The sequence below is a fragment of the Streptomyces sp. NPDC020681 genome, from assembly GCF_044334895.1.
Lineage (GTDB): Bacteria > Actinomycetota > Actinomycetes > Streptomycetales > Streptomycetaceae > Streptomyces.
The window spans coordinates 1-57,499 of sequence record NZ_JBIRTX010000012.1; the positions used below are offsets into that span (position 1 = coordinate 1).

51 protein-coding genes (1 of these 51 cut by a window edge) are annotated in these 57,499 nt (G+C 69.3%); 25 read left to right on the forward strand and 26 right to left on the reverse strand.

Annotated elements, in window-relative coordinates:
• Positions 1-159: 159 nt before the first annotated feature.
• From ACH4YL_RS25760 to ychF, 8 genes are all read right to left on the reverse strand, one after another.
• Positions 160-1,503: a DUF6789 family protein gene (locus ACH4YL_RS25760; protein ID WP_398509796.1), complete on the reverse strand. Its 1,344-nt coding sequence runs from the start codon at positions 1,501-1,503 to the stop codon at positions 160-162.
• Positions 1,496-3,130, reverse strand: coding sequence for an NAD(P)/FAD-dependent oxidoreductase (locus ACH4YL_RS25765; RefSeq protein ID WP_398509797.1), 1,635 nt, complete (start codon positions 3,128-3,130; stop codon positions 1,496-1,498). Before ACH4YL_RS25765 ends, ACH4YL_RS25760 begins: the two co-directional genes overlap by 8 nt.
• Before the next feature lie 293 nt (positions 3,131-3,423).
• Entirely contained in the window at positions 3,424-3,654 is a 231-nt protein-coding gene (locus ACH4YL_RS25770; protein ID WP_398509798.1) for an anti-sigma factor family protein, read from the reverse strand.
• Positions 3,641-4,321 carry an RNA polymerase sigma factor gene (locus tag ACH4YL_RS25775; RefSeq protein WP_398509799.1) on the reverse strand — a complete coding sequence of 227 codons (681 nt, stop codon included), beginning with the start codon at positions 4,319-4,321 and terminating at the stop codon, positions 3,641-3,643. The genes ACH4YL_RS25770 and ACH4YL_RS25775 overlap by 14 nt, the downstream gene beginning before the upstream one ends.
• A 178-nt stretch (positions 4,322-4,499) precedes the next feature.
• Positions 4,500-5,609 (reverse strand): SPFH domain-containing protein, encoded by a 1,110-nt coding sequence (locus ACH4YL_RS25780; RefSeq protein ID WP_398509800.1) that lies wholly within the window; start codon positions 5,607-5,609, stop codon positions 4,500-4,502.
• 29 nt (positions 5,610-5,638) lie between these two features.
• Entirely contained in the window at positions 5,639-6,076 is a 438-nt protein-coding gene (locus ACH4YL_RS25785; RefSeq protein ID WP_398509801.1) for an NfeD family protein, read from the reverse strand.
• A 150-nt stretch (positions 6,077-6,226) separates the two neighbouring features.
• Positions 6,227-7,666 carry an ATP-binding protein gene (locus ACH4YL_RS25790; RefSeq protein ID WP_398509802.1) on the reverse strand — a complete coding sequence of 480 codons (1,440 nt, stop codon included), beginning with the start codon at positions 7,664-7,666 and terminating at the stop codon, positions 6,227-6,229.
• Positions 7,667-7,857: 191 nt separating this feature from the next.
• The gene (ychF, locus tag ACH4YL_RS25795) at positions 7,858-8,946 is read right to left on the reverse strand and encodes a redox-regulated ATPase YchF (RefSeq protein WP_398509803.1); all 1,089 of its coding nucleotides are present in this window, start codon (positions 8,944-8,946) and stop codon (positions 7,858-7,860) included.
• Between the two features lie 184 nt (positions 8,947-9,130).
• On the opposite strand from ychF, the gene ACH4YL_RS25800 reads away from it, so the two are divergent.
• On the forward strand, positions 9,131-9,706 hold the full coding sequence (locus tag ACH4YL_RS25800; protein WP_398509804.1) for a DUF6542 domain-containing protein: 576 nt from the start codon (positions 9,131-9,133) through the stop codon (positions 9,704-9,706).
• A gap of 26 nt (positions 9,707-9,732) precedes the next feature.
• Here the strand turns inward: ACH4YL_RS25800 and ppgK are convergent, their stop codons facing one another.
• Both ppgK and ACH4YL_RS25810 read right to left on the reverse strand, forming a co-directional pair.
• Positions 9,733-10,473 (reverse strand): polyphosphate--glucose phosphotransferase, encoded by a 741-nt coding sequence (ppgK, locus tag ACH4YL_RS25805; RefSeq protein WP_398509805.1) that lies wholly within the window; start codon positions 10,471-10,473, stop codon positions 9,733-9,735.
• A gap of 59 nt (positions 10,474-10,532) precedes the next feature.
• Complete coding sequence (locus ACH4YL_RS25810; protein WP_398509806.1) at positions 10,533-11,531, reverse strand: 4-hydroxy-3-methylbut-2-enyl diphosphate reductase; 999 nt, start codon at positions 11,529-11,531, stop codon at positions 10,533-10,535.
• An 87-nt stretch (positions 11,532-11,618) separates the two neighbouring features.
• Between ACH4YL_RS25810 and ACH4YL_RS25815 the strand changes: the two genes are divergently transcribed.
• The 4 genes from ACH4YL_RS25815 to ACH4YL_RS25830 all read left to right on the forward strand — a co-directional run bounded on the left by ACH4YL_RS25815 (position 11,619) and on the right by ACH4YL_RS25830 (position 15,328).
• Positions 11,619-12,971, forward strand: coding sequence for an APC family permease (locus tag ACH4YL_RS25815; RefSeq protein WP_398509807.1), 1,353 nt, complete (start codon positions 11,619-11,621; stop codon positions 12,969-12,971).
• A 93-nt stretch (positions 12,972-13,064) separates the two neighbouring features.
• Positions 13,065-14,273: an exodeoxyribonuclease VII large subunit gene (gene xseA / locus ACH4YL_RS25820; protein WP_398509808.1), complete on the forward strand. Its 1,209-nt coding sequence runs from the start codon at positions 13,065-13,067 to the stop codon at positions 14,271-14,273.
• Positions 14,274-14,362: 89 nt separating this feature from the next.
• Entirely contained in the window at positions 14,363-14,614 is a 252-nt protein-coding gene (locus ACH4YL_RS25825) for an exodeoxyribonuclease VII small subunit (protein WP_398509809.1), read from the forward strand.
• A gap of 123 nt (positions 14,615-14,737) precedes the next feature.
• Complete coding sequence (locus ACH4YL_RS25830; RefSeq protein WP_398509810.1) at positions 14,738-15,328, forward strand: malonic semialdehyde reductase; 591 nt, start codon at positions 14,738-14,740, stop codon at positions 15,326-15,328.
• A gap of 102 nt (positions 15,329-15,430) precedes the next feature.
• Here the strand turns inward: ACH4YL_RS25830 and ACH4YL_RS25835 are convergent, their stop codons facing one another.
• On the reverse strand, positions 15,431-15,946 hold the full coding sequence (locus tag ACH4YL_RS25835) for a DUF4245 domain-containing protein (RefSeq protein WP_398510006.1): 516 nt from the start codon (positions 15,944-15,946) through the stop codon (positions 15,431-15,433).
• A 132-nt stretch (positions 15,947-16,078) separates the two neighbouring features.
• Between ACH4YL_RS25835 and glpX the strand changes: the two genes are divergently transcribed.
• Complete coding sequence (glpX, locus tag ACH4YL_RS25840; RefSeq protein WP_398509811.1) at positions 16,079-17,113, forward strand: class II fructose-bisphosphatase; 1,035 nt, start codon at positions 16,079-16,081, stop codon at positions 17,111-17,113.
• Between the two features lie 228 nt (positions 17,114-17,341).
• Here glpX and ACH4YL_RS25845 read toward each other — a convergent pair whose 3' ends face one another.
• Both ACH4YL_RS25845 and ACH4YL_RS25850 read right to left on the reverse strand, forming a co-directional pair.
• Complete coding sequence (locus tag ACH4YL_RS25845; protein WP_398509812.1) at positions 17,342-17,692, reverse strand: WhiB family transcriptional regulator; 351 nt, start codon at positions 17,690-17,692, stop codon at positions 17,342-17,344.
• A gap of 151 nt (positions 17,693-17,843) precedes the next feature.
• Positions 17,844-18,527 (reverse strand): DUF1707 domain-containing protein, encoded by a 684-nt coding sequence (locus ACH4YL_RS25850; RefSeq protein ID WP_398509813.1) that lies wholly within the window; start codon positions 18,525-18,527, stop codon positions 17,844-17,846.
• Between the two features lie 179 nt (positions 18,528-18,706).
• On the opposite strand from ACH4YL_RS25850, the gene ACH4YL_RS25855 reads away from it, so the two are divergent.
• The 7 genes from ACH4YL_RS25855 (at position 18,707) to ACH4YL_RS25885 (ending at position 27,267) form a co-directional block, all read left to right on the forward strand.
• The gene (locus ACH4YL_RS25855) at positions 18,707-20,371 is read left to right on the forward strand and encodes a fumarate hydratase (protein WP_398509814.1); all 1,665 of its coding nucleotides are present in this window, start codon (positions 18,707-18,709) and stop codon (positions 20,369-20,371) included.
• A gap of 45 nt (positions 20,372-20,416) precedes the next feature.
• Positions 20,417-21,814: a class II fumarate hydratase gene (locus ACH4YL_RS25860; RefSeq protein ID WP_398509815.1), complete on the forward strand. Its 1,398-nt coding sequence runs from the start codon at positions 20,417-20,419 to the stop codon at positions 21,812-21,814.
• A gap of 67 nt (positions 21,815-21,881) precedes the next feature.
• Entirely contained in the window at positions 21,882-22,559 is a 678-nt protein-coding gene (locus ACH4YL_RS25865; RefSeq protein WP_398509816.1) for a DUF402 domain-containing protein, read from the forward strand.
• A gap of 99 nt (positions 22,560-22,658) precedes the next feature.
• The gene (locus tag ACH4YL_RS25870; protein ID WP_398509817.1) at positions 22,659-23,255 is read left to right on the forward strand and encodes a hypothetical protein; all 597 of its coding nucleotides are present in this window, start codon (positions 22,659-22,661) and stop codon (positions 23,253-23,255) included.
• 109 nt (positions 23,256-23,364) lie between these two features.
• Entirely contained in the window at positions 23,365-24,069 is a 705-nt protein-coding gene (locus ACH4YL_RS25875; RefSeq protein WP_398509818.1) for a hypothetical protein, read from the forward strand.
• Positions 24,070-24,408: 339 nt separating this feature from the next.
• Positions 24,409-25,095 (forward strand): hypothetical protein, encoded by a 687-nt coding sequence (locus ACH4YL_RS25880; protein WP_398509819.1) that lies wholly within the window; start codon positions 24,409-24,411, stop codon positions 25,093-25,095.
• A 321-nt stretch (positions 25,096-25,416) separates the two neighbouring features.
• Complete coding sequence (locus ACH4YL_RS25885) at positions 25,417-27,267, forward strand: SpoIIE family protein phosphatase (RefSeq protein WP_398509820.1); 1,851 nt, start codon at positions 25,417-25,419, stop codon at positions 27,265-27,267.
• Positions 27,268-27,375: 108 nt separating this feature from the next.
• On the opposite strand, the gene ACH4YL_RS25890 is transcribed toward ACH4YL_RS25885, so the two are convergent.
• On the reverse strand, positions 27,376-29,589 hold the full coding sequence (locus ACH4YL_RS25890) for a transglycosylase domain-containing protein (protein WP_398509821.1): 2,214 nt from the start codon (positions 29,587-29,589) through the stop codon (positions 27,376-27,378).
• 281 nt (positions 29,590-29,870) lie between these two features.
• Between ACH4YL_RS25890 and ACH4YL_RS25895 the strand changes: the two genes are divergently transcribed.
• The 5 genes from ACH4YL_RS25895 to ACH4YL_RS25915 all read left to right on the forward strand — a co-directional run bounded on the left by ACH4YL_RS25895 (position 29,871) and on the right by ACH4YL_RS25915 (position 34,797).
• Positions 29,871-30,806 carry an SPFH domain-containing protein gene (locus ACH4YL_RS25895; RefSeq protein ID WP_398509822.1) on the forward strand — a complete coding sequence of 312 codons (936 nt, stop codon included), beginning with the start codon at positions 29,871-29,873 and terminating at the stop codon, positions 30,804-30,806.
• Positions 30,803-31,027 carry a hypothetical protein gene (locus ACH4YL_RS25900; protein ID WP_398509823.1) on the forward strand — a complete coding sequence of 75 codons (225 nt, stop codon included), beginning with the start codon at positions 30,803-30,805 and terminating at the stop codon, positions 31,025-31,027. Before ACH4YL_RS25895 ends, ACH4YL_RS25900 begins: the two co-directional genes overlap by 4 nt.
• Before the next feature lie 205 nt (positions 31,028-31,232).
• Positions 31,233-31,757, forward strand: a complete 525-nt coding sequence (locus ACH4YL_RS25905; protein WP_398509824.1) for a PadR family transcriptional regulator — start codon at positions 31,233-31,235, stop codon at positions 31,755-31,757.
• The gene (locus ACH4YL_RS25910) at positions 31,754-32,440 is read left to right on the forward strand and encodes an ABC transporter ATP-binding protein (protein WP_398509825.1); all 687 of its coding nucleotides are present in this window, start codon (positions 31,754-31,756) and stop codon (positions 32,438-32,440) included. The genes ACH4YL_RS25905 and ACH4YL_RS25910 overlap by 4 nt, the downstream gene beginning before the upstream one ends.
• Entirely contained in the window at positions 32,437-34,797 is a 2,361-nt protein-coding gene (locus ACH4YL_RS25915; RefSeq protein ID WP_398509826.1) for an FtsX-like permease family protein, read from the forward strand. Before ACH4YL_RS25910 ends, ACH4YL_RS25915 begins: the two co-directional genes overlap by 4 nt.
• Before the next feature lie 55 nt (positions 34,798-34,852).
• On the opposite strand, the gene ACH4YL_RS25920 is transcribed toward ACH4YL_RS25915, so the two are convergent.
• Positions 34,853-35,794: a LysR substrate-binding domain-containing protein gene (locus tag ACH4YL_RS25920; RefSeq protein ID WP_398509827.1), complete on the reverse strand. Its 942-nt coding sequence runs from the start codon at positions 35,792-35,794 to the stop codon at positions 34,853-34,855.
• A gap of 253 nt (positions 35,795-36,047) precedes the next feature.
• Positions 36,048-37,397, reverse strand: a complete 1,350-nt coding sequence (locus ACH4YL_RS25925; RefSeq protein WP_398509828.1) for a hypothetical protein — start codon at positions 37,395-37,397, stop codon at positions 36,048-36,050.
• A gap of 126 nt (positions 37,398-37,523) precedes the next feature.
• Here ACH4YL_RS25925 and ACH4YL_RS25930 point away from each other — a divergent pair, with 126 nt between their 5' ends.
• From ACH4YL_RS25930 to ACH4YL_RS25950, 5 genes are all read left to right on the forward strand, one after another.
• A complete protein-coding gene (locus ACH4YL_RS25930; RefSeq protein WP_398509829.1) occupies positions 37,524-38,210 on the forward strand; it encodes a hypothetical protein in 687 nt (228 codons plus the stop codon).
• Positions 38,210-39,184, forward strand: a complete 975-nt coding sequence (gene tgmB, locus ACH4YL_RS25935) for an ATP-grasp ribosomal peptide maturase (protein WP_398509830.1) — start codon at positions 38,210-38,212, stop codon at positions 39,182-39,184. The genes ACH4YL_RS25930 and tgmB overlap by 1 nt, the downstream gene beginning before the upstream one ends.
• Complete coding sequence (locus tag ACH4YL_RS25940) at positions 39,181-40,266, forward strand: methyltransferase domain-containing protein (protein WP_398509831.1); 1,086 nt, start codon at positions 39,181-39,183, stop codon at positions 40,264-40,266. The genes tgmB and ACH4YL_RS25940 overlap by 4 nt, the downstream gene beginning before the upstream one ends.
• Positions 40,267-40,404: 138 nt before the next feature.
• Positions 40,405-40,974, forward strand: coding sequence for a peroxiredoxin (locus tag ACH4YL_RS25945; RefSeq protein WP_398509832.1), 570 nt, complete (start codon positions 40,405-40,407; stop codon positions 40,972-40,974).
• Positions 40,975-40,976: 2 nt separating this feature from the next.
• On the forward strand, positions 40,977-41,510 hold the full coding sequence (locus tag ACH4YL_RS25950) for an alkyl hydroperoxide reductase (RefSeq protein WP_398509833.1): 534 nt from the start codon (positions 40,977-40,979) through the stop codon (positions 41,508-41,510).
• Between the two features lie 79 nt (positions 41,511-41,589).
• Here ACH4YL_RS25950 and ACH4YL_RS25955 read toward each other — a convergent pair whose 3' ends face one another.
• The 7 genes from ACH4YL_RS25955 to ACH4YL_RS25985 form a co-directional block, all read right to left on the reverse strand.
• Positions 41,590-42,864, reverse strand: a complete 1,275-nt coding sequence (locus tag ACH4YL_RS25955; protein ID WP_398509834.1) for a nickel/cobalt transporter — start codon at positions 42,862-42,864, stop codon at positions 41,590-41,592.
• Positions 42,865-42,874: 10 nt separating this feature from the next.
• Positions 42,875-46,231, reverse strand: a complete 3,357-nt coding sequence (locus tag ACH4YL_RS25960; RefSeq protein ID WP_398509835.1) for a PQQ-binding-like beta-propeller repeat protein — start codon at positions 46,229-46,231, stop codon at positions 42,875-42,877.
• Between the two features lie 98 nt (positions 46,232-46,329).
• A complete protein-coding gene (locus tag ACH4YL_RS25965) occupies positions 46,330-47,100 on the reverse strand; it encodes a hypothetical protein (protein WP_398509836.1) in 771 nt (256 codons plus the stop codon).
• Positions 47,097-48,515, reverse strand: coding sequence for an AI-2E family transporter (locus ACH4YL_RS25970; protein WP_398509837.1), 1,419 nt, complete (start codon positions 48,513-48,515; stop codon positions 47,097-47,099). The genes ACH4YL_RS25965 and ACH4YL_RS25970 overlap by 4 nt, the downstream gene beginning before the upstream one ends.
• 175 nt (positions 48,516-48,690) lie before the next feature.
• Entirely contained in the window at positions 48,691-49,380 is a 690-nt protein-coding gene (locus tag ACH4YL_RS25975; RefSeq protein WP_398509838.1) for a transglycosylase SLT domain-containing protein, read from the reverse strand.
• Between the two features lie 384 nt (positions 49,381-49,764).
• A complete protein-coding gene (locus ACH4YL_RS25980) occupies positions 49,765-51,087 on the reverse strand; it encodes a PhoH family protein (protein ID WP_398509839.1) in 1,323 nt (440 codons plus the stop codon).
• A gap of 494 nt (positions 51,088-51,581) precedes the next feature.
• Positions 51,582-52,343 carry an isoprenyl transferase gene (locus ACH4YL_RS25985; RefSeq protein WP_398509840.1) on the reverse strand — a complete coding sequence of 254 codons (762 nt, stop codon included), beginning with the start codon at positions 52,341-52,343 and terminating at the stop codon, positions 51,582-51,584.
• 209 nt (positions 52,344-52,552) lie between these two features.
• On the opposite strand from ACH4YL_RS25985, the gene mgrA reads away from it, so the two are divergent.
• Positions 52,553-53,590, forward strand: a complete 1,038-nt coding sequence (gene mgrA / locus ACH4YL_RS25990) for an L-glyceraldehyde 3-phosphate reductase (RefSeq protein ID WP_398509841.1) — start codon at positions 52,553-52,555, stop codon at positions 53,588-53,590.
• A 440-nt stretch (positions 53,591-54,030) separates the two neighbouring features.
• Here mgrA and ACH4YL_RS25995 read toward each other — a convergent pair whose 3' ends face one another.
• The gene (locus tag ACH4YL_RS25995) at positions 54,031-54,384 is read right to left on the reverse strand and encodes a winged helix-turn-helix transcriptional regulator (protein ID WP_398509842.1); all 354 of its coding nucleotides are present in this window, start codon (positions 54,382-54,384) and stop codon (positions 54,031-54,033) included.
• A gap of 114 nt (positions 54,385-54,498) precedes the next feature.
• On the opposite strand from ACH4YL_RS25995, the gene ACH4YL_RS26000 reads away from it, so the two are divergent.
• Positions 54,499-55,656: a winged helix DNA-binding domain-containing protein gene (locus tag ACH4YL_RS26000; RefSeq protein WP_398509843.1), complete on the forward strand. Its 1,158-nt coding sequence runs from the start codon at positions 54,499-54,501 to the stop codon at positions 55,654-55,656.
• An 18-nt stretch (positions 55,657-55,674) separates the two neighbouring features.
• Here ACH4YL_RS26000 and ACH4YL_RS26005 read toward each other — a convergent pair whose 3' ends face one another.
• Positions 55,675-57,219 carry a DUF2079 domain-containing protein gene (locus ACH4YL_RS26005; protein WP_398509844.1) on the reverse strand — a complete coding sequence of 515 codons (1,545 nt, stop codon included), beginning with the start codon at positions 57,217-57,219 and terminating at the stop codon, positions 55,675-55,677.
• Between the two features lie 49 nt (positions 57,220-57,268).
• Positions 57,269-57,499: the 3' portion of a cupin domain-containing protein gene (locus ACH4YL_RS26010; protein ID WP_398509845.1), read on the reverse strand. The gene runs 165 nt beyond the window's last position; 231 of the gene's 396 nt are visible here — the last part of the coding sequence; its start codon lies beyond the right edge, outside the window; it ends in the stop codon at positions 57,269-57,271.

A 57,499-nucleotide genomic window follows, 5' to 3' on the forward strand; every position in this document is an offset into this window, starting at 1 on the left:
GTTGCGGGGGGGGGGGGGGGGCCGCGCCGCCGGCGCGCCCCCCCGCCCGCCCCCCCCCCGGGGCCGCCCCCCCCCCCCCCCGCGGGGGGGGGGGCGGCGGCCCCCCCCCCCCCCCCCCCACGGCTTTTCCGATCCTGTCCACCCGGCTGGGGTCAGGCCCTAGGCCACCAGGATGGGAAGGAGCAGGGCCACACAGGTGATCAGACTCCACAGAGCCGGGGCCGCGCTCAACGCCTGTTCGTGACGCGCCGCCGCCCGGACCGCGGTCGCCTCGCTACGGGTCAGGTGCCACGGGCCGATCCGCTCCTCCAGCCGCTGGTACACCAGGCCGAGCACAGCGCCATAGGCGAGGTGGCCGACGAGGGAGGGGAAGGACACGGCCAGCGCGGCCGCACTCCACTGCGGTGCCACGCCGAGCAGCGCGGGAAGCAGCGTCAAGTTGCCGAGGACCCACCAGAGGAAGCCGTAGGACACACCCCAGCCGATCCCCGAGGCCGGGTCGAAGCTGCGACGGCGGAAGAAGACCGCGTAGGTGACGCCCACGACCTGGGAGATCAGCAGGTGGAGGACGAGGCCCACGACCGCGGAGTCCGAGCCGACCAGGGACGCGACGTTCGGCAGGAATCCCACGGCGACCATGACAGCGGTGAAGATCACGCCTCCGGCCAGCCCGGCGATGACGCCGTGCCAGATCGAGATCACCCGTCCACCGGCGAGGCGTCCCTCCAGGGCGTGCCGTACATCATCGGAGAACACCGCCCGCGTCAGACCGTTCAGCCAGCAGATCAGCAGGGCCGCACCGGCACCGAGCAACACATAGCCGGGCAGCTCGGCCACGGCGGTACGCACCGCGGCCGGCGTCCACGCCAGGCCGCGGCCGTCAAGGAGCGGCGAGATCGTCACCGCCGCCAGCACCCACCACACGAAGCCGAAGGCCGTGCCGCGGATCAGGGCGGGGCCGGTGCCCTCGCGGGCGTCGCCGAAGATCACCGCGTGGGAGGCGCCGACCAGCGCACCGACGATGAGCCCGTTCCGGCCGAGGCCCAGTACCGGGGCGACAAGCAGCCCGGCGATCGACGCGCGCACCAGCAGACCGGGCTTGAACTGCCGCTCCCTGCGCGACAGCAGGGCGAGGACGGCGGCCGTGGCCGCTCCGTAGGCCAGGTGGCCGAGCAGACTGGGGATCAGTTCCCTCGCCGTCGCCACGTCCCACGCCACAGGGTCGCCGAGCAGGATCGGCAGCAGCGTCAACGGCCCGAGGAACCACCACAGCACGCCGTACGCGAGTCCCCAGAACAGCAGCTCGTGCTGGCGCGCCATGAGTGCCCCGAAGATGGCCCCGATGGTCGCCGCTATCAGCAGGTGGACGGCGAAGCCCACGACAGTCGACTCGGTTCTGCCGATCGCCGCGACGGTGGGCAGGAACCCGATCCCCACCATCACCGTGCCGAAGACCAGCCCTCCCGCGAGGCCGGCGAGGGCTCCGAATCCAGCGTTACGCATGACGGTCATCCTTGGTCGAGAGGGCGATGTCCCTGGGGAAGACCAGGTCGAGGGTCCAGTCGGCGAGCACGCGCAGCCGTTTCTCCGCACTCGGCAGCTTGCTCAGATAGATCGAGCGCCACAGGACCCAGGCGAGCAGACCGGAGACCCGTCGGCCGCCGATCTCGCCGGCCGCCGTGCGGTGCCCCAGCGAGACCAGCACGCCGAGTCCGCCGAAGCGGAACGGGACGGGACGGCGTCCGCCGAGGACCGCGGCGATGTTCTTGGCCACCGCCTTGCCTTCGCGGATCGCGTGCTGCGCGGTCGGCGGGTAGACCCCGCCCGACGGATCCGGGATCCTCGCGCAGTCGCCCAGCGCCCACAGGCCGGGGGCGCCGGGGACCTGCAGGGTGGGTTCCACAGTGAGCGGCGGCTGCATGACCTGCTGCACCAGCGGGTTCGGCCGGTTGCCCGCCGTCCAGGCCAGCGTGCGGGTGGGGATGGTCTCGCCGGAGTCCAGCGTGATGTCCTCGGCGGTGGCCTTGCCCACCCGCGCGCCGAGGCGGAACTCGATGCCGCGTCCGCCGAGTTTGCGCTGCGCATAGAGGCCGAGCATCGCGGACAGCTCCGGCAGCAGCCGCTCCCCGGCGTGCACGATCACAAATCGGGGCCGCAGCCCGTGCAGCCGCGGATAGAAGTGCAGGACGTCATGCACGAGGTCGAACAGCTCGGCCACCAGCTCCGTCCCGGCGAATCCGCCGCCTGCCACCACGAAGGTCAGCAGCCTGGCCTGCTCGACCGGGTCCGGTTCGAGGTCGGCCCGCTCCAGCGCGCCCAGCACGTGGTTGCGCAGCCTGGTGGCGTCCTCGACGGACTTCAGCGGGAAGGCGTGCTCGCCCACTCCCGGCAGGTCGAAGAAGTGCGGCACCGCGCCGACCGCCAGGACGAGCTGGTCGTACGGCACACGGAGCATCCGCTCCCGGCCCGCTGAGACGTACGCGTTGCGTGTCCGCGGGTCGATCGAGGCCACCCGCCCGTGCAGGAAGGAGGCATGGTTGAGCCCAGCACGCACCGGGGCGCTCACGTGTCTGGCCTCCACCGTGCTCGAGGCGACGCCGACCAACAGCGGGGTGAACAGCAGGAAGTTGGAGTCGCTGATCAGCGTCACGTGGGCGTCGAGCCCGCGGGCGACCCGCCGGTCCAGCTCACGCACGGCCCCCACCCCACCGAAACCACCACCGACGATCACCACATGGGGTTTGGCCCGCTGAGGCGCCGGCCGAGGCGGGCGCCAGACCGAAAGAGCGTGGAAGGTGAGCCCGGCTGTCGCGCCGAACAGAGCGGCGCCGACGAGCTCGGGGAAGCGCGACACGGCCACCGCGATCGTCCATGACGGCTTCTCTCCCTCCAGCGCGGGGGCGATGGTGAGTGTCCACGTCACCCAGTCGAGGAGGCCGATGAGCAGACCGACGGAGAAGGCCGAGCCGTTGCTCTGCCTGTGATCGCCGAAGAGGAGGCCCAGGACGGCTCCGAGCACCACCGTGTGCGCGGCCCATGGCATCCACGACGGATCCGTCACGACGGCGACGATCGCGCCTGCGGGCAGTCCGGCGATGATGCCGAACAAGAGTCTTCTGAGCAGAGTCATGGACGTCTCCGGTAGTCGCATGGCCTCCGCCCAGGGGGACGAGGGCGAAGGCCATGCGAGATCTGGGGGCTCCAGCGCCCGCTGTCACACGTTCAGTGCGGGCACCCCTGCCGAGCGTTACAAGTCCCGTGGAGGGAAAGGCGCCGGCGAGGGCCAGGAACGTCCGGAGACGGTGCGGAGCACACCGATCGGCCCGATGCCGGACCGGCCCGGGCCGGGGAGGCCGGATGGCGGCCCGGCAGGAACCCCATGTGCGTGGGGAGTTGGCCCCAGGTCCTACCGGGTACGGAGGATCACTGCCGCCGCCAGTCCCGGAAAGCGGTGAGCAACTGCTGCCTGGCGACAGGTGAGATGCTGCCCGGAGTCAGCTCACCCGTGGCGGCGATCGTCTGGCGGAATTGATCGAGGTAGCGCTCGCACCCGGAACATTCCGCCAGGTGCTCGATGAAGCGCTGCTCGTCGCCCTCGGGCAGTGCGCCCTCGAGGAAATCGGTCACCAGCTCTACGAAGTCAACGCAGTCCACGCTCGTCCCCTCCCGCCGCGACGTCTTGAGCACCGGACAAGTAGCCCTCCAGCTTACGGCGCACAAAGGCCCTGGCCCGATGGAGGAGGACGCGCTGGTTGCCGGGCGAGATCTCCAGCAAGGAGCACACTTCCTCCGAGCCGTACCCTGCGACATCGCGAAGTGTGATCACCGTGCGGAGGCGGGGCGGGAGTTCGTCGAGCGCCTCCACTATCCTCTCGCGGACTTCGCCGCGCAGCACATGGTCCTCGGGAATGTGCCAGTGCCGCGGTTCCTGCCCGACGGCCCAGTGCCCGGCGTACCACTCGCCGGGGGCGCGGAATCGTGAGGCGTCCACCGTCGGCCCTTCCTCCTCCGGCAGCAGGCTCGCGAAGGGAACGGTCCTGCTCTCCTTTACGCCGCGCGCCTTGGCCGTGTGGACCAGAATCCGGTACACCCAGGTCTTCAGGGATGAACGACCTTCGAAGTCGCTGATCCCCCTGATGACCGCCAGCCATGTGTCCTGGACGGCCTCCTCCGCGGATGCCGTGGTCGACACGAACGACATGGCCAGCCGGAGCATGCCACCCGACCAGGTGTCCAGCACCAGGGCGAACGTCTCCTCGTCACCCTCACGCAACCGCTGGACCAGGACCTCGTCCGGCGGCAGTTCGCGTGCGCCCGCCATTCGTCTCTCTCCTTGCCGACCGTCAACTGGGTGTCAGCCTAGGGCAGCTCAGTGGGCGAGATCTCACGGTGGCACCTTCGGTCACATCCCGGTAAGAACATGCCCAGTCGTGCGGATCGGGCCACGGCGGGCCCGTCGAACTTGTCGCAACGCCTCCCGGGGCCCTCGCCGTCGGCGCTCAATCGCCGGACGTCTGCCCCCGGCCCGGCACCTGCGGCGCCCTCGCGGCCTCGGCCTCGGCCTTCGCGTCGCTCACTACGGCGGCGGCCTGCTTTGCGACCTCATCAGCGGCCGCGGCAGCGTCGAGCGAAAGCGACGAGCCTGCCTCGAGCTCCGGAGCCCCGCCTTCGTCCGACGCACCGTCGGCATCGGTAGTGGTTGCTTCCTCCGGTTGCGCGGATCCGGGAAGACCCATCGCCGACCGATCGCCGAATGCGCTGGTGACGGCGCGGACTGCCTCGGTCAGCTCCCCCGGGATCACCCAGAACGTGTTGTTGTCGCTCTTCGCCAAGTGCGGGAGCGTCTCGAGGTACTTGTAGGCCAGGATCTTCGGGTCGGCATTGTTGCGATGGACGGCCTGGAAGACGCGCTCCACCGCCCTTGCCTCGCCGTCCGCCCGCAGGATCATGGCTTGTTGCGTGCCCTGTGCTTCCAGGATGTCCTTCTGCTTCGTGCCCTCCGCGGTAAGGATCTTGGCCTGCCGCTCACCTTCGGCGTGCAGGATGGCCGCGCGCTTGTCACGCTCGGCCCGCATCTGCTTCTCCATCGCCTCTTTGATGGTGTGCGGTGGATCGATGGCCTTGATCTCGACCCGGTTGACCCGGATTCCCCACTTGCCGGTGGCGTCGTCGAGGACGGTGCGGAGCCGGGTGTTGATCTCCTCACGTGAGGTGAGCGTCTGCTCCAGGTCCATGCTGCCGATGACGTTCCGCAGCGTGGTCACGGTGAGCTGATCGATCGCGTGCAGGTAATCAGCGACCTCGTAGGCCGCCGCCCGCGGGTCGGTGATCTGGTAGTAGAGCACCGTGTCGATGTTCACCACGAGGTTGTCCTCGGTGATCACCGGCTTGGGGTCGGACGAATACACCTGCTCGCGCACGTCGAGTTTGGTGTTGACGCGGTCCGCCACCGGCAGGACGAAGTTCAGGCCGGGTTGCAGCGTCCGCCGATATCGGCCGAACCGCTCGATGTTGTAGCGGCGCGCCTGCGGGACGATGCGCACCGTGGAGGCCACGAGGAAGACAACAACAATCGCCGCCACAAGAATCGGGATGACAACCGGATCCACAATTCCTCCGTTGGGATGTGTTCAGCCGTTCATGGAAGGAGTTCGCGGGGGTAGACGACAGCTGTCACGCCTTCGATCTCCATGACATCCACCAGCGTTCCCACCGGGATCACATGGCTTTCGTCGAAGGCACGGGCGGACCATTCTTCGCCGGATACTTTGATCAGGCCGTGGGTCGCGGTGACCTCCTGCAGGACCTCGGCCCGCTTGCCGATCAGCGCATCGCTGCCCTCACGTATGAGGGGTGCCTGTGCCATATGCCGGAGCGCGACAGGACGGACGATGACGAGGCCCGCTGCCGCTGCCACTGCGAACGCCACGAGCTGGCCGAGAAGGCCGATGCCCACACCAGCGACTACAGCGGCAACCAATGCGGCGCCCGCCAGCAACCCGAAAACCAGCGTCAGGGTGAAAAACTCCGCGACACCAAGCGCCGCGGCGGCGAGCAGCCATACGAACCACGGCATCGAATCAGCCTCCCTGAGGGGACTTAGCCTCCAACCTACCCCCGGCACCGAAACTCGGGCATAACGGACTGATCCGGCCCGGTCTGCGACCAGGACGCCCGGACGGCGGCTCTCGCAAGGTGCGAGTCGGAGCGACCGAAAGCTCCGCGGCTATCGGGGCTGCCACGCCCGTACGAGGTCCTCCGGTCCCCAGTGCGCGGTCAGCGGCAGATCATCGGCCACCCCGCAGCGGGAGACCGCGACCAGCGGAGTGTCCGGGGCGGTACCGGGGACAGCGAGCATGTCGCGTACCAAGGCGTCGTATTCATGACGGCCGAAGGGCTGGGTCTCCAGCCACTTGACCGACCCGACGAAGTGCACCTGCCGGGCCACCGGCTCGCGGTCTCCACCGATGAGGTCGATCTCGGGGTTGTTCTGACGGTTCCACCAACCGCCGATGGCCTCGGTCTCGGGCCACTCGCCATTGGGAATCAGACGCAGCAGGGACTCGCGGATCAGTGGCTCGACCGCTCGCCCGCGCCAAGTGGTCCATGACCGCTCGATGCGTTCCAGTGCCAAGTCGCCGCGGCCACGCTCGATGAGTGGGATCGCGCGTGCCAGGAAGGCCAGCCAGAACCGCAGATACGGGTCGGCGATCCGGTACCGCTTGTTCTTGCTGTCCGGCTTGACGGACAAGGGGAGATCAGCGGCCAGGACTCGCTTGGCCTGCAGCATGGCCAGCAGCGGGGAGAGCGTGCCGGACGGCAGCGCGCTGGCGCCGCCGGCCCGGGCTGCGATCGCGCTGAACGTGCGCTCACCGCTGCCTACCGCTTCCAGTACGGCCCGTGAGTGCGAAGCCTCGGGGAATTCGCCCAGCAGGGACAGCTCGCCGGCCACCAGCAGCGGCGAGAGAGGATTGGCGACCGAAGCCTGCAAGAAGGCCGTACGTCCCATTCCCGGCCGCCATGACTGCACGATCTCGGGGAATCCTCCAGTGATCAACTGGGCGTCGACGGCCCCTGCGGCGTCGAGCTCGGTCATGGCCTGCACGTCGGCCAGGTTCAGTGGGCGGACGGTCATTGTCGCCGCCCGGCCGAAGAACGGGCGCCCGTACGACTGCAGTGCCTCCATCACCGATGTGTCGCTGCCAACCAGCAGCAGGAGCACGGGCTTGGAAGACAGGTGACGGTCCCAGACAGTTTGGAGCGCGCCCTCGAATTCCTGATCCTGCTCGACCAGCCAGGGCACCTCGTCAAGCACCGCGATGCTGGGTGAGTCATCGGGTACTGCGAGCGCCAGCGAGCGCAGGGCCTGGTTCCAGTCCTGCGCCTGGAGGCCGGCGACCAGCTCCGCCCCCGGCAGTGGCGACTGCGCGAGACTCGCGGCAAAGTCGGCGCGCTCCGTCACAGGGTTGCGCCCGCGGGTGGCCTGGAACACCACGTACGGCGCTCCCGAGCGGTCGCAGAACTCCTGGACCAGTCGCGACTTCCCCACTCGGCGCCGGCCCGTCATGATCACAGCCCGCCCCCGAGTGGCTCCAGCCCCCTCTGCCACTGTCCGGTACTGCTCGGCCAGCAGTTCAAGATCTCCGACCCGACCTTGGAACTCCACGACGCACCCCCAGCGGCGATTAACGTAGATAGATTCTTACGTAGATTGAATCTTACTTCACCTCGAGCGCCCTGGTGCATCGAGTGCACCTGGGTCGCCTCCGGGCACAACCAAGGGCCCGACTCCGAAGAGTCGGGCCCCATCTGACCTGCACGTTTACCAGACCGCCGACGTGGTGTTAAGTCACCCGCTCACACGTTGAAGCGGAACTCCACCACGTCCCCGTCCTGCATCACGTACTCCTTGCCCTCCATGCGCGCCTTGCCCTTCGCGCGGGCCTCAGCCACCGAGCCCGTCTCGACCAGGTCCGCGAAGGAGATGACCTCCGCCTTGATGAAGCCCTTCTGGAAGTCGGTGTGGATCACACCTGCCGCCTCCGGAGCCGTCGCGCCCTTCTTGATCGTCCAGGCGCGGGACTCCTTCGGGCCCGCCGTCAGATAGGTCTGGAGGCCCAGGGTCCGGAAGCCGACATGGGCCAGAGTCGCCAGGCCCGGCTCCTCCTGGCCGAACGACTGGAGCAGTTCCAGCGCCTCGTCGTCGTCCAGCTCGGCGAGGTCCTGCTCCAGCTTGGCGTTGAGGAAGATCGCCTCGGCCGGTGCGACCAGCGCGCGCTGCTCGGCCTTGAAGGTGTCGTCCGTCAGCTCGTCCTCGTCGACGTTGAAGACGTACAGGAACGGCTTGGTGGTGAGGAGGTGCAGGTCGTGCAGCAGCTCCGCCTTCTCGCTGCCCTGGACGATGCCGTTCGCGAACAGCGTGTCGCCCGCCTCGAGGATCTGCTGCGCCGCCTCGACCGCCGCCACCTTCGGCGCGATGTCCTTCTTGATCCGCGACTCCTTCTGGAGCCGCGGCAGGACCTTCTCGATCGTCTGGAGGTCGGCGAGGATCAGCTCGGTGTTGATCGTCTCGATGTCGTCCTTCGGCGAGACCTTGCCGTCGACATGCACGACGTTCTCGTCCTTGAAGGCCCGGATGACCTGGCAGATCGCGTCCGACTCCCGGATGTTCGCGAGGAACTTGTTGCCCAGGCCCTCGCCCTCGCTCGCGCCGCGCACGATGCCGGCGATGTCGACGAAGTCCACCGTCGCCGGGAGGATGCGCTGCGAGCCGAAGACCTCCGCCAGCTTGGCCAGTCGGGGGTCGGGCACGCCGACCACACCCACGTTCGGCTCAATGGTGGCGAACGGGTAGTTGGCCGCCAGCACGTCGTTCTTGGTCAGGGCATTGAACAACGTCGACTTGCCGACATTCGGCAGGCCGACGATTCCGATCGTGAGCGACACGTTGGCGACTTCCTGAAGTGAGGACTGGCGTTGGGCGCCCGGCCCAGAGGCGGACCGATCCCCCAGTTTACGGGCGGGCCGGGCCGGGCAGCGACGGCGGCCGTCAGTCGAACTCTTGGCCAAGGTCACCCAAAGGGCGTGTCCCGCGCCTGACTCCTCCCCTCTTGCGACCTACGTTGGTCGAGTGGAGCAGCACAGGACAGGTCACTCACAGCGCCGTCAGCGGCCGCAGGCCCCTCTTTCCCCCCAACGTCCCCTGTCCCCGCAGGGCGCCCTCGCCGACGGCGCCGCCGTGTACCGGGTGGCCGCGCCGCCCGCCCGGGCCGTGCCGCCGGTGGTTCTCGCGCTGCGCAGACTGCCCAGCCCGCGGCTGACCGGCCTCGGCGGCGGACTGTTCTCCGCCGCCGCCATGCTGGCGCTCGGCTCCCTGTGCTGGCTGCTGTTCAACGAGTCCGTCGTGGTGTACGGGGTGCTGTTCCTGCCTGTCAGCGCGCTGACCGCGCTCTGGGTGCGGGAGGCGGACCTGGTCACCGCGCCGATCAGCGTGCCCATCGCGTTCGCCGTCGGGATCGTGCCGATCTCCGGCGGCACGGGCGGCATCGGCGGGCAGGTGATGGCGGTGGTGACCTCGCTCGCCGTGAACGCGGGCTGGCTGTACGGCGGCACACTCGTCGCGGGGCTCATCACCTGCGTACGGAAGGTGCAGATGATGAACCGCCGACGCCGTCCGCGCCCGGGCGGCGGGCCCGCCCGCCGCTAGCGACCGTCCCCGGCGTCGGCTCCGTACTACCGGCCGGCCGACGCCATCGCCGCGCCCACGATCCCCGCGTTGTTCTGCAGCTCCGCCGGGACGATCTCCGCCCTGATTCCCTTGATCAGCGGCACGAACTTGTCCGCCTTACGGCTGACGCCGCCGCCGATGATGAACAGCTCCGGCGAGAACAGCATCTCCACATGCGCCAGATACTTCTGCACCCGGTGCGCCCAGTGGTGCCAGCTCAGCTCCTCGTCGTCCTTGACCTTCGTCGACGCGTGCTTCTCGGCCTCGTGGCCGTGCAGCTCCAGGTGGCCCAGCTCGGTGTTCGGCACCAGGCGGCCGTCGATGAAGACCGCGCTGCCGATGCCCGTACCGAAGGTCAGCAGCATCACCGTGCCCTTGCGGCCGCGGCCCGCGCCGAAGGTGATCTCCGCGATGCCCGCGGCGTCCGCGTCGTTCAGCACGGTGACCGGCACGTTTCCGAGGCGCTCGGCCAGCAGCTTCGCCGCGTCCAGGTCGACCCAGCCCTTGTCGACATTGGCCGCAGTGCGGGTGACGCCGCTCGTCACCACGCCCGGGAAGGTGATGCCGACCGGGCCCGTCCACTCGAAGTGACGCACCACCTCCGCCACCCCGTCGGCCACCGCGTCCGGCGTCGCCGGATGCGGTGTCAGAACTTTGTGGCGCTCCTGCGCCAGGTCGCCGCGCTCAAGGTCCACAGGTGCGCCCTTGATGCCGGATCCGCCGATGTCCACTCCGAACACGTTCATGGACTCAACGTTACGGGCAGCGTCCGACAGTCACTCCCCGGCGGCCGAAGCGGTCGCTCTCAGGAGGCTTCGCCCGACAGCCGCGCCGCCTCCGCGCGCAGGTCCCTGCGGAGCTCCTTCGGCAGCGAGAAGGTGATCGACTCCTCGGCCGTCTTCACGGTCTCCACGTCCGCGTAGCCGCGCTCGGCCAGCCACTCCAGGACGCCGTCCACCAGGACGTCCGGGACGGAGGCCCCGGAGGTGAGGCCGACGGTGGTCACGCCCTCCAGCCAGGCCTCGTCGATCTCGTCGGCGAAGTCCACCAGGTGCGCGACGGGCGCACCCGCGTCCAGGGCGACCTCGACCATGCGGATCGAGTTCGAGGAGTTCTTGGAGCCGACGACGATGACCAGCTCGGCGTCCTCCGCCAGCTTCTTCACCGCGATCTGGCGGTTCTGCGTGGCGTAGCAGATGTCGTCGCTCGGCGGCGAGATCAGCTGCGGGAACTTCTCCTTCAGCTTGTCCACCGTCTCCATCGTCTCGTCGACGGAGAGCGTGGTCTGCGAGAGCCAGACGACCTTCGACTCGTCGCGCACCTCGACGTTGGCCACATCGTCCGGGCCGTCGACCAGCGTGATGTGGTCGGGTGCCTCGCCGGAGGTGCCGATGACCTCCTCGTGGCCCTCGTGGCCGATCAGCAGGATGTCGTAGTCCTCGTTGGCGAACCGGACGGCTTCCTTGTGGACCTTGGTGACCAGCGGGCAGGTCGCGTCGATGGTCGCGAGCCTGCGCTCCGCCGCCTCCTCGTGAACGGTCGGCGCGACGCCGTGCGCGGAGAACATGACGATGGAGCCCTCGGGCACCTCCGCCGTCTCGTCGACGAAGATCGCACCCTTCCTCTCCAGGGTCTGCACGACGTACTTGTTGTGGACGATCTCGTGGCGGACATAGATCGGAGACCCGTACTGCTCCAGGGCCTTCTCAACGGCGATCACGGCACGGTCCACGCCCGCGCAGTAGCCACGGGGAGCGGCGAGGAGGACGCGTCGGGCGGGAGGCGTAGCAGTCATGCCCCCCATCGTAAGGCTCGTAAGGCGGCCCAGAAGAGGCGGGAGATCACCGGCGCGGGCAAGACTGATGCCGGCAGGGGACGGACGGAGGGCGCGATGGCCGCGGCGGCAGCGTCGGAGCAGGACACCGGCAAGGGTGGGCTGCGACGCACGCTCGGCTTCCGCGATCTGGTCGTCTACGGGCTCCTGTTCATCGCGCCGATGGCACCGGTCGGGATCTTCGGCACGCTCGACGCCAAGTCGCACGGGGCCGTCGCACTCGTCTATGTCGTGGCCACCGTCGCCATGGCATTCACCGCATTCAGCTACGCGCAGATGGTGCGGGTCGCGCCGCAGGCCGGCTCGGTCTTCACGTACGCGCGCAAGGGGCTCGGCGACGGGCCCGGATTCATCGCCGGGTGGATGGCGATGCTCGACTATCTGCTGATCCCGGCCGTGGCCTATCTCTTCTCCGGGATCGCGATGGAAGCGCTGGTCCCCGAGGTCGACCGGTGGGTGTGGACCGGGATCGCGGTCGTGGTGACCACGTTGCTGAATCTGTGGGGCGTACGGGCGGCGGCCCGGGTCGGCTTCGCGGTGCTCGCGATGGAGATCGTGGTGCTGCTGATCTTCCTGGTGTCGGCGGTGGTCGTGCTCGTACGGGACGGGGCGGAGCGCGGCTGGCTGTCGCCGCTCACCGGCGACGGAAGCTTTTCGATGACGGCGGTGCTCAGTGCGGTTTCGGTGGCGGTGCTGTCGTATCTCGGCTTCGACGCGATCGCCTCGTTCGCGGAGGAGGCGACGGGGGGTTCGCGGAAGGTCGCGCGGGCGGTGCTGCTCTGTCTGGCGCTGGCGGGCGTGCTGTTCGTGGCGCAGACCTATCTTGTGGCGCTGCTGGAGCCGCTCTCGTCGGCGCAGCTCGCCGACGATCCCGCACGACAGGGCTCGGCCTTCTATGACGCGGTGGACGCCTCCGTCGGCACCTGGCTGCACGATCTGGTCGCGGTGAGCAAGGCGATCGGCGCGGCGTTCGCAGCGCTGGCCGGCCAGGCGGCGGCGGGCCGCCTGCTGTTCGCGATGGCCCGTGACCGGCGGCTGCCGCACGGCCTGTCCCGTACGGACTCGGGCGTCCCGCGGGTCGCGCTGCTGCTGGCGGCGGCGGTGACGATGGTGGCGGCGGTGTGGGCGGCGCGCCGGGACGACGGCCTGGACCACCTGGTGTCGGTGGTCGACATCGGCGCGCTGACGGCGTTCACGCTGCTGCACGCGAGCGTGATCGGCTGGTTCGTGGTCCGCAGGATGGAGGGCCCGCCGGACTGGCTGCGGCACCTGGTGGTGCCGTTGCTGGGCGGGGTGGTGACGATCGCCGTGATCGGGGCGGCTGCGGGCTCGGCACAGGTGGTGGGCGTGATGTGGCTGGGCGTGGGGTTGATCGTGCTGGCGGTGCAGTGGGGGCGGCCGGCGCCGTAGTAGCGGTCCCGGCCGCGGCGGAGCCCCGGCGTACCCCCGAGGCCGCGGCGTCGGCGCGGTGGATTGTCGGAGGCGGCCGATACTCTCGCCCGTATGGCTCTCAACACGTCCGCCGAAGCCCCCCTCCCCGTCGGCGAGGTGTCGCGGCTCATCGGGGGGTGGATCGACCGGCTCGGGGCCGTGTGGGTGGAGGGGCAGATCACCCAGCTGTCGCGGCGTCCGGGGGCCGGGGTGGTCTTCATGACCCTGCGCGATCCCTCGTACGACATCTCCGTGAGCGTCACCTGCTTCCGGCAGGTCTTCGACGCCGTCGCCGAGGTGGTGGCGGAGGGCGCGCGGGTCGTCGTGCACGCCAAGCCCGAGTGGTACGCGCCGCGTGGGCAGTTGTCGTTGCGGGCCGTGGAGATAAGGCCGGTCGGTATCGGTGAACTGCTGGCCCGGCTGGAGCAGTTGAAGCGGACGCTGGGCGCGGAGGGGCTGTTCGCGCTCGAGCGCAAGAAGCCGCTGCCGTTTCTGCCGCACCGGGTGGGGCTGGTGTGCGGCCGGGCGTCGGCGGCCGAGCGCGATGTGCTGGAGAACGCGCGCCGACGCTGGCCCGCGGTCCAGTTCGAGGTGCGCAATGTGGCCGTGCAGGGCGTGCACGCCGTCGCGCAGGTCGTCCAGGCCGTCAAGGATCTGGACGAGCACGCGCATGTGGACGTGATCATCGTGGCGCGCGGCGGCGGCAGCGTGGAGGATCTGCTGCCGTTCTCGGACGAGCAGCTGGTGCGCGCGGTCGCCGAGTGCCGTACGCCGGTGGTGTCCGCGATCGGGCACGAGCCGGACTCGCCGCTGCTGGACCTGGTCGCCGACCTGCGCGCGTCGACGCCGACGGACGCGGCGAAGAAGGTCGTGCCGGACGTCGGCGAGGAGCTGGACCGCGTACGTCAGCTCAGGGACCGCTCGCTGCGCTCGGTCCGGGCGATGCTCGACCGGGAGGAGCGCGGCCTGGCGCATGCGCTGGCGCGGCCGGCGATGGAGCAGCCGCACCGGATGGTGGACGAGCGCGAGGCGGAGGTCGAGGCGCTGATCGCGCGCAGCCGGCGGGTGCTGGGCCATCTGCTGGACCGCGCGGACTCGGAGCTCGCGCACACCCGCGCGCGGGTGGTCTCGCTGTCGCCGGCGGCCACGCTGGAGCGGGGTTACGCGGTGCTGCAGCGGGCGGACGGCGCGGTCGTCCGGTCTCCGGAGGACGTGTCGGCGGGCGAGGAGCTGCGGGCGCGCGTCTCGGAGGGCGAGTTCGAGGTGCGGGTCGCGGACTGAGCACGACGCCCGCCGCCGCGGCCTTGAGCGCTTCCGCCGCTCGCGAGCGGTGAGCCTCGTTGTCGTACCTCACGCATAGGGTGGATCGCATGGCTGCCAAGACGGAAGAGACGGCGCTCGGCTACGAGCAGGCCCGGGACGAGCTGATCGAGGTCGTACGCCGCCTGGAGGCCGGCGGCACCACGCTCGAGGAGTCGCTGGCCCTGTGGGAGCGCGGCGAGGAGCTGGCCAAGGTCTGCCGCCACTGGCTGGAGGGCGCCCGAGCTCGCCTGGACGCGGCTCTGGCGGGCCCGGACGACGAGACCGACCCGGCCACGGCCGCCGGGCCGGCCGAAGACTGAGCAGGTCAGAGACCCTTTGAATGTGAGTCAGGTCACGATCGGCATGTAGTTGAAATTTAACGTACCCGGGCGTGGTTACCCCGTGCGTAACCACCAGCCGCACCCCCCGGAAGGTACGCCCGCATGACTCTCGTCCTTGACTCCGCCGCCCAGGACCTCCTTTTCCGTGAGGCCCGCACCGCCAACACGTTCGCCGACGAGCCGGTGACCGAGGAGCAGGTCCAGGCGATTTACGACCTCGTCAAGTACGGCCCGACCGCCTTCAACCAGAGCCCGCTGCGGCTGGTCCTCGTCCGCTCCGAGGAGGCCCGCGAGCGCCTGGTGACGCACATGGCGGAGGGCAACCGGCCCAAGACCGCCACCGCGCCGCTGGTCGCGATCCTCGCCGCCGACAACGAGTTCCACGAGGAGCTCCCGGAGCTCTTCCCGGCCTTCCCGCAGGCCAAGGACGCGTTCTTCGCCGAGCGCCCGGTCCGCGAGCAGGCCGCCGGCTTCAACGCCGCACTGCAGGCCGCGTACTTCATCGTCGGCGTCCGCGCCGCGGGTCTGGCCGCCGGACCGATGACCGGCTTCGACTTCGCGGGCGTCCAGAAGGAGTTCCTCGACGGCGACCACACGCCGCTGATGATCGTCAACATCGGCAAGCCGGGCGACGACGCGTGGTTCCCCCGTTCGCCGCGCCTCGCGTACGACGACGTCGTGACCACCGTCTGACGTACGGGACGTAAGAAGGCCGCCGCACCCTGCCGAGGGTGCGGCGGCCTTTCTCGTACGTCAGGACTCGTATGTGAGGACTCGTACGCAGCGACTCGTATGTCAGGACTTCTTCGTCTGCAGCGCCGCCGCCATCTCAGCCAGCCGCTCCGGCGACGCCGTCCCGGTCACCACCGTCGTCGAGCCCTTGTCCACGCGCACCAGGGCGTCGTACTTCGCACCCTCCCAGCGCTGCCAGGTCTCGCCGTTCACCTGCTGCGTCTGCGCCGTCTTCGCCGCCTGCTGGCTGACCTTCGGGATGTACTTCGCCGCGGGCTCGGTCGACTGCTCGATCGCGACGTACTCGCCGTCCGGGTCGAGGAACCCGAGGTGCCAGGCGTTCTGCTCGCCGCGGTGGTACGAGACCGACGTCGGCTTCCACTCCTTCGCCAGGCCCTCGGGGGCTGCCACCGGATACGGCGCGGCCCGTCGTGCCGTCAGCAACTCGACCCGGTAGTCGACCGCCTTGACCGGGTCCGCCTTCTCGTTGTGCGGAATGAACATGTAGATCACTGCGACGACGGCGCCGATCACCGCCATCGACAGCACCATGTCCCGCACCGTCTGTCTGCCTCGCATACCTGCCACGCCCCCATGTTCGCATTACGGGTGCGTGCTCAAACGTGGCCCCCTCTGCTCAATTTGTCGACGTACCGATAGAGTCGCAGCACCCTCTTTTCCGGCCGTCGTCGTACAGAAAGGTGCGCTCCGATGACCGAGCACAACAACTTGCCGTCCCAGCTCGAGGTCTCTCCCGAAGCTCCCGACCGCAACCTCGCCCTGGAGCTCGTCAGGGTCACCGAGGCCGCCGCGATGGCGGCCGGCCGCTGGGTCGGCCGCGGCGACAAGAACGGCGCGGACGGCGCGGCCGTCAAGGCCATGCGCACCCTCGTCTCCACCGTCTCGATGAACGGCATCGTCGTCATCGGCGAGGGCGAGAAGGACGAAGCGCCCATGCTGTACAACGGCGAGCGCATCGGCGACGGCACCGGCGCCGAGTGCGACATCGCCGTCGACCCGATCGACGGCACCACGCTCACCGCCAAGGGCATGCCGAACGCCATCGCGGTGCTCGCCGCCGCCGACCGCGGCACGATGTTCGACCCGTCCGCCGTCTTCTACATGGACAAACTGGTCACCGGCCCCGAGGCGGCCGACTTCGTCGACATCAACGCCCCGGCCTCGGTCAACATCCGCCGGGTCGCCAAGGCGAAGAACTCCGCGCCCGAGGACGTCACCGTCGTCATCCTCGACCGGCCTCGCCACGAGGGCATGGTCAAGGAGATCCGCGAGACCGGCGCCCGGATCAAGTTCATCTCCGACGGCGACGTCGCCGGCGCGATCATGGCGGTGCGCGAAGGCACGGGCGTGGACATGCTGATGGGCGTCGGCGGTACGCCCGAGGGCATCATCACCGCCTGTGCGATCAAGTGCCTCGGCGGCACGATCCAGGGCAAGCTCTGGCCGAAGGACGAAGCGGAGCGGCAGCGGGCGATCGACGCGGGTCACGACCTGGACCGGGTGCTGTTCATGGACGACCTGGTCAGCGGCGACAACGTGTTCTTCGTCGCGACCGGCATCACGGACGGCGAGCTGCTGCGCGGTGTGCGGTACCGCGCGGAGACGGCGACGACGCAGTCCCTGGTGATGCGGTCGAAGTCCGGCACGATCCGCCAGATCGACTCGACGCACCGTCTGTCGAAGCTGCGCGCATACAGCGCGATCGACTTCGACCGCGCGAAGTAAGCGGATCGCACTTGGCGAGTGAGCCGAAGGGGCGCGCGGGTGTCGAAAGGGAGGCTGGCATCGATGTGCGGCTACCGCCGCGCGGGCGGAGGTCCCGAGGAACGAGGGATCGAGCACGATCGACCGTCGGCACCCGCTAAAAGCGCCCCGGAGGCGAACCGAGCCACAAAAACGACGGGGGCGCCCCATGTGCGGTGGGGCGCCCTCTCCCGTTGCTCCGCCTGTGTGTCAGGCCGCCGACTGCTTCTTGACCTCGACGTCGCGCCGCCTGCGCCGCGCCAGCACCACACGGCGCTCGGCGGCCGTCAGCCCGCCCCACACTCCGTACGGCTCCGGCTGGAGCAGCGCATGCTCCCGGCATTCGACCATCACCGGACAGCGCGCGCAGACCCGCTTCGCGGCCTCCTCACGTGACAGCCGCGCGGCCGTCGGCTCCTTCGACGGTGCGAAGAACAGCCCGGCCTCGTCCCTGCGGCACACCGCCTCCGCATGCCAGGGTCCGTCCTGATCTTCCCGGGCAGGAATTTGCTGCGGCACGGGGGCGGCCACCTGCAAGGACTGGTACGGCAGTTGCAGCACGGTCTACTCCTGACGACGGCTTCGCGAGCGAGAGACGATGCAGCACTCCCTACCCGCTGTGCGCACTCCTATTCACTGAGTGGCACTGAGTTCCGACGTACGGAAAGCCGGGCGGGCGCCCGCGGCCGGAAAGCGCTCCGGGGCGCAGTCGTCAGTGCAGGTATTTGCGCAGGCGGCCATGCAGGTCGGAGACCCGCCGGCCTCTTTTCGGCCTGGCTTCTACATTGCCGAAAACCGTGTACCCGTTGACGACGACGACCGGCGCCTCGGGATCGGCCCCCTCCAGCGTCAGCACCTCGAAGTTGCCGAAGATCCCGGTGCCGCTGCCGCGCAGCGAAATGTTCTCCGGGACCCGGACTTCGATATTGCCGAAGATGGCCGTCGCGTTGATGGTGGTCAGCCGCTGCTCGAAGAGCGCCTCGGTGAGGTCGATCTCGATATTGCCGAAGAGCGAGAAGGCGTTGGTGCGGCGGCCCACCCGCCAGCGGCCCTTGCGCGTACTGCTGGAGAAGACGGCGACCAGATTCTCGGCGGGACCGGCCGGCTCCTCGGGCCCGTAGGCGTACGAGCCGGTCTCGGTGCGCCTGCGGGTCGCGGGCAGGTCCTGGACGATCGGCTCGAGTTCGCCGACGGTCTTGGCGCGGTAGACGGCGTCGATCCGCTCCGAGTGCTCCTCGGCGTCCAGCCGGCCGTCCGCGAGTGCATCCCGCAGGATGTCGGCGATCCGGTCGCGGTCGGCGTCGGAGGCGCGGATGGCGGAGGGCTCGGCAGGGATGTCGGGCTTGGGGGTGTGCCCGTGCCCGGAGGGCGCTGGTTGGTTCTTGTCGAGGTCCACACAGCCAGGGTAGCGAAACGCGATAGATCGCGACTAGGGGTTCGGGCCTCGGGCGCGCCCCTGCCGCACTCCCCCGCCCCCTCCTAGTGAGCCTTACCTCACAAGCTCCCGCCGCAGCACGCGCCTTACGCTGGAGGTCGCGTCGATGTCGCCGTCTGCCGAGTAAGGAATGGCCCGTAATGCCAGAGTTTGTGTACTCCGATCTGCTCCCGCTGGGAGAGGACACCACGCCCTACCGGCTGGTGACCGCCGAGGGAGTCTCCACCTTCGAGGCCGACGGACGTACGTTCCTCAAGGTCGAGCCGGAGGCGCTGCGCAAGCTCGCCGCCGAGGCCATGCACGACATCTCGCACTACCTGCGGCCCGCCCACCTCGCGCAGCTGCGCCGGATCGTGGACGACCCGGAGGCCTCCTCCAACGACAAGTTCGTCGCGCTCGACCTGCTGAAGAACGCGAACATCGCGGCCGCCGGCGTTCTCCCCATGTGCCAGGACACCGGAACCGCCATCGTGATGGGCAAGCGCGGCCAGCACGTCCTGACCCAGGGCGGCGACGAGGAAGCCCTCTCCCGCGGCATCTACGACGCGTACACCAAGCTCAATCTGCGCTACTCGCAGATGGCCCCGCTCACCATGTGGGAGGAGAAGAACACCGGCTCGAACCTGCCCGCGCAGATCGAGCTGTACGCGACCGACGGAGGCGCGTACAAGTTCCTCTTCATGGCCAAGGGCGGCGGCTCCGCCAACAAGTCGTTCCTCTACCAGGAGACGAAGGCGGTCCTGAACGAGGCCTCCATGATGAAGTTCCTGGAGGAGAAGATCCGTTCGCTCGGCACAGCCGCCTGTCCGCCGTACCACCTCGCGATCGTCGTCGGCGGCACGAGCGCCGAGTTCGCGCTGAAGACGGCCAAGTACGCCTCCGCGCACTATCTCGACGAGCTGCCCGCCGAGGGCTCGCCCACCGGACACGGCTTCCGTGACAAGGAGCTCGAGGAGAAGGTCTTCGAGCTGACCCAGAAGATCGGCATCGGCGCGCAGTTCGGCGGCAAGTACTTCTGCCACGACGTCCGCGTGGTCCGGCTGCCGCGGCACGGCGCGTCGCTGCCCGTCGCGATCGCCGTCTCCTGCTCGGCCGACCGGCAGGCCACCGCGAAGATCACCGCCGAGGGCGTCTTCCTGGAGCAGCTGGAGACCGACCCGGCGCGCTTCCTGCCGGAGACGACCGACCAGCACCTGGACGAGAGCGACGTCGTACGCATCGACCTCAACCGGCCGATGGACGACGTGCTCGCCGAGCTGACCAAGTACCCGGTCAAGACCCGCCTTTCGCTGACCGGCCCGCTGGTCGTGGCGCGCGACATCGCGCACGCCAAGATCAAGGAGCGGCTGGACGCGGGCGAGGAGATGCCGCAGTACCTGAAGGACCACCCGGTCTACTACGCGGGCCCGGCCAAGACGCCCGAGGGTTACGCGTCCGGTTCCTTCGGCCCGACGACGGCCGGCCGGATGGACTCGTACGTCGAGCAGTTCCAGGCCGCCGGCGGCTCCAAGGTCATGCTGGCCAAGGGCAACCGCTCGAAGCAGGTCACGGACGCGTGCGGCACGCACGGCGGCTTCTACCTCGGTTCGATCGGCGGCCCGGCGGCGCGTCTCGCGCAGGACTGCATCAAGAAGGTCGAGGTCGTCGAGTACGAGGAGCTCGGCATGGAAGCGGTCTGGAGGATCGAGGTGGAGGACTTCCCGGCGTTCATCGTGGTGGACGACAAGGGCAACGACTTCTTCACGGAGCCCGCGCCCGCGCCGACGTTCACCTCGATTCCGGTGCGCGGCCCCGGACTGGCGTAACTCGACGGATCAGCCCCTACGACACCGACGACCGAGGTGTGACACATGGCCGACGACGCGAGCGAGTACCGCATCGAGCACGACTCCATGGGCGAGGTGCGGGTCCCCGCACACGCCAAGTGGCGGGCCCAGACCCAGCGGGCCGTGGAGAACTTCCCGGTCTCCGGCCAGCGCCTGGAGCGCGCCCACATCGAGGCCCTGGCCCGGATCAAGGCAGCCGCCGCGCAGGTCAACGCCGAACTGGGCGTGCTCGACAAGGACATCGCGGGCGCCATCGCGGACGCGGCGGGCGAGGTCGCGGAGGGCCGCTGGGACGAGCACTTCCCGGTGGACGTCTTCCAGACCGGCTCCGGCACCTCCTCCAACATGAACGCCAACGAGGTGCTCGCGACCCTCGCCACCGAGCGGCTGGGCCGCGAGGTGCACCCCAACGACCATGTGAACGCCTCGCAGTCGTCGAACGACGTCTTCCCGTCCTCCATCCACATCGCCGCGACGGCGGCCGTGACGGGCGATCTGATCCCGGCGCTGGAGCATCTGGCGGCCTCGCTGGAGCGCAAGTCCGCCGAGTTCGCGGATGTCGTGAAGTCCGGACGTACGCACCTGATGGACGCGACGCCCGTGACGATGGGCCAGGAGTTCGGCGGCTACACGGCGCAGATCCGGTACGGCGTCGAGCGGCTGCGCGCCTCCCTTCCCCGCCTCGCCGAACTGCCGCTCGGCGGCACCGCGGTGGGCACCGGCATCAACACCCCGCCCGGCTTCTCGGCCGCGGTCATCGCCGAGGTCGCCCGCGCGACCGGGCTGCCGCTGACCGAGGCCCGCGACCACTTCGAGGCGCAGGGCGCACGGGACGGCCTGGTGGAGACTTCCGGCCAACTTCGTACGATCGCGGTCTCGCTCACCAAGATCGCCAACGATCTGCGCTGGATGGCCAGCGGCCCGCGCACCGGACTCGCCGAGATCAGCCTCCCCGACCTCCAGCCGGGCTCCTCGATCATGCCGGGCAAGGTCAACCCGGTCATCCCGGAGGCCGTGCTGATGGTGGCGGCCCAGGTGACCGGCAACGACACCACGGTGGCGGTGGCCGGCGCGGCCGGGAACTTCGAGCTCAATGTGATGCTGCCGGTGATGGCCAAGAACCTGCTGGAGTCGGTCCGGCTGCTGGCGAACGCGTCCCGGCTGCTGGCGGACCGCACGGTCGACGGGATCACCGCCAACGCCGAGCGGGCCAGGGAGTACGCGGAGTCGTCGCCGTCCGTCGTCACTCCGCTGAACAAGTACATCGGGTACGAGGAGGCCGCGAAGGTCGCCAAGAAATCGCTCGCCGAACGGAAGACGATCCGGGAGGTCGTACTCGAGTCCGGCTATGTGGAGCGTGGAGCGCTGACCCTGGAACAGCTCGACGAGGCGCTTGACGTGCTGCGTATGACGCGCCCCTGACGGCACGCGCCGCGCTCTCGTGACCTGGATCGCAGCGGGCGGGGGCGGTCATCCGTAAGATCTGCTCATGACAGGCACGGAACGCAATGCACGCTGGACGCCCGGTGACCACATCCTGTGGCGCTACCGCGACCATGCCCCGGACCCGGCGGGCCCGGGCGTGCACATCTGCCGGCCTGTGACCGTCGTGCAGGACAGCGACGAGATCCTCGCGGTGTGGATGGCGCCGGGCACGGAATGCGTGAAGCCGGTCCTGACGAACGGCACCCCGGTCCACCAGGAACCGCTCGCCACGCGCTACACGGCCCCGCGCACCACGACCCGCGGCCGCTGGTTCGGCACAGGCGTCCTCAAACTGGCCCGCCCGGGCGAGCCGTGGTCGGTCTGGCTGTTCTGGGAGTCCGGCTGGCGCTTCAAGAACTGGTACGTCAACCTCGAGGAACCGCGCATCCGATGGGCGGGGGGCATCGACTCCGAGGACCACTTTCTCGATATCTCGGTCTTTCCCGACCGCAGTTGGCTCTGGCGCGACGAGGACGAATTCGACCAGGCCCAGCGCGTGGGCCTGATGGGCCCGGAGAAGGCCGAGCGGGTCCGGGCGGCGGGCCGGGCGGCGGTGGAGGTCATCCAGGCCTGGGGCGCGCCGTTCTCCGACGGCTGGGAACACTGGCGCCCGGACCCGTCGTGGCGCACTCCGGAGCTGCCTGCGGACTGGGACCGCACGCCGGTTCCGCTGGCGTCCTGAGCGGATCGCCGACGACAACTCGGCGTGAGGATTCGGAAACATGCCGGAAACCATGCGTTGCTAGCTTCGCCGACCATTCGGCATACGGGGAGTACTGCTGTGACGTGGGACGAGTGGGAGCAGCTGAAGGCCGATACGGCCGGACAGAACACCACACAGATGCGGCTCAACCAGCTCGACGACGGAAACGGCGGCAGAGGCGGACCGGGCACCGGCCCCGCCGGCGAGACCCACGGAGACCTGCAGGTCAGCCAGAAATCGCTGGCCGCCATCGGGGACGAGGCCTACAAGCTCTTCGACCGGCTGGAGCGGGACGGCAAACACGCCAAGACCACCAGCACCTCGGCCGCGACGGTCATGGTTGACGCGCGGGTCGAGCGTGACAAGATGATTGCCGGTCTGGCCACCGGCGGGATGTTCTCACTCATGCCCTCTCCGGCGTCGGGCGTCGCGGCAACCGTGGTGCCCATCGTCTCCGACGGGGTCGAAGGAGTCACCGGCGGCCTCATCGAGGCGAACCTGGACAAGTACGCGGAGTCGCCGCACCGGGACAACGCCGGGACCACACCGAGGCCAAGGACGTGTTCGAGCGGGGCAACAGCGCGTCCTGGCAGCCCGCTTACTCGCTGCTGGATCGCGCGAGCGATTCGTCGGACTGGCCGCCCGACAAATACCGCCGTCTGCAAGAGACGCTGATGCAGGCTCAGCACGTCGGCTACACCAGGGGAGCGGAAACGAGGAGAACCTCGGCCAGCTGCCCACGCCGTCCTAGCTAGGTGGTTCGCATGCCCTTCTCCGTGCTCCGGTGCCGGCGATCGCTGCCCATCGTCGTGCTGGCGGCGGCACTCGTGGTGAGCGGCTGCTCCGGCTCATCGGGCAGTCCGCAGAAGTCGCCGTCTCCCTCGCAGCAGTCGCGCCGTCCGCCACCGAGATCTGTGGCGGGGTGCTGGATGCCGGGGCGAGCGCTGCCCTGGAGGAGCTGACTGCTTCACAGAGCTTCAGCGAGGACGACAGGGTGGGTGGCGAGCAGATCGTTCCTGTCGCCGCAGCCGCGACCGCGCTGAAGTCGGGACCCAAGACGCGTTCCTATCTATGCGCCGGGAAGGCGAGCGACAGCCACACAACCGGGAACTTCCAGATCTCCGCGCGCTGGGAGCAGTCCAAGCCGGGCGATCAGAGGTGGGCGAGCGACGATCACTGGTCAGCCTTCGACGTCGCGGGAGCGGGGAGGAAGACGGCTGAGTTCCCGTACGCGAGTGCTTCCGCCAAGTCCGGCGTGCTGGAGTTCACCTGCCCTGTCGGCCCTGGGAAGCAGAACGGAATGCTGCTCTCTGTCGACATGATGAGTTTCCTGCTGGCCCAAAGCGACACCGAGGGCAAAGCGCCCGAACTACTCGTCCGCGTCATGCACCCCATCGCCAAGAGCCTCGCCCAGCAGATGGGCTGCCTGACTGTGAGTCAACTGCCCACTACCCTGGGCGAGCCGACCCCCCTCCCCCCTGTGAAGTGACTGACTCCGGTCCAAGAACACGCTCCGGCGCATACGACCTCGCGAGACTCTTGATGCGCCCCCCTGTGGGCAATCGTAGGATCGTCGTCCGCAAAGCTGCGCCAGAGCAGCAACCATTGAGCGCAGCGCACGACCTGACCGTAAGTCATCTCGAGTCACTACTAGGGGGTGGAGCTGTGCCGATAGCGCAGCACCGCCTCTCGAGGCGATTGCATCGCACACCCGGCCCGAACGGAACCCAGCGGCAAGAGAACGTCGGCGCCCTGCCGACCCCTTCGTGAGGCGGTTCGGATGACATCCGCGGTACGCGGGCACGCCCTCTCCTCGGTCCTGCTGGCGATGGTGCTGGCAGTCAGCGGCTGCTCCGGCTCTACCGAGGAGCCGGACGGTGCGGCCTCGTCGACGCAGCCACAGGCGCGGCCCCCCTCCGAGATCTGCGGCGGAGTTCTTGGCGCCTCCGGCGCCGCCGCACTCGCCAAGGTGAGGGGTTCAGAGCTGTTCGACGACGTCGACCGCGACGGCATGAGGGAGCTTCCGCTTCCACAGGCTGCTGAGTCACTGCGTACCGAGGCGGCGCCCAACGCTGGGAACGGCAAGAGCACTTACCTCTGCCTGGCGCGGACGCGTGACCAGTTCGCCGTGGGCAGCTTCGACATCTCGGCCAAGTGGCGGCGGCTGAAACCCGGAGACGAGGAACGGGCCAGCAGCAAGACACGGTCCGCCTACGATCTCGCCGAGAAGACCGGTCAGTCCCGCTTCGTTCCCTATGCCAGCGCTTCGGCTGCGTCGGGCACCGTGATGTTCTCCTGCCCGGTGGCGGCCGGGCGCGAAGAAGGCGTCGTACTGGCCGTCGACATGATGAGCTTCACGCTGGCGCGGAGCAACACCGTGGGCAAAGCGCCCGAACTACTCGTCCGCGTCATGCACCCCATCGCCAAGAGCCTCGCCCAGCAGATGGGCTGCCTGACTGAGAGTCAAATGCCCACTACCCTGGGCGAGCTGACCCCTCTCCCCCCTGTGAAGTGACTGACTCCGGTCCAAGAACACGCTCCGGCGCATACGACCTCGTGAGACTCTTGATGCGCCCCCCGGGGGCAAACGTAGGATCGTCGTCCGCAAGGCTGCGCCAGAGCAGCAACCATTGAGCGCAGCGCACGACCTGACCGTAAGTCATCTCGAGTCACTACTAGGGGGTGGAGCTGTGCCGGACGCCTGCCACCTGGTCGACGCCGACCGCAGAGCGGTTGTTTCGCCTGCGGGTCCGGGGGTTATCCCCCGAGATAGCGCAGCACCGCCTCTCGAGGCGATTGCATCGCACACCCGGCCCGGACGGACGGAATCCCACGCGTGACGGAGCAGCCCACCTCCCACGAAGGCCGGCAGCCCTTGGCTGCCCGGCCGCACGAACGCACCCGGCCCCGGGCGGAGGCCGGGCCGTCGGCCGTTCCCTCGCCCGCCGGGCCGCCGCCGCAGGACCTGGCGGGGACGGCGCGGCGTGAAGGGGACCGGCTGCGGTTCGTGGGAGCAGCCACCCGGCGCATCGCGCGCGGCATAGATCTGGACGAGATCGTGCTCGGGCTGTGCCGGGCGACCGTGCCGACGTTCTCCGACGCCATCCTGGTCTATCTGCGCGATCCGCTGCCGGTCGGCGACGAGCGGCCGGTGTCGCCATTCGTGTTGCGGCTGCGCCGTACCGACCGGCTGCGTTTAACCGATGAGGACGCGGATCTCTCCAGCACCGGATCCTTCCCGCTGATCGATCCGAACAACGACCTGACGCCTGCCGCCGAGCTCTGCGAGGTGCGGTCCGGCGGCGCGCTGTCCGAGGTGCTGCGCGGGGTGCGGCCGGTGTTCGGCGACTCGGCCGCGGCGCGCGCCGCGTTGCCCGAACTGCTCGGCGCCGAAAGGACCGTGCCGAACGGCCATCGCGCGATACTGGCCCCGCTGCGCGGCCGGCGCCGCGTGATCGGCGCCGCCGTGTTTTTGCGCCGGCCCGACCGGCCCGCCTTCGAGCCCAACGACCTGCTCGTGGCTGCCCAGTTGGCCACGCACACCGCGCTGGGCATCGACAAGGCCGTGCTGTACGGCCGCGAGGCGTACATCGCCGACGAGCTGCAGCGCACCATGCTGCCGGACTCGCTGCCGCAGCCCACCGGCGTACGGCTCGCCTCGCGCTATCTGCCGGCCGCGGAGACCGCCCGCGTCGGCGGCGACTGGTACGACGCGATCCCGCTGCCCGGCAGCCGGGTGGCCCTCGTGGTCGGCGACGTCATGGGGCACTCCATGAAGTCCGCCGCGATCATGGGTCAGCTGCGCACCACCGCGCAGACGCTCGCCGGGCTCGATCTGCCTCCGCAGGAAGTGCTGCACCATCTCGACGAGCAGGCCCAGCGGCTCGGCGCCGACCGCATGGCGACGTGCATGTACGCGGTGTACGACCCGGTCTCGCACCGCATCACCATCGCGAACGCCGGCCATCCGCCGCCCATCCTGCTCCAGCTGGGCGGGCGGGCCGAGGTGCTGCGCGTACCGCCGGGCGCGCCGATCGGCGTCGGCGGCGTGGACTTCGAGGCCGTGGAGCTGGACGCGCCGGCCGGCGCAACGCTGCTCCTCTATACGGACGGCCTGGTGGAGTCGCGGCTGCGCGACGTCTGGACCGGGATCGAGCAACTGCGGGAGCGGCTTGCCGCCACCGCCCAGCTGACCGGGCCCGACCACTCGCCGCCGCTGGAGGCGCTCTGCGACGACGTGCTGGACATGCTCGGCCCGGGCGACCGGGACGACGACATCGCGCTGCTCGCGGCCCGCTTCGACGGGATCGCGCCGAGTGATGTCGCGTACTGGTTCCTGGAGCCGGAGGACGCCGCGCCCGGCCGGGCCCGCCGCCTCGCCCGGCGTGCGCTCGCCCGCTGGGGTCTTGAGGAGCTCTCCGACTCGGTGGAGCTGCTGGTCAGCGAGGTGGTCACCAATGCCGTGCGGTACGCGGAGCGGCCGGTGACGCTGCGGCTGCTGCGTACGGACGTACTGCGCTGCGAGGTCGGCGACGACTCTCCGCAGCTGCCCCGGCAGCGGCGGGCCAGGGACACCGACGAGGGCGGCCGCGGCCTCTTCCTGGTGAACAGGCTGGCCCGGCGGTGGGGCGCCACCCGCCTCTCGACCGGCAAGGTCGTCTGGTTCGAGCTGCCCACCCGGACATAACCCGGCTCTGCAGGCCGCCTTCGAGCCCTCAACCCGGTTACCGCTACAGAACGGTGCCCGCGGACCCGGAAGCCGGGTCTCGCGGGCACCGTCATGCCGTCGGCGGCACTACGGCCTGACCACCGGATCCTCCGGGTCGTCCGGGTCCGCCGGATCCGTCGGCGGTGTGAAACTCGGCGGATCGGTCGGCGTCTTGGTAGGCGTCTGCGTCGGGTCCTCTGTCGGCGTCTCGGTCGGCGTCTCGGTCGGCGAGTCCGTCGGCGTCGGATCCGGGTCCTCGGTCGGCGTCTCGGTCGGCGTCTCGCTGGGTGTTTCCGTCGGCGTCGGATCCGGGTCCGGAGTGGCGACCTCCGCGACGTCCAGGTCGAACTCGGCGGACGATGCCTCGCTGTCGAGTGCGCCGCTGGTGTACTGCTTCCAGATCTTGGCCGGGACGCCACCACCGTTGGCGCGGCCCTCGTTGACCGTGTCCGTCAGCGAGGAGTGCGCGCCCTTGGTGGTCTCGCCGAACAGCGCGACCGCGGTGACGAGCTTCGGCGTGTAGCCGACGAACCATGCGGACTGGTTGTTCTCCGAGGTACCGGTCTTGCCCGCCGCCTCGTAGTCACCGGACGCGTTGGTGCCGGAACCGCGCTTGACGACGCCGGTCAGTGCCGACGTCACGGTGTCCGCCGCCTCCCGGCTGATGGCCTGGTCGCCGATCGCGTCGGGCAGTTCGGCCTTGCGTTTCGCGTGCTCCGCCGACTTCACGATCGTCGGCGTGACCTTCTTGCCGTGGTTGTCGAGGGTCGCGTACACCGCGGCCATGTCCCAGGTGGACGCGCCCATCGTGCCGAGCGACATCGCGGGCCGCTCCGGGAAGTCCTTGCCGTCCTTCATCCCGAGGTCGAGCGCGGTCTGCTTCGCGTTGTCCGGGCCGACGTCCACGATCATCTGCGCGTAGACCGAGTTGATCGACTTGTTGGTCGCCGTCTGGACGCTGACCCGGCGGCCGTAGTCCTTGTCGTCCTCGTTCTCCGGCGCGAACGGGGTGTCGCTGCCCTCGACCGGCCGCTTGCTGGTGCCGTCGTACTTGGTGTTGAGGCCGATCTTCTCGTCGTCCTGGGTCACGGCGCCGTTCTCCAGGGCCGAGGCGAGGACGACGGGCTTGAAGGTCGATGCCGGCTGGTAGTCGCGGCGGGTGGCGTTGGACACCCAGTGCTCGGTCGCCCCGATGCCGCCGTAGAGCGCGAGGACCTTGCCGGTCTCCGGGTCGACGGAGGTCGCACCCGCCTGGACGGTGGCGTCGGCCTTGTCCTTCTTGCGGTCGAGCTTGTCCTCGAGCTGCTTGTCCACGGCCTTCTCCAGCGCCGCCTGGCGCTTGGAGTCGATGTTGAGGGTGATCGTCCAGCCGCCGAGCTTGATCTCTTCCTCGCTGATGCCCTGGCGCTCCAGCTCGGCGTTGGCCGCGTCGACGAGATAACCGACCTGGCCCTCCATGCCGGGGGCCGGCTTCGGGGTCTTGGGCACCGGGAACTTCAGTCCGCTGCGGACGGAGGGATCGAGCCAGTTCTCCTCGACCATGTTGTTCAGTACGTAGTTCCAGCGGTCGGTGACCAGCTTCCGGCCGGTCTCGGACGCGACGGTGTAGTCGTACTGGCTGGGCGCCTGGAGCAGCGCCGCGAGATACGCGCCCTCCCCGACCTTCAGGTCCTTGGCGTCCTTGCGGTAGTACGCCTGGGCCGCGGCCTGGATTCCGTACGCACCGCGCCCGTAGTAGCTGGTGTTGATGTACCCCGCGAGGATCTCGCTCTTTTCCTTCTTCTGGTCGACCTTGAGCGAGATCACCAGTTCCTTGAGCTTGCGGGTGACCGTCCGGTCCTGGTTCAGGTAGTAGTTCTTGACGTACTGCTGCGTGATCGTCGAGCCGCCCTGCTTGCCCTTGCCGGCAAGGGTGTTCATCAGGCCGCGGGCGGTGCCCTTGAAGTCGACGCCGGAGTCCTTGAAGAAGGATTTGTTCTCGGCGGCGACGAAGGTGTACTGGACGTCCTTCGGGATCTTCTCCAGGCCGACGATCTCGCGGTTGACCTTGCCGGTGCGGGTGAGGATCTTGCCGTCGCTGTACTTGTAGACGTTGCTCTGCATCTCGGCCTGGGCGTTGGCCGACGGCACCGGGACGAGCAGATAGATCACGAAGAACGCGCCCATCGCGAGCAGGCACAGGCCGAGGAAGGTGCCCAGCAGCTTCCGCCAGGTGAAGAACCGCCGTATGCCGGTGGGTCCGGCTTTCTTCGCCCGGCGCGCCCCGCGCTGCCGGGCCCGTCGCGCTTCCGCTCGGCCCATCGCTTCGTTGCTCCGCTCGTCGTCGTCGCTCGTTGTCGTCAGATCAGCTCAGAAAGCTAACACCGCTAGTACTGACAAAGGGCCACCGATCCGGTCTTTTCCGGACGTGACAATGAGCACCCCGTCTCATGGAACCGACTCATGAGAGGCACAGAGGGTTGCCACGATGCGTAAAGTGATATCAGAATGCTAGAAGTCGGCGGTGGTCGCCGACCGGCCGGCCGGACAACGCACAGACGATGCACGGACAGTGCACGGACGATGCACAACGGGGAGCGATCATGCCTGCGACCAGTACGTCAACAGTGGACGACCTGCCGGAGATGCCTGCGCCGCAGGTCCGCGAATTCCCGGCGCACAGCATCGGCGGCGGACTCGCCCTCCTGCTCGGGCTGGCCGGACTCGCGGGCGGAGTCGCGCTCATCGTGGCGGGCGCGGTGAGTGGATCGGCCGGTGCGAAGGCGGCGCTGATCACCGTCGGAGTCGTGGTCTCGGTCGCCGCGTTCCTCGCGATGTGCGGACTGAACATGGTCGCGCCGGGCGAGGCCCGGGTGGTCCAGCTCTTCGGCCGCTACCGGGGCACGATCCGTACGGACGGCCTGCGTTGGGTCAACCCCTTCACCTCGCGGGCCAAGATCTCCACGCGGGTGCGGAACCACGAGACCGCGGTGCTCAAGGTGAACGACGCGTACGGCAACCCGATCGAGCTGGCAGCGGTGGTGGTGTGGAAGGTCGAGGACACCGCGCAGGCGATGTTCGAGGTCGACGACTTCCTGGAGTTCGTCTCCACACAGACGGAGGCGGCGGTACGGCACATCGCGATCGAGTACCCGTACGACGCGCACGACGAAGCGGGGCTGTCGCTGCGCGGCAACGCGGAGGAGATCACCGAGAAGCTGGCGGTCGAACTGCACGCACGGGTCGAGGCGGCGGGCGTGCACATCATCGAGTCGCGCTTCACGCACCTCGCGTACGCCCCGGAGATCGCGTCCGCGATGCTCCAGCGCCAGCAGGCGGGCGCGGTGGTGGCGGCGCGTCGGCAGATCGTGGACGGCGCGGTCGGCATGGTGGAAGCGGCGCTTGCCAGGCTCCAGGAACGGGACATCGTGGAGCTCGATTCGGAGCGAAAGGCGGCGATGGTGTCGAATCTGATGGTGGTGCTGTGCGGTGACCGCGCGGCACAGCCGGTCCTCAACACGGGCACGCTCTACCAGTGACGCCGCCGCCTCCGCCGCCCGAGCGGAAACAGGTGCTGCTGCGGCTGGACCCGGCGGTGTACGAGGCGCTGGCGCGGTGGGCGTCGGACGAACTCCGCAGCGCGAACGCGCAGATCGAGTTCCTGCTCCGCAGGTCGCTCTCGGAGGCCGGCCGCCTCCCGGGCACGGTGCCTCCGATCCCGAGGAGGGGCCGCCCTCCGAAGGACCCGGGGAACGCGTAGGCGCGCGGGCCCACCCGGCAGCGGACCCGCGCCCGACGGCGCCGGTCCGCTGCCCTCGACCTCGCGCCGAGCGTCGGCCCAAGCCTCAGAATCCCTCGTTCCGAATCGTGACAATCGATCCTGACCTGCGGGAACAAGCCCTCGAAGGCCCGCGCTGCACCACGGCTATACACACGAGGTATACGCCCTGTGTACAGTCATCCGCATGTCAATCGGTCACACCTTGCTCGGACTCCTCGAGTCCGGCCCGCGCCACGGTTACGACCTCAAGCGCGCCTTCGACGAGAAGTTCGGCCACGACCGGCCCCTCCACTACGGGCAGGTCTACTCGACCATGTCCCGGCTCCTGAAGAACGGCCTCGTCGAGGTCGACGGGATCGAGGCCGGCGGTGGGCCCGAGCGGAAGCGGTACGCCATCACCGAGGCAGGCATCACCGATGTCGACCGCTGGCTCGCGCAGCCCGAGAAGCCGGAGCTGTATCTCCAGTCGACCCTCTACACCAAGGTCGTCCTCGCTCTGCTCACCGGACGCAGCGCCGCCGAACTGCTGGACACCCAGCGCGCCGAGCACCTGCGGCTGATGCGCGTCCTCACCGACCGCAAGCGCCGCGGCGATCTCGCCGACCAGCTCATCTGCGACCACGCCCTGTTCCACCTCGAGGCCGACCTGCGCTGGCTCGAACTCACCGCCGCCCGGCTCGGCCAGCTCGCGAAGGAGGTCGTCGCATGACCCCCGCGGGCTCCCTCCTCGTCGCCGACGGTCTGCACAAGGCGTACGGCGCCAACCCCGCCCTCGACGACGCCTCCTTCTCCATCCACCCCGGCGAAGTCGTCGCCGTCATGGGCCCGTCCGGCTCCGGCAAGTCGACCCTGCTGCACTGCCTGGCCGGGATCGTCCGGCCGGACGCGGGCACCATCCGCTACAACGGCCGCGATCTCACCGCGATGTCGGACGCGGAGCGGAGCACGCTGCGGCGGACCGAGTTCGGGTTCGTGTTCCAGTTCGGCCAGCTCGTACCGGAGTTGAGCTGCCTGGAGAACGTGGCTCTGCCGCTCCGGCTCACCGGTGTGAAGCGCAAGGCCGCCGAACGCACGGCCATGGAGTGGATGGAGCGCCTCGAAGTCGCCGACGCCGGCCGCAAGCGCCCCGGAGAGGTCTCCGGCGGACAGGGCCAGCGCATCGCCGTCGCCCGCGCCCTGGTCACCTCGCCGCGAGTCCTCTTCGCCGACGAGCCGACAGGCGCCCTCGACTCGCTCAACGGCGAGCGTGTGATGGAACTTCTCACCGACGCGGCCCGGGACAGCAACGCCGCGGTCGTCCTGGTGACCCACGAAGCCCGGGTCGCCGCCTACTCCGACCGCGAGGTCATCGTCCGCGACGGCACAGTCCGTGACATGGCCGGTGCGGTGTGAAGCGCGGCTCCACCTGGATACATGACCTTACCCTGGGCGTCCGGTTCGCCGTCACCGGCGGCCCGCGCGGCTGGATCCGTACCGCACTCACCGCCGTCGGCGTCGGCCTCGGCGTCGCACTGCTGCTCTTCGCCGCGTCCATACCGGCCCTCCTGCAGCACCGCGACGACCGCGTGGCGGCCCGTGCGCTCGGGTTCGACGATGCCAAGACCTCCGCCCGGTCGTTCCAGTACGCGCTGACCGGCACCATGTACCGCGGTGACGCCGTCTCAGGCGTCGTGCTGCGTCCGGACGGCAGCGACCCCGCAGCCCCCGCGGGCCTGTCGAAGATGCCCGGCCCCGGCGAGATGGCCGTCTCCCCGGCGCTCGCCGAGCTGCTCGGCTCCCCGCGCGGTGCGCTGCTCAAGGACCGGCTGCCGTACCGGGTCACCGCGACCATCGGGGACGCGGGCCTGCTCGGTCCGGCCGAACTCCACTACTACGCCGGCAGCCCCACCTCGCTGGGCTCGGGGGTCGACGGGCGAGCGGACCGGTTCGGCGGCCGCGAGGAGCCGGAGCCGATGAGCGCGGTGCTCCTGCTCCTCATCGTGATGGCCTGCGTCGCCCTCCTCCTGCCGGTCGCCGTGTTCATCGCCACCGCCGTCCGCTTCGGCGGCGAGCAGCGCGACCGTCGGCTCGCCGCACTGCGCCTCGTCGGCTCCGACCAGGCGATGACCCGGCGCATCGCAGCCGGTGAATCACTCTGCGGCGCGCTGATCGGGCTCGCCGCGGGCGCCGGATTCTTCGCGCTGATGCGGGAGTTCGCCGGCACGGTGACGATCTGGGACGTCAACGCCTTCCCCTCGGACATCGTGCCCAGCCCCGCGCTGACCGCTCTGATTGTCCTCGCCGTGCCGGCCTCCGCGATCGGCGTGACCCTCTTCGCCCTGCGCGGCGTGTCGATCGAACCGCTCGGAGTCGTACGGAACGCCAGTCCGCGCCCCCGCCGGCTGTGGTGGCGGTTGGTCCTGCCGGCCGCCGGTGTGGCACTGCTGCTGCCTCAGACGGGCCAGGTCGGCCTGAGTGACACCGAACTCGCCACCTACCAGATCGCCGTCGGCGCCCTGCTGGTGCTGGTCGGGGTGACCGCACTGCTGCCCTGGCTGATGGAAGCGGTTGTCGCCCGGCTGCACGGCGGCCCGGTTCCGTGGCAACTGGCGGTACGACGGCTCCAGTTGAGCAGCGGCACAGCGTCCCGCGCGGTGAGCGGCATCGTCGTCGCGGCAGCCGGCGCGATCGCGCTCAACATGCTCTTCGGCGCGGTGCAGGGCGACTTCATGAAGCCGACCGGCATGGACTCCGCCCGCGCCCAGCTCGAGACCCGCGCGAACGCGCGGGACGGCTTCGTGGCCCGCGAGATGATTGCGAAGTACGAGGCGACCAAGGGCGTCTCCGGCGTGATCGGGCTCACCGAGGCGTATGTCGAACGGCCGGCCCCGCGGGGCGCGGGCGAAAGCTTCACCCCGATCACCTCCATCACCGTCGCCGACTGCCCGTCGCTGCGCGAGCTGGCGAAGCTCCCGTCGTGCAAGGACGGTGACGTCTTCATCGCCCGCACGCACGGTGCCGAAGGCCCACCGGACGACTACCTCGCCAAGGTCGCGCGGCCCGGGGCCATGGTGAACCTCCACGGAGAGACCTTCGGGCCAACAGGCGAGCCGGTGCGGCCCGAGCCGGTGCTGTGGCGCATCCCCGCCACTGCCAAGACGGTGGACTCCCGTACCGATCCGATGGGACGCAAATCCTTCGGCGTCATGGCGACTCCGTCCGCCATCGACGTGTCGAAGCTGAGCGACGCCGAGGCCAGGGCGATGATCCGGCTCGACCCCAAGGTGCCCGACGCGGCCGAGCACGCCAGAAACACCGCGGCGGCCGTCGACCCGCTGACGCGGGTCTCCACACTTCAGGACACCGAGCGCGACAGCCAGTTCTCCAGTGTCCGAACCGGCCTGTTCGTCGGGGCGACCGGCACGATGCTGCTGATCGCCGCCTCGATGCTCGTCTCCATGCTGGAGCAACTGCGCGACCGCAAGCGGCTGCTGTCCGTGCTGGTGGCGTTCGGCACCCGGCGCGCGACCCTCAGCTGGTCGGTGCTGTGGCAGACGGCCGTGCCCATCGTGCTGGGGCTCGCGCTGGCTGTCGGCGGCGGCATCGGACTGGGGCTCGTCCTGCTGAAGCTGGTCGACAAACAGGTAGCGGACTGGTGGGCGTTCCTGCCGGTCACCGGAGTCGGCGCCGCGCTGATCGCGGTGGTGACGCTGCTGAGCCTGCCGCCGCTGTGGCGCATGATGCGCCCGGACGGCCTGCGCACGGAGTAGCGGGCTGCGGGCGGCCCTGGAACCCTGCCCTGGGCCCGGGGCCCGTACCGCGCCGTCAGCTCAGCACCCGTACCGGCAGCGGGCGCAACGCGTCCCGCAGAGCCTGTGCGAACTCCTCGAACTCGCCCTGGCGTGCCGCTCCCGCGCGCATCGCCAGGGCGATACGGCGTGCCGGGGCGGGGTCCGCGAACCAGCCGGTCCCCAGCCCGCCGCGGCCGGTCTCCACCTCGACGGCCGTCCGCGGCAGCAACGTCACTCCGAGGCCGCCCGCGACCAGCTGCACCAGCGTGGACAGGCCCGCGGCGGTCGTGGTGACCGGCGTGCCGTCGGTGCGGCCGGCCTCCCGGCAGATGTCGAGCGCCTGGTCACGCAGGCAGTGGCCCTCGTCGAGAAGCAGCAGCGGCAGCTCGCGCAGTGCCTCACGAGGGATGTCCTGGCGGCCGGCCAGCCAGTGGTCCTCGGGAGTGACCAGCACGAAGTCCTCGTCGAACAGCGGGAGTTCGGTGATCCCCGGCACACCGAGCGGGACGGCGAGCAGCAGCAGGTCGAGCCGCCCGGCGGTCAGCCCGTCGAGCAGCGAGGACGTCTGCTCCTCGTGGACCTGCAGATCCAGGTCCGGGTAGGCACCGTGCACCAGCCGCAGGACGTTCGGCAGCAGATACGGCGCGACGGTGGGAATCACACCGAGCCGCAGGACACCGGTGAAGGGCGCCTGTACCGCCTCCGCCTCCTCCATGAACTCACCGACGGCCTCCAGCACGGCCTTGGCCCGCGCCGCGAGCCGCTCACCGGCCGGCGAGAGCAGCACTCTGCGGGTCGTACGCTCCAGCAGCTGGACACCCAGTGCCTCCTCGAGCGCGGACACGGCTCCGGAGAGTGCGGGCTGACTCATCCCGATTGCTGCCGCGGCGTCCCGGAAGTGCAGATGCTCGGCGACGGCGACGAAGGCGCGCAGCTGAGCGAGACTGGGCTGTTTGATCCTGTTTGTCACACTCACTGATAGCTATCTCCGATCATGGAGATGGATTCTAACCGTCCCCGTGATCAATGCACGCTCTGACTCAGCAAGCCAACCGCCGTGTACGCGCGGTAACTGTCGATGGCGCGTGTCCGCGGTCACGTACGAGCACCGCCGACTCGGCTCTTCTGCCGCACCTGAGCTGCCTCACTGGAGGCAGCTTTGTCGTGCTGCCTACTCGCCCGCTGAGGAGCGAGCCACGCGCGCCATCGACCCTCGAGACCGTGCGCTGTCAGCCCTTCAGGGCTGACACCTGCCGAGCACGCTCGTCGAGATCCCGGACTGCCCGTACCTTGCGGTACGGAGCAATCCGTTTACGCATCGTCCCGAAGTGCTCGTCACCACGAGCAGTCGACAGCAGCACGTAGTCGTCGAGGAACGCGCCCCACGTCGAGCACGCCTCTTCAAGGTGCCCAAGTTCGAACTGGCGCTGAGCCATGACTGCGTTGGAATGCACGCGCCCTTGCCGTTCGTTCTTCGGCTGCGCCCGAAGAGACGCTTTCATGGCCGCGACAGAGCCGGGAAGATCCTTCGTTTCGTACAGGACATGCGCAACGTGGAATTGGTACGCCGACTGGTCGTAACCGCCAATCGACTCCCGGCGCGAGTCTGCCTTCGAGAGGGCCGCCTCGGCCTCCGCCAGTCGCTGAAACGCCATGTGCTTGTCGCCGACCATCGAGGCAGCATGCGCCTGCTGGCCTCTGAGAAAGGCGACCAGGCGGGGGCCCGCCTTCGGTGCCGCCTCGGCCGCGGAGTCGGCGAACTCCAGTGACTTTCGGCCGTAGCCCAGGTTTGACGCCTGAAGGCTCATGCCGCGAAGTGTCCGGCAGTATGTCACTTGATCGCCCGCTTCTCCGGCCAGCTTCAGCGCCCTGACGTAGTACTTCTGGCCGAGGCCGTGCTCCCTCTCGTACATCGCCATCCAGCCGGTGAGGTACGTCAGGTCCGAGGCGGCGGAGAGCATGTCATCCCTGACGTCGTCGGCCGCCTCTGCTCGCAGATAGGGCATCACCGTGTTGACCAGGAAGGCGGCAGCCATCGGCCTCGCGTGACCTCCACCGAGTTCGTCGAGAATGTCGGCGATCTTGTCTGTCATCCGGCGCACGGTCTCGATCTCGCCCCGACCAATTCGACTGGCGGGCTTCGTCATGCGCTCACGATCCTCAGCGTGAGCCACGTCCGCGAAGAGGGGTACGGCGAGCGCGGCGGAGTACAAACCTGCGGCGATCACGCCGCGACGGGATGGATCCATGTCAGCCCTTCCGAGATTCAACAGGGACTCGACCGTGTCTCCGCTTTGGGATCCTTCCTTCGTGGCCACCGGCTCAAGCCCTGCCTCCTGATAGGTGACCGGCCGCCCGAGCTTGCGCTCGAAGGTCTCGATGATGACCCGCCGCACCTGCTTCCTCGGCTGCGTGCCACCCACCCAGTGTGAAATCGCGGAGTGGTCGTACTTCAGGGTCATGCCGGCCTGCGCGCCAGTGCGGTTCACGGCGTTGGCGAGCTGCGTTCGCGTCCATTGCGCCTGCTCGAGCAGCGACTCGAGTCCCGCGTTGCGACTGTTCTGGGATGCCTGGGCCATGCCAACTCCCGGGAGAATTCACGGCTTTCACGGTCACGCCTCCGTTCAACGGTACCCGCGTAGGCACGCTGCGCAGTTAGCTCAACGCAGACCGCGATCAAAAGCGGCCACGAGAGGAGACGTGTGGTGAGCACAGTGACCAACGGAGATACACCGCCGAATGGCAACGGGATCGATGACGGTGTGCGACCTGTCGAGGTGGAATCGATCCGCGACACAGTGACCACGGCGCTCAAGGAGATTCCGCTCTCTACGGGGGAGCGAGCGCGCGTTGACGTCACCACGGCGACCTTGATCGGTCATCTCAACCTGCTGCTGGCAGAGGAGCTCGGGTACGAAGCCGATCATGTGGTCCCGGGCCTTTATCGGGCCGCGTACAAATTGCTCGACCTCAGCCGCCGCCCGACGCCCACGACCACGACGTTCGGGGCATGGGAGTACATGCGCGACATCGCCGGGATCACGAAGCGTCTTCTCGACGCATGGGTGGAGCTGTATGGGGAGGCCGCCATCGATGACCAATGGCCTCGCCCCCGAACCCCCTTCCGGCCATCTGCCGGCGGGGTTGGAAACCACATCACCGGAGGATCAATGACCACTGCCACGATCCCGTTCGCCGCCCGCGCGGCCGCCCCGCCGTGCCTCGTGAGCACCTCCCTCGCGGGAGTCACCTGGGACAAGACCCGTCAGCTCAACGTGCAGGCGGACGGTACGCCTTGGCACACCGCTGACCACGCCGCCTCGACCACCGACACCAACCTCGATGGCCAAGGCGACGACGTGGCGGATCCCTACTTCGCTCCCGCTTCCTGATGGCGGCCGCCCGACCTGTGCTCGTCGTTGCCGAACAGCTGGATGCGTCCGCGGACATGGTCGTTGACCAGTTGAACCTGCGAGATGTGCCCGTGACGCGTTTCGACTCAGCGGACTTCCCAGAGCAACTCACCCTGACCGTCAGCCATGCGCCGAATGCCCCGGGGTGGCGGGGAGTACTTGATGACGGACACCGATCGGTGCGGCTTCAGGACGTCCGAGCCGTCTACTACAGGCGGCCCGGACGCCCCGTCATCGCCGATGCCGTGGCGGAGCCGTACGCGACGTGGGCACAGAATCAGGCAGACGCGGCGCTGCTGAACGTGCTGTCAGCGCTCCCCGTGCGCTGGATCAACAACCCGCACTCCGACCGCGTCGCCGCACACAAGCCACAGCAGCTCGTAGCGGCCGCCCGCTCCGGGCTAACGGTCCCGCGCAGCCTCATCACCAACGATCCAGTCGCAGCCTGCGCCTTCGCCAGGAAGGTGGATGGCCCGCTGATTTGCAAACCTGTCCTGGGCGGAAGGCTGGACACGGGTGGAGAACGGGCACTGATGGTGGCCACTCACCGAATCGACCCGGCTGACTTCGACGACAGCATTCGCCTGACCGCGCACTACTTCCAGGAATCCATCCCCAAGCAGTACGAGGTACGCCTAGTGGTCGTCGACGGCCACATGTTTGCCGGCACTCTGTTAGGCAGGTCCGAGAAGGCACGCACAGACTGGCGTACGGACTACGAGGCGATCGAGTACGGCACCACCATCGTGCCTGAGTCGGTGGCGGCAGCTGTGCGCCGCTTCATGGCCTCCTACGGCATCGTGTTCGGATCATTCGACTTCGCCGTCACCCCGGACGACGAGTGGGTGTTCTTCGAGAACAACCCTGCGGGAACCTGGTCATGGGTCGAGAACCGCACGGGGTTACCCATCGCTGCCGCCCACGCCGACTACCTGCAAGGGGTGCCCGTATGACCTGGCCGAACATGGGTGCAACGAGCGCGCTGCGCCAGACGCTGGCCGCCGAAATCGACACCGGGCAGTCGAGCAAGTGGCTGTCGGCATTCGGCGAGGTCCCGCGGCACCACTTCACTCCCACCTTCTTCCGCCAAGATGCCCGCGGAGACTGGAACGAGGTCACCTGGGGAGATCCCGGATACCTGGAGACCGTGTACTCCAATACGGCACTCACCACCCAGCTCGATGAGCACGGCATCCCCACATCCTCGTCCAGCGAGCCGGCGCTCATGCTGGCCATGCTCGACGCGCTCGATGTAGAGAGCGGAGACACCGTCTTCGAGCTGGGCACCGGCACCGGATACAACGCGGCCTTGCTCGCATACCGGCTGGGCCCCGAGAACGTGACGACCATGGACGTCGATCCCGAGCTGGTGACGCGAGCCTCCGATCGTCTGTCGACGCACGGACAGAAGCCTCTCGTCATAGCTGGGGACGGCGCACTCGGCTACTCGGCCCGCGCACCCTACAGCCGGATCATTGCCACGGCTGCTCTGCGCTGCATCCCACCCGCACTCCTCAACCAGGCTTCTGTAGGTGCGGTCATCGTGGCCCCGATCGGGTTTGGCGTCGCACGGGTCACCGTCACAGCCCCCGGCCACGCAACGGGACGTTTCCTTCCAACGCCCGCGCACTTCATGCCGCGCCGCACCCCTGGCACAGCGCCGGATTTTGCGGCCCTGACCAATCAGCCCGCCACCCACAATGTCCTCCGCGTTCCAGACGCGCTCGACCGGCTGAAGTTCCCGATGTCTCTCGCGCTGCCCGGCTACAACTCATGCTCATGGCGCGATGAGGGCGGCAACCTGAGCGGCATTGGCCTGTGGACTGATGACGGCTCGATCGCACTCGCCGATGCCGCTGGCCGCGTACGGCAGACCGGCCCACGAAGGTTGTGGGACGCGATCACGGAACTCGCCGAGATCTTCCCGCACGGGGCCCCTGCCCGCGATGACTTTGGCCTCACGATCGCTCCCGCCCACCAGAGTGTCTGGTACCGCGAACAGGGCGGGCCGTGCTGGACGCTGGCCACCACTTAAGCGAGACCGATAGGCGGCATCTATCAATCGGAGCCGATGTGCCTATTTCTGTGATCAATAGGCCTCGTGGCAGGGTGAGCCTCAGTCCAACCCCTCACGTACGTCCCTTTTGGTGCGTACGGCGCTACAAGGAGTGCAATGCTCACCGTCGGTGACCAGTTCCCCGAGTTCGACCTCACGGCCTGCGTGTCCCTGGAGACAGGCAAGGAGTTTGAGCGCATCGACCGCGAGTGGCTGAAGCTCAACCGCGAGGAAAAGGGCTGGCTGGTGGTCTTCGCGTGGCCGAAGGACTTTACTTTCGTCTGCCCCACCGAGATCGCCGCCTTCGGCAAGCTGAACGACGAGTTCGCCGACCGCGACGCGCAGGTCCTCGGCTTCTCCGGCGACTCCGAGTTCGTCCACCACGCCTGGCGCAAGGACCACGCCGACCTGCGTGACCTGCCCTTCCCGATGCTGGCCGACTCCAAGCACGAGCTGATGCGCGACCTCGGCATCGAGGGCGAGGACGGCTTCGCGCAGCGCGCCGTCTTCATCGTCGACCCGAACAACGAGATCCAGTTCACGATGGTGACCGCCGGGTCCGTGGGCCGTAACCCCAAGGAGGTCCTGCGGGTGCTGGACGCTCTGCAGACCGACGAGCTGTGCCCGTGCAACTGGAAGACCGGCGAGGAGACCCTCGACCCGGTCAAGCTTCTGGCCGGTGAGTGAGCATGGCGCTCGATGAGCTGAAGTCCGCCATACCGGACTACGCCAAGGACCTGCGGCTGAACCTCGGTTCGGTGATCGGTAACTCCGAGCTGCCGCAGCAGCAGCTGTGGGGCACGGTGCTCGCGTGCGCGATCGCCTCCCGCTCGCCGCGGGTTCTGAAGGAGCTGGAGCCGGAGGCGAAGGCGAACCTCTCGGCCGAGGCGTACACCGCGGCGAAGTCCGCGGCGGCCGTGATGGCGATGAACAACGTCTTCTACCGCACGCGGCACCTGCTCTCCGACCCGGAGTACGGGACGCTGCGCGCGGGTCTGCGGATGAACGTCATCGGCAACCCGGGCGTCGAGAAGGTCGACTTCGAGCTCTGGTCGCTGGCGGTCTCCGCGATCAACGGCTGCGGGCAGTGCCTGGACTCGCACGAGCAGGTGCTCCGCAAGGCGGGTGTGGACCGCGAGACGATCCAGGAAGCGTTCAAGATCGCCGCGGTGATCCAGGCGGTGGGGGTCACGCTGGACTCCGAGGCCGTCCTGGCCGGCTGACCGGCTGACCGGCTAACTCGCTTCGTCACGACAGGGCGCCCCCGCCGCGTGCGGGGGCGCCTTGTCGTCGTACCGGGCGCTACGGCGCGAGGAGTTGGGCCGCCGCGAGCGCGGCAGCGACCGTGCCGCCTATGACGACGGCCGAGGCCGCGAACAGCGGGAGCCGCAGGGTCCAGACACGCAGTGCCCGGGAGCGGGACACCCGCTCCAGCAACGCGTCACGACCGCGCAGCACGATCAGCCCGACGCCGGTGAGCGTCACGGCCATGCCGACGCCGAAGGCGGCGACCATGGCGAGTGCGATGCCGGCCTTGCCGGTGAGCAGCCCGGTCAGCAGCACAAGAAACGCGGACGGCGAGGGCAGCATCCCGCCGGACGCCCCGAGGAGCACCAGCCCTCGCCGGGTGAGCAGCGAGGCGGCGTCGGGGATGTCGTGGCTGTGGGAGTGGCCGTGCGCCTGGCGGTGGTCGTGCGCGTGTCCGCCGGCCTGTGCATGGGCGTGGACCGGCATGGGCTCCGGCGCATGGCCGCCGCCCCGCAGATGCCGGCGCAGCAGCCCGACCCCCACCCCCGCCACGACCACCGCCGCGATCAGTTGCAGCCAGCGCGTCAGCGACGCGATGTCCGGCGTGCTCTCGGCCGCCAGCCACCAGCCCACCGCGAGCGTCGCGACCGACAGGGTGTGCATCACCGCGACGATGCCGCCGAGCCATACCGCGTCGCGCGGTCTGCCGCGGCCCCCCACGAGAAAGCCCGCCGCCAGCGACTTGCCGTGTCCGGGCGCGCAGGCGTGCAGCGCACCCACGGCCGCCGAGACCAGGAGCGCCGGCAGGAGCGCCGGGCCGCCGGTCAGGAGGGACGTGAGGTCGGTGGTCCAGGTGGAACCCGATGAGGTCGCGTCAGCCGTTCCGGCCGAGAGCAACGCCACCGTGCGCGTGGGCGACTTCGCCGTGTGAAGGCCGCCGGTGCCCACCGGCGTCACCGAAAGCGTGCGGTACGCGGGGTCGATGTCCGTCAGCGCCGTGACCGTCAGGCTGATCCGGTCGGCCGGTCGCGGGCAGACGAAGCGGAGTTTCATGCCGTCCGCCCGGTCGACCCGGCAGGCCAGCCCCTCCTGGCCTACGGCGATGTGCGTGCGCAGATAGCCCGTCACGTCGCCGCCGGACTCCCGTGTCAGGACGGCGACATCGTCCTTCTGCGCGGACCAGGTCGCGTCGACCGCCGCACCCGCGGCCTCGACCCTGACGACCGGTGGTGTGCCGAAGGGGTGCGCCTGGGCCGTCCCGGCGCTGCCGCAGAGCAGCGCCGGGACGGCCAGCAGGAAGACCAGCACCCCGGTACGGAGTGATCGCACGGCGCGTGCCTCAGTTCCGGCGCGCGGCCAGCGCGTGGACCGTGCCGTCGTCCGTGAGGGCGAAGACATGGTCACCGCTGACCGAGAGCGCCGATGCGACGCCCGCGCCGAGGTTGTACGAGGCGAGCTGCCGGCCGTTCGCCCGGTCCAGGACCAGCACGCGCCCGTCCCAAGTACCCACGTACACCAGGGACTTTGTAACGAGCGGATGCATCGTCGGCGAACCGTCGCCGGCCGTGCAGCCCATCGCGACCCGCCAGGGGTCGTCCAGCGGGCTTTCGCCCGGCAGGTGTCCGGCCTTTGTCTCCCACACCGGCTTCGACGGGTCGGCGGCGGCCGTGTCGTAGGCGCGTACGACGCCGTCGCGGCCCGCGACATACGCGATGTCGCCCCAGACCGCGGGGCTGGTGAGCGGCGCGCGTCCCGGCTCGCAGGTGCTGCCGCCACCCAGCTTGGACTCCCAGGTCACCGTGCCCGTCTTCGGGTCGTGACCGCGGGTGCCGTACGCCGTGAAGGTCACCAGCTCCGTCTCGCCCGACGCGGGCTGCGTCAGTACCGGGGACGAGTGGCTGTCGATGTCGCCCGCGGTGTCCTTCACCCACAGCTGCTTGCAGCTCGCGAGGTCCATGGCGATGACGCTGTTGCTCGACATGGAGTGCAGGTACGCGGTGTTGGAGCCGGGTTCGCGGATCGCGGTGCTGTGCGCCTGGCCCCAGGAGAACGCTGCTCCGAATCCGCCGGGCAGCAGCCCGCCGGTTCCGGCGTCGCGGCAGCGGATCGTGTTGGCGTCCTGGTAGACGGCGACCGTGCGGTCCTGGCCCGCGAGCGGGAACACGGAGACCGGTCCGCCCGCGCGGCCGTAGCGGCGCACGGTGTCGCCGTGGGTCTCCTCGCGGTCGATCGACTGCCAGGCAATGCGGCCATTCGCCGCGTCGAGCGCGTAGATCCGTCCGACGCCGGTCGTCAGATAGACCCGTCCGCCGTGGAGGGTCGGCGCCGATTCGGCGTCGCCGTCCAGGTAGGTGCGCCAGAGCTCGCGGCCGGATGCGATGTCGTACGCGAGCATCATGCTGTACGGCGAGTCGAACGCCCGGGACGCGACGATCAGTCTGCCGTCGGCGACGACCGAGCCGTTGAGGTTGAACTGTTCGCCGGTGTGCCGGGCCCATGCGAGATCCAGCCGGGCGCCGGGCTCGTCGCCGCTCGCGGACCGTCCGGCTTCGTCACCGCCCTGCCGCAGCCAGTCCTGCCCGGTCTTCGGCTGCGCGAGCTCGGAGTCGCGTACGACCTCGAAGGTGTTCCGGACCACGGGGAACTGCTTGCCCCGGGTGTCGTACGCGATCGTCTCGGCGGTGTACGTGCCGGGCCGCAGCCCGCGCAGCATTCCGCTCGCCCGGGTCCAGGCGCCGCGCGCGTCCGGGCAGGGTTCGGGCGTGCCGCCGGGCGGGGTGTAGCAGTTCTCGATGGCGGGCCCGGCGGATCCGGCGTCCGGCTTGCCGAAGCGCATGCTGTCCCGCTTCACGACATGGCCGCGGCCGTCGCGGACGGTCAGCGCGGCCTTCGCGGGCGTACGGCCATCGTCCTCCGCGTACACCTCGACCGGGACTCCGGTCTTCGCTCCGTGCACGCTGCCTTGCGCCGGGCTGACCAGCGCGGCGTCGTCGTCGATGTCGAACTGCCGGTGGATGCCGGTCACATGACCGGTGTCCTCGTTGCGCCGGGTGCGCGGGTCGTCGGTGATGGAGCGGAAGTCGAGGACCTTGTAGTCGGGGTGTGCGCCGTCGATGCCGTACGTGCCCTGGTTGTTGATCTCGACGGACCGCTTGAAGGCCCCGCGCCGGAACTCGGCCTGCTGGTTGTGGCCCGCGGCCACCATCCGTACGTCGTACTTGGCCAGCTCGTCGATGGTCGGCTGCATGCCGGCACCCGGGCCCCACTGGGTGAACAGCGAGCGGTGCGCGAAGACGAACACCTGCTTGCCGGCGGCGTGCCGGGCCAGGTCCTGGCGCAGCCATTCCAGCTGCGGTTTGAGCCCGCTCGCGTCGTAGTTGTCCTCGAGTACGACGATGTGGCGGCCGTTGCGGTCGAAGCTGTACCACTCGGGCGCGAGGTTGCGGCGGTAGTACTCCAGGCTGCCTGCGTAGCCCTGGGAGGTGGCGGTGCCGCCGAAGTCGTGGTTGCCCATCACCGGGTAGAAGGGATGGCCGAGCCGGCCCTCCGCCAGGCCCTTGCTGAACAGGTCGTACCCGCCCTGGCGGCGCGGCTCCGCCGCGTAGTCCGTGACGGTCAGGTCGCCGGTGGCGATCTGCATCGTCGCGCCGTCGACCTCGGACATCGCCCGGACCTGGCCGGTCCACTGGGGCAGTGCCGTGCGGGCTTCGGCGTCGGTGCGGTTGCCGACCTCGGTGTCGGAGTTCATCACCCACTTCTCGGTGGGGTTCGCGGCGTTGCGGTCGGGCACGAGCGCGAAGTCGACGCCGGTGCCGCCGGTCTCGGAGACCTTCCGGAAGAACTGCGGGATGTAGTCCTTGCGCAGGGCGGGCGTGTATCCGTCCGGGGACACGACGCTGACGAGGTCGGTCTCGCGCCGGGACGGATCGATCTGCAGGCTGTACGTGCCGTCCGCGCCGGTGGTGGCCCACACCGCGCCGTCGGTGACATCGACGCCGGGCATGGCGCGCTCGCCGTTGTCCCGCTTGCCGTTGCCGTTGCGGTCCTTGAACACGGTTCCTTCGACGGTGACGGCGGCCGCTTCCGCGTTCGCCTGCGCATCGTCGGCGAAGGCCGTCTGCGGCGCGAGGAAGGACAGTGCGACGGCACCCACCGTCGCCAGCCGGACCGGTTGCCGGGTGCGCCGCAGCTGCCGGGCGGCGAGCAGCAGCACCATGCCGGCTGCGGTGATCAACGCGACGGTGAGCCACGGGAACTGCGGCAGCGCGTGCGCGCCCCGGGCGTCGACGAGCGGGGTGTCCGCGGAGGCGTCGACCGCCGTGCCGTCGAACTCGACGACGACCTGCGTCAGTCCGCCCTTCTCCAGCAGCGTGCTCAGGTCGAGCGCGTCGAGGTGGCAGCTCCACGCCAGTTCGATGACGATGCCGCCGGGCACACCTCCGTCGTCGCCGGGCACGCCCGAGCCGGTGGCCGGGCAGCCGGCCGGCAGCACCGAGGACGCCCAGGCGCCGGCCCGCGCGGCGGGCACCACGTCGTGGTGCACGACGAGGCGGCCGCTGGTGACGTTGTCACCGGTGGCGACGACGAGTTCGGCGTGCTCGCGTGAGACATGCGCCAGCGCGGGCTGGGCTCCGATGCCCAGCACGAGGAACAGCAGCGCGAGCGTGAGCCCGGCCGCTGTGCGTATGTGTTTCATGGGGCGGACGCTAGCGATCAACCACCGGTTACCGGCCAGGTCAGAATGGGTTTCACCGATCCGTCCACAAGAATTCAGCGCCGCGTAGGAACGTCGTCTCAGGCGGGGCTCTGGAGCCTGGCCATCAGCGCTTTCATGTCCTCGATCATGAAGGGCCTGATGCCCGACAGGTCGGCCTCCACCGCGTCGTCCGAGGTGGACCGCTGGCCGGGCGTGATGCCGATCGTGAGCACCGCCTGCCCGTCCAGTACGTGGAGGGACGGCGTCTCCTCGCTGTTGGTCTTGACGAAGTAGGCGCGCTCGCCGAGGTCGTCGACCCGCTCCAGCTGGACGCTGTTGTTCCCGTACAAGGCGTCCCTGCCGGTCGTCGCCTCGAACTCCGGGCCGGGGTCGGTCTGCTTGTGGAGTGAGTAGCTGACATACGCGGACGGCGGATAGGTGTCGTCGGCGGGCCCGTATTCCTCGGGGTTGCCCAGCGTGACCCAGCAGGAGGTCATGTCCAGGCTCGTGTGTTCACGCGTCGCCGGCACCCGGTCGTCCCTCCTCTTCTTGCCGACCGCGGTGCCAATGGCTTTGAGTTCGGCGTCCACACAGAGATTGCGGGTGGTGCGGTACCGGCCGAGGTCCGGGCCCTGTCGCTCGTAGGCGTACAGGCCTCCCGCCCACACCGCGGAGGCGACGACCGCCCCGCCGAGCGCCCACAGCCATGACGTCAGCGGGGGCCAAGTGAAGGGTTTACGGTCGGCTCTGCCGACGGTCTCGGCCGCGTCGGACTCCTCGGCCGTACCGTCCTCCGGGGCCCGCTGACCGGGGATCTCCCGGGCGCCGAACGGCTCTTCGTCGTCGACCAGCTCGGGTTCGGATATCACTCCCGCTCCTCCGCGGCCGAGGGAGACGCGGTCGCAGTCGCGGTCGCGGTCGCGGTCGCCGGCGTGGACGTGGCCACGGGCGTGGATGTGGGCGCCGGGGTCGGGACGACCTCGACCGCCGTCGCGCCGTGCGGCGGCGGCGTGTTCCGCAGGTTCTGCTCCTTGGCGTACGCGCGCAGATACCCGACCACCGTGTTGGTGACCGCCACCAGCGGCACCGCCACCACCGCGCCGCCGATGCCCGCGGTCAGTCCGCCCGCGGCGACCGCGAGGACCACGGCCAGCGGATGGACGCGTACCGCGCGGCCGAGGATGAACGGCTGCAGCACATGGCCCTCGAGCTGCTGTACGGCGAGCACCACGATCAGCACCATCAGCGCCGTGAACACGCCCTGGGTGACGAGCGCGACGACGACCGCCAGCGCGCCGGAGATGACCGCGCCGACCAGCGGGATGAAGGCGAAGAGGAAGATGAAGACGGCGAGCGGCACGGCCATCGGCACATCGAGGAAGTAGATGCCGAGACCGATGAAGATCGCGTCGATCAGCGCCACGATCACCGTGCCGCGCACATACGCGGTGAGCGTGGCCCAGGCCCGCGGGCCCGCACCGGCGACTCCCTCACGGGCCTGCGCCGGGACCAGCTTGAGCACCCACTGCCAGATGCGCTTTCCGTCGTAGAGCAGAAAGAGCGTCGAGAACATCGCCAGCAGGATGCCGGTGAGCACCTCGACCATGACGGTCACGCCCTGCAGACCGGCCGACGTGATCTCCTCGGTGTTGGTTCCGATGGTCTCGCTGAGGTTCTCCGCGATGTCGCTGATCTGCTGCTCGGTGACATGGAACGGACTGTCCAGCAGCCAGCGCTTGAGCTCCTCGATGCCTTCCTTGACGCGGTCGGAGAGATTGTCGAGGTTCTCCATGACCTGCCAGACCACGAACCAGCCGACCAGGCCAATGATGACGAATCCGGCGATCGCGGTCACCGCGGTGGCGAGCCCGCGCGGCAGTCCCCACCGCTTCAGCCGGGCCACGGTGGGCTGGAGCATGGCGGTGACGAGCAGCGCGGCGACGAAGGCGAGGACCACCAGCTGCACTTCGCTGATGACCCGCATCAACACCCAGAGCATGCCTGCCAGTACGAGCAGCCGCCAGGCTGCTTCCGCGGCGACACGGATGCCCCACGGAATGGCGGCGACGGGATCGGGCTTGGCCGCTACGGCGGGTGCGTACGCGGGCGGCGGAGGGACGCTGCCGGCAACGGTCCCGGACGGGGAGCCCGACGTGGCGCCGGACGGCGCCTCGACGCCGGGCAGTTCGTCCGCGCCGTCCTCTTCGCGGCGTTCGTCCAGGCGCTCGGACATCTTGGTGAGCCCGGCGCCAAGACCGGCGAGCCATCCTGGCAGTCCTGACATGATCTTTCCTCTTCCCCCCACCACTCCCCCCGCGGTTCGGCCACTGGGGCGTTCCGTTTCCCGCCGGGGGTCCGGGGGTTGTCCCCCGGGAAGCACAGTCCGACCGACGGTACACGCACAGAGCCCCTCACCGTAGGACGGTGAGGGGCTCTGCGAAGTTGAGCGTCGGCGAGGCCTAGTACCAGTGGTTGGCCTGCCAGAACGACCAGGCGCCACAGGGGCTGTCGTACCGGCTGTTCATGTAGTTGAGGCCCCACTTGATCTGGGTCGCCGGGTTGGTCTGCCAGTCGGCGCCGGCCGATTCCATCTTCGAGCCCGGCAGTGCCTGGACGAGACCGTACGCGCCGGAAGAGGGGTTCTGCGCGCGGTAGTTCCAGCTCGACTCGTGGTCCACGATGTTGCTGAAGCACTGGAACTGGTCGGCAGGAACCATCTGCCGTGCGATCGCCTTGACTTCGGCGACGGTGTAGGACGACTGCGCGGAGAAGCTGGACGCGTCACGGACGGCGTCGCGGCTGGCGCGCTCCTTCGCCTCCGCCTCGCGCTCCGCCTTCTCCTCGGCGGCTTCCTGCTTCGCCTTGGCGGTCTTGGCCGCCTGAATGCGGGCGGCCTCCTCTGCGGACTTCTGGGCGGCCGCGTCGGCGGCGGCGGCCTGGGCCTCCGCCTGCTGCGTCAGGGACGCGACCTGAACCTGGGCCTGCTGGCCCATGGGTATGTCTGCGAGGAGAGTCGCGTCGGCGGCGGTCGTCTCGAGGTCGTCCCCCGAGGTCTGGGTGTTGCCCGAGGCGACGCCCACGACGGCTCCGACGGTGGTGACCGCGGTGGCTGACGCCACGGCGAATCCCCGGACCGAGATCCGGCTCACACGGTTTCCTTCCAGCATCGCCCGCACAGGTGACCTCGCGCGCGAATCGTGCCCCTGACGCTGGCCTCCCCACTGCATGGGTCACAGGAGGCGCTGGCCCGTGGACAACTTCCTTGCGGAAGAGCCCTGTAGCTCGGGCGGCATACGACGAAAAGTCTTGAGTTGTGTGTTGCTGTGCACCACGAGTGGTGCTGGTGTGCCGTATGCGGAGCCTGACGGAAGCAAGACTCTGCCGGAAGCCGACACCGCAAGGCAATTCTTCGTTGCGTGTGAAAGCTCACATCCCGTTTCGGCCAGGAGTTTTACGGAAACCGGCGCACAGCATGACGCCGCCCGGCTAAGCTCCTCAGCTCTGCCGGGCGGCGCCAACTGCCTTATTCCGTACTAGATGTGGCCGTCCTCCAGCATTTCGGTCACGAGCGCGGCGATCTGCGAGCGCTCGGAGCGGGTGAGAGTGACATGCGCGAAGAGCGGATGGCCCTTCAACTTCTCGACAACGGCGACGACTCCGTCATATCGGCCGACGCGCAGATTGTCCCGTTGTGCCACGTCATGCGTGAGAACAACCCGGGAATTGGCCCCGATTCGGGACAGAACCGTCAGCAGCACATTCCGTTCCAGCGACTGTGCCTCGTCGACGATGACAAACGCGTCGTGCAGCGAGCGGCCGCGGATATGAGTGAGCGGCAGGACCTCGAGCATGCCGCGCCCGAGTACCTCCTCGATCACGTCACGGCCCGCCACGGCGGAGAGCGTGTCGAAGACGGCCTGCGCCCAGGGGCTCATCTTCTCGGCCTCGGTGCCGGGCAGATAGCCGAGCTCCTGCCCGCCCACCGCGTACAGCGGCCGGAAGACCATCACCTTCTGGTGCTGCCTGCGCTCCAGCACCGCTTCGAGGCCGGCGCAGAGCGCGAGCGCCGACTTTCCGGTGCCGGCCCGGCCGCCGAGCGAGACGATGCCGATGTCCGGGTCGAGCAGCAGATCGAGCGCGATGCGCTGCTCGGCGCTGCGGCCATGGATGCCGAAGGCCTCGCGGTCGCCGCGCACCAGCCGGACATTGCCCTCGGCCGTGACCCGGCCGAGCGCCTTGCCGCGCTCGGACTGGAGCACGAGTCCGGTGTGCACGGGCAGTTCCGAAACATCCGGGACGTACAGAGTCTCCTCGCCGTAGAGCAGATCCACCTGTTCGGCCGAGAGTGACAGTTCGGACATACCGGTCCAGCCGGAGTCCGTGATGGCCAGCTCGGCCCGGTACTCCTCGGCCAGCAGGCCGACGGAGGAGGCCTTGATACGCAGCGGCAGGTCCTTGGAGACGACGGTGACGTCGTACCCCTCCGCCTGCAGATTTCGCGCTACCGCCAGAATCCGTGAGTCGTTGTCCCCCAATCGGAAGCCGGCCGGGAGCACGCCGGGATCGGAGTGGTTGAGCTCGACACGGAGCGTGCCGCCGAGGTCGCCCATCGGGATGGGGGCGTCGAGGCGGCCGAACCGGATACGGAAGTCGTCCAGCAGGCGCAGTGCCTGCCGGGCGAAGTAACCGAGCTCCGGATGGTGCCTCTTGGCCTCCAGCTCCGTGATCACCACGATCGGGAGCACGACTTCATGCTCGTCGAAGCGGTTCAGGGCGTGCGGGTCGGCCAGCAGGACGCTGGTGTCGAGAACGTAAGTGCGCCGGTCGGGCATGCGGCGCTTTGTGCTGGTCACCACGGAAGGACGTACCCCCTCGAATGAGGTCGGCGATGCGACACTGTCGCGGGCCATGGGGTCTCCCCGCCGAAGGCAGGGGACGGGCCGGGCTCTGGCCACGATGCGCGGGCCGAGCTCCGGCCCTCCGCTCGGTCCGCACAGGGGGTGCGATCCATCGTGTGCAAAGGGCCTCCCGGGTGAGCGGTACCGGCCGCTCACTGAGATACGACGTTCGTGGATCGGACGTCGACCTGGAAGGGATATTCCCTCGAACATGCGCTGCCATGCCATGGCATATGACGACGCGTGGATGAACAGAGGGTGATCACCCTGCTGGGGGTGCGTAGGGGGTGTCTTTTGGATCAGGCCGGGTCAGTGAGCGGGGTCTGGTGCGTGCAGTTGCAAGGCGGAGGAGGGAGACATGGCGGAGCCATGGCGACTGACGACAACGCGGCAGATGGGCGTGCCAGGGCACGCGAGCCCGGCACGATCCGAAAGACACCCCCTGCGAGGGGTCAGTTGCCGTAGCGGCGGTGGCGCGCCGCGTAGTCGCGCAGGGCGCGCAGGAAGTCCACCTTGCGGAAGGCGGGCCAGAAGACTTCGCAGAAGTAGTACTCGGAGTGTGCGCTCTGCCAGAGCATGAACCCGGAGAGCCGCTGCTCGCCGCTGGTGCGGATGACCAGGTCCGGGTCGGGCTGGCCACGGGTGTAGAGGTGCTCGGAGATGTGCTCGACGTCGACGATCTCGGCGAGCTCCTCGAAGCTGGTGCCCTTGTCGGCGTGCTCCAGCAGAAGGGAGCGGACGGCGTCCGCGATTTCCTGCCGGCCGCCGTAGCCGACGGCGACATTGACGAGTATTCCGTCGATGCCGTCGGTCGACTGCTCGGCTTCCTTCAGTACGGACTGGGTGCGGGCGGGCAGCAGGTCGAGCGTGCCGACGTGGTGGACGCGCCAGCGGCCGTCGGCGGCCAGGTCGCGCACGGCGTTCTCGATGATGCCGAGGAGCGGGACCAGCTCCTGCTCGGGACGGTCGAGGTTGTCGGTGGACAGCAGCCAGAGGGTGACGACCTCGACGTCGGTCTCGGCGCACCAGCCCAGCAGCTCCTGGATCTTGCTGGCGCCGGCCTTGTGACCCTGCTCGGTCGTGCCGCCCGACGCCTTCGCCCAGCGACGGTTGCCGTCGAGGATGACGCCGATGTGCTTGGGCACCTGGGCGTGGTCGAGTCGGCCTTCCACCCGGCGTGCGTAGAGCCCGTACACCAGGTCGCGCAAGTTCACAGAGTCCACCTCTCGGTTCCGTCGGGCCCACCCGCCCTGTGCCCGGGTTCCGGGCGCCCGCGGCGTCGGCCGTCGATGTCGCGGTCCCGGGCGATGCAGCACCGTTCTTGGCCCCCGCGGTGCGGCAGTCCCCGAAGCCGCCACAGTACTGCGCACCGGCCACGGCCACCCAACCCGGCCTGTCACAAGTCCGTGATAAGGAGGGATACGTGACTGATTCCCTTTCCTACCGAGCCTCGGCGGACCGCTACGAGTCAATGGAGTACCGCCGCAGCGGCCGCTCCGGGCTGAAGCTTCCCGCGATCTCCCTCGGCCTCTGGCACAACTTCGGCGACGACCGCTCGCTGGACTCGCAGCGCGACATCCTGCGCCGCGCATTCGACCTCGGCGTGACCCATTTCGACCTCGCTAACAACTACGGGCCGCCGCCCGGTTCGGCCGAGCTCAACTTCGGCAAGATCTTTGCTCAGGATTTTACGGCATACCGGGATGAACTGATCATTTCGACCAAGGCCGGCTATCTCATGCATCCCGGGCCGTACGGCGAGTGGGGTTCGCGCAAGTATCTGCTCTCCTCGCTCGACGCGTCCTTGAAGCGGATGGGCCTGGACTACGTCGACATCTTCTATTCGCACCGCTTCGACCCGGACACTCCGCTCGAGGAGACGATGGGCGCGCTGGCCTCGGCGGTGCAGCAGGGCAAGGCGCTGTACGTCGGCGTCTCCTCGTACAACGCGGAGCAGACCGCGGAGGCGGCCCGGCTGCTGAAGGAGATGGGCGTCCCGGCGCTCATCCACCAGCCGTCGTACTCGATGATCAACCGCTGGATCGAGGACGACGGGCTGCTCGACACGCTGGAGAGCGCGGGCATGGGCTGCATTTCCTTCGTGCCGCTGGCGCAGGGCCTGCTCACCGGCAAGTACCTGACGGGCATCCCGGAGGGCTCGCGGGCCACGCAGGGCAAGTCGCTGGACCCGAACCTGCTCTCCGACGAGGTGCTGCGGCGGCTGAACGGCCTGAACGACATCGCCGTACGTCGCGGACAGTCACTCGCCCAGCTGGCGCTCAGCTGGGTGCTGCGGGATCCGCGGATGACGTCGGCGCTGATCGGCGCGTCCAGCGTGCGGCAGCTGGAGGAGAATGTCGCGGCGCTGGCCGGACAGCCGCTGAGCGACGAGGAGTTGAAGGAGATCGACACCTTCGCCGTGGACACCCAGGGCACGAACATCTGGGCCGGGCGGAGCTGAAAAGAAACCGGGCCGGTCCGTGGGGGGGGATACGGACCGGCCCGAGGGGGGGTTTCCACCATAACGCTTCGTAAGTGGTGGTGAGTGCCACGCCGTGCCGGATATACGCATCGAATCCGGCGGACGGTGGGGAGCCCGCCTGGCCCCGGTGCGGAAATCAGGGGTTTGTGGGCCCGGTGCGGAGCCCTCAGCTAGGGCCTGTCGTCTGGATCAGGCCGGATCAGTGAGCGGGGTCTGGTGCCGTGTATCGCAAGGCGGAGGAGGGAGGCATGCCGGAGCCATGCCGACCGACGACAACGCGGCGAGGCGCGGTGCCAGGGCACGCGAGCCCGGCAAGATCCAGACGACAGGCCCTAGCCCTCACGAGGGACCTCGGGTCAGGGGCGCCGCGTTGACGCGATGTGACGCCCCGGAAGATCCGGCGGTGATCCCACAGGATGTCAGGCGACCGGTTCCTTGGTCTTGTTCGCGATGATCTGCTGCATAAAGACATCGCCCCACTCGCCGAGCGGCAGCAGCGCGGTGTTGAGCGCCTGGCCGAGTTCGGTGAGCGAGTACTCCACGCGCGGCGGCACCTCCCGGTACACCTCGCGGTGGACGACTCCGTCGGCCTCCAGCTCGCGCAGCTGCTGGATCAGCATCTTCTCGGTGACACCGGACACATGGCGTTTCAGCTCACCGAAGCGATACGTGCCGTCGTGCAGCGCCCACAGGATGAGCGGTTTCCACTTTCCGCCGACGACATCGACCGCGGCGTCGAGTCCGCAGGTGTAGGGCGACTTGACCTTGGCCACGGGAACTCCTCGGGTGTCCTTCCATACTTACCTTTTCGCCAGTACAGCACTTCCGTGGGCATACGGTTCGGATCGAGGACAGGAACTGGCCTATATCGCTCCTAGAGTCGTTGCATGACGACGCGAGAAGTGACCTGGGCCGAGGCCGTCGCGCGCAGGCTGGAGCGCCAGGGACTGGCCGCCCCCGCCACGAGTTCACCCGCCGGGATCACGGCCGCGATGCTCGGCGCGCACGCGCAGGTGCTCTCCGCCGCCGAGATGTCCGTGGCGCTGCGGCTGGCCGGCGGCGCGACGCGGGCCACGGTGCGCGAGGCCCTGTGGACGGACGGCAGCCTGGTGAAGACGTACGGGCCGCGTGGCACGGTCCATCTGCTCCCGTCCGCGGACCTGCCGCTGTGGACCGGCGCGCTGTCCGCGATCCCGGCGGGCGCGAGCCCGATGCCGCAAGAGCTGCGGCTGACGGCCGAGCAGACCGATCAGATCGTCGCGGCGATCGGCGACGCGCTCGCCGGCGCCGAGCTGACGATCGACGAACTGACCGAGGCGATCGTGGAGCGGACCGGGCCGTGGGCCCGGTACCCGGGCTTCGACGCCTTCCAGGGCGAGTGGCCGCGCTGGCGGCAGGTGATGCACACGGCGGCCCACCGGGGTGTGCTGCGCTTCGCACCCAACCGCGGCCGCAAGGCGACGTACACCAGCCCGGCGGTCACGCCCATGGACGGGCCCGCCGCGTCGGCGGCGCTGGTCGAGCGCTATCTGTACGCGTACGGGCCGGCCACGCCGCAGCACTTCGCCAAGTGGCTTTCCGCGCCGAAGGGTTGGGCCGGCGGACTGTTCGAGGCGCTGGCCGGCGAGGAGCGGATCGAGGAGGTCGCCTTCGAGGGCGCGCCTGCATTTGTGGTGGCGGGCGACAACGGGTTCCCGGCGGATCCGCCGCGGGGTGTGCGGCTGCTGCCGTACTTCGACGCGTACGCCATCGCCTCGCAGCCGCGCGAACGGCTCTTCGCCGGCCGCGCGTACGAGCGCGCCCTGGCCCGCGGCCAGGCCGGGAACTTCCCGGTGCTGCTCGTCGACGGCGTGGTGTCGGGCGTCTGGCACCAGCGCCGCACGGGCCGCCGCATCGCGGTGACGGTCGAGCCGATCGACGCGCGGACGCTGCGGCCGGCGTCAGTCCGGCGGGCGCTGGAGGAACAGGTGGCACGGGTGGGCGAGATCCTTGAGGGCACGGCGACGCTGACGGTGGGCGAGGTGACGGTGGGCGCGCACGCGTAGCCGCCTCGGGTGCCGGTGTCAGGACCGCCGCAGCAGGGTGATCCCCGCGCGTTCCGCCACCACGTCGTACCCGTACAGCCGCTTCGCCTTCTCCAGTTCCGCCGCCTGTTGCTCCGGCGGATACGGCCAGTGGCCCGTCTTGTACGGCCAGGCCGCCGGGGCTTCGCGGTCGTGGATGATCCAGTCCGCAGTCGGGCGCGGCAGCTGTTTCTTGTCGTACTCGTACAGCCGCGCGTCGACCGGGAACGACGGAAACAGCACCACCTGGCAGCGCGAAGTGAGCTGCGGGGCAAGGCGGTTGGAGGCCGCGACCGTCGCGCCGTCCGGGATGCGGGCGAGCAGGGCGCGGGCCGCGTCGATGTGCGCGGTGCTGCGCCAGGTCGCCCGCTGGGCCAGCTGCGCGAGCGGGAACGACGGCAGCATGACCACGGTGACCGCGAGCACCGTCAGGAGCGACGCCCGGATCTGGCGGGCCGCGAGCGGATGGTCCACGGTCCGCCACTGCCGCAGCGTGTCGATGAGTCCGGCGATGACGATCGGCATCAGTACGGCGCTGTAGTGGAAGGCCGTGCCCCAGTGGAAGCCGTTCTGGGACAGCATCCGCCAGGCGAGTGTCGGCACGGCGAGCAGCGCGAGCGGCGAGCGCAGCGCGAGCAGTGCGGACGGCGCGAAGACCAGGACCAGTGTCATGGCCTTGATGTCCGGGCGCAGCGCGTCGAGCGGTGCGAAGGCGATGGTGCCGAGCAGTGAGGAGTGGGCGCCTTCGGCGAGGTTGCCGCCGTGCGCGTAGCCGCCCGCCGGGTTGAACGCGGGCAGCAGCAGTTTGATCTCGACCACCGATGCGACCAGACCGGTCACCGCGGTGGCGATGCCGAGCCGCCTGGCCCCAGGTCCCTTCCAGGCGACATACGCGCCGAGCGCGGCCAGCGTGAGCCCGAGGTCCTCCTTGATCAGGACCAGCGGGGCGGCCCAGATCACCGCTGCGCGCCACCGCTGTTGGCCGAGCGCGGTGACCGCGAAGGACAGCAGCGGCACCGCGAGCGCGACCTCGTGGAAGTCGAAGGCCGCGGCGGACGCGATGCCCCAGCTCAGTCCGTAGGCGACGGCGACGGCATGCGCAGGCCGCCGGCCGAGCGTCCGCAGGGCCCAGGCCGTCAGCGGTACGGCGCCGAGCGCGAGGAGCGCGGACTGGGCGAGCAGCAGACAGACCGGCGAGGGCCACAGGCGGTAGAGCGGTGCGAGGACGGCGAGTGCCGGGTGGAAGTGGTCGCCGAGCAGATTGAAGTGCTCGCCGCGCAACGGGACGAGGGGCGCCCGCAGTTGGGAGTAGGCGCGGACGGCCTGTTCGAAGATGCCGAGGTCGTAACCGGTGGTGCGGAGCAGCGTGTGGCGGCGTACGGAGACGGTGGCGTAGAGCAGAAAGAACGCCGCCGCCCAGCTCCAGGGGAGCAGTGCGGCGGGGAAGCGGGCAGCGGGGCGGGATCCGGGTTCCGGCGACGGCGCGGGGATCAGAGACCGAAGCAACCCGCGCCGAACCGCCATGTTGTCAGGAAATGTCCGCATGCATCCGGATGCTAGACGGCGGGCCGGACGGGCCCCGGGCAGAACCGCCTCAGGACAGGTCGTGTCCCGTGGTGCTGTCGACATGGTCCGGGATCGCGCCGTCGTACCGGTCGCCCGTGGTCTTCGTACCGGACGGCTCGAACATCAGGATGGAGCCGCCGGGCGAGGACGGCTTGTGCTCCACGCCCTTCGGAACCACGAAGGTGTCGCCCTTGTGGAGCTCGACCGTGGACTCGGAACCGTCGGCGGCGCGCAGCGCGATGTCGAAGCGACCGTCGAG

Excerpts from the sequence above, each read along its gene's own strand:
- ppgK (WP_398509805.1), bottom strand. The coding sequence starts at position 10,473 with ATGAACGTGTTCGGAGTGGACATCGGCGGATCCGGCATCAAGGGCGCA.
- ACH4YL_RS25760 (WP_398509796.1), bottom strand. The coding sequence starts at position 1,503 with ATGCGTAACGCTGGATTCGGAGCCCTCGCCGGCCTCGCGGGAGGGCTG.
- ACH4YL_RS25810 (WP_398509806.1), bottom strand. The coding sequence starts at position 11,531 with ATGGGGGGCATGACTGCTACGCCTCCCGCCCGACGCGTCCTCCTCGCC.
- ACH4YL_RS25855 (WP_398509814.1), top strand. The coding sequence starts at position 18,707 with ATGCCAGAGTTTGTGTACTCCGATCTGCTCCCGCTGGGAGAGGACACC.
- ACH4YL_RS25890 (WP_398509821.1), bottom strand. The coding sequence starts at position 29,589 with ATGGGCCGAGCGGAAGCGCGACGGGCCCGGCAGCGCGGGGCGCGCCGG.
- ACH4YL_RS26005 (WP_398509844.1), bottom strand. The coding sequence starts at position 57,219 with ATGCGGACATTTCCTGACAACATGGCGGTTCGGCGCGGGTTGCTTCGG.
- ACH4YL_RS25945 (WP_398509832.1), top strand. The coding sequence starts at position 40,405 with ATGCTCACCGTCGGTGACCAGTTCCCCGAGTTCGACCTCACGGCCTGC.
- ACH4YL_RS25880 (WP_398509819.1), top strand. The coding sequence starts at position 24,409 with ATGGTGCTGGCAGTCAGCGGCTGCTCCGGCTCTACCGAGGAGCCGGAC.
- ACH4YL_RS25910 (WP_398509825.1), top strand. The coding sequence starts at position 31,754 with ATGACCCCCGCGGGCTCCCTCCTCGTCGCCGACGGTCTGCACAAGGCG.
- ACH4YL_RS25950 (WP_398509833.1), top strand. The coding sequence starts at position 40,977 with ATGGCGCTCGATGAGCTGAAGTCCGCCATACCGGACTACGCCAAGGAC.
- ACH4YL_RS25925 (WP_398509828.1), bottom strand. The coding sequence starts at position 37,397 with ATGGCCCAGGCATCCCAGAACAGTCGCAACGCGGGACTCGAGTCGCTG.
- ACH4YL_RS25775 (WP_398509799.1), bottom strand. The coding sequence starts at position 4,321 with ATGGCGGGCGCACGCGAACTGCCGCCGGACGAGGTCCTGGTCCAGCGG.
- ACH4YL_RS25905 (WP_398509824.1), top strand. The coding sequence starts at position 31,233 with ATGTCAATCGGTCACACCTTGCTCGGACTCCTCGAGTCCGGCCCGCGC.
- ACH4YL_RS25940 (WP_398509831.1), top strand. The coding sequence starts at position 39,181 with ATGACCTGGCCGAACATGGGTGCAACGAGCGCGCTGCGCCAGACGCTG.
- ACH4YL_RS25765 (WP_398509797.1), bottom strand. The coding sequence starts at position 3,130 with ATGACTCTGCTCAGAAGACTCTTGTTCGGCATCATCGCCGGACTGCCC.
- ACH4YL_RS25865 (WP_398509816.1), top strand. The coding sequence starts at position 21,882 with ATGACAGGCACGGAACGCAATGCACGCTGGACGCCCGGTGACCACATC.
- ACH4YL_RS25960 (WP_398509835.1), bottom strand. The coding sequence starts at position 46,231 with ATGAAACACATACGCACAGCGGCCGGGCTCACGCTCGCGCTGCTGTTC.
- ACH4YL_RS25970 (WP_398509837.1), bottom strand. The coding sequence starts at position 48,515 with ATGTCAGGACTGCCAGGATGGCTCGCCGGTCTTGGCGCCGGGCTCACC.
- ACH4YL_RS25895 (WP_398509822.1), top strand. The coding sequence starts at position 29,871 with ATGCCTGCGACCAGTACGTCAACAGTGGACGACCTGCCGGAGATGCCT.
- ACH4YL_RS26000 (WP_398509843.1), top strand. The coding sequence starts at position 54,499 with ATGACGACGCGAGAAGTGACCTGGGCCGAGGCCGTCGCGCGCAGGCTG.
- ACH4YL_RS25815 (WP_398509807.1), top strand. The coding sequence starts at position 11,619 with ATGGCCGCGGCGGCAGCGTCGGAGCAGGACACCGGCAAGGGTGGGCTG.
- ACH4YL_RS25835 (WP_398510006.1), bottom strand. The coding sequence starts at position 15,946 with ATGCGAGGCAGACAGACGGTGCGGGACATGGTGCTGTCGATGGCGGTG.
- ACH4YL_RS25825 (WP_398509809.1), top strand. The coding sequence starts at position 14,363 with ATGGCTGCCAAGACGGAAGAGACGGCGCTCGGCTACGAGCAGGCCCGG.
- tgmB (WP_398509830.1), top strand. The coding sequence starts at position 38,210 with ATGGCGGCCGCCCGACCTGTGCTCGTCGTTGCCGAACAGCTGGATGCG.
- xseA (WP_398509808.1), top strand. The coding sequence starts at position 13,065 with ATGGCTCTCAACACGTCCGCCGAAGCCCCCCTCCCCGTCGGCGAGGTG.
- ACH4YL_RS25785 (WP_398509801.1), bottom strand. The coding sequence starts at position 6,076 with ATGCCGTGGTTCGTATGGCTGCTCGCCGCCGCGGCGCTTGGTGTCGCG.
- ACH4YL_RS25830 (WP_398509810.1), top strand. The coding sequence starts at position 14,738 with ATGACTCTCGTCCTTGACTCCGCCGCCCAGGACCTCCTTTTCCGTGAG.
- glpX (WP_398509811.1), top strand. The coding sequence starts at position 16,079 with ATGACCGAGCACAACAACTTGCCGTCCCAGCTCGAGGTCTCTCCCGAA.
- ACH4YL_RS25860 (WP_398509815.1), top strand. The coding sequence starts at position 20,417 with ATGGCCGACGACGCGAGCGAGTACCGCATCGAGCACGACTCCATGGGC.